Raw genomic sequence first — 55,501 nt, 5'->3', positions numbered from 1 at the left:
GTATAATACATGAGGCTGGTTCTCCTTTGAGACCGCCAAACTGGGATTCTATTGCATTGTTCCAGGCACGGTGGGATAAGGCGCGCCCGTCGTCGGCTGCAATCACGCACTATTCGATGGGTGGGACTCTGGCGGTTTCAGGCGGGACCGGCCCGGCGGCGCCGGGCTTGGATCGCGGCCAGGCTTCCGGGGCGAAAATCCCAGCTGTCGACACCGACATCGTGCTGGCGCGTCAGCGGTTTCAGACGGCCGTGCGAATGACCGTGCAAGTTTATCGATCGCTTGCCGATCTGGTTCCAGGTCCGAAACGGATAGTGGCAAAGCATCAGCAGGTTGCCGTCAAAGGAAAGCTCCTTGTAGTGGTCGACGCTGGCCCAAGCCGAAGCGCCGAGCGTGGCAGCGCCATCATTGTTGTCGATGATCAGGTGCTTGGAGCCGTTGAGGCGAGACAGCAGCGACGCCACGGTCTGGGTTGACCCCTTGGCGAAATCGCCGAGGCGCCAGACGTCGTCGTTGTGACCCACGGTCCGTTCCAAAGGTCGATGAGGGCCTCGTCATGCTGCGCCAGCGAAGCGAAGGGACGCCGGCCAAGCCGAGAATGCGCGGATCGTTGAAATGGGCGTCGGAGGTGAAGAAGATCATGCGCCGCCATCGCTTGCGACGCGCGATCGATGATCGCTTCTACCGGTCGCCTGAGCGCCGTTTCGCGTCATCGTCGATCCTGTCATGGGCTTGCCTGAGCATCTTGAGTGCCTCTTCCTTGGTGAGGCCGCACTCGCGGGCAAAGTAGATCGCTTGGATGGTTCTTTCACGATCCGCCCGAGATTCCGTGTTCTGCTTGGCCTTCTTGCCTATCGATCCTATCGCCTGATCCTATCGCCTGATCCTATCGACTGGATGCCATCGATTCCTGGCGACCATGCGAAGAGCCCGCGCCGTGGGAGGGGCCGGCGCGGGCGATCGGGTCACCGATCATGCAGCTCGCCCGCAGCCAGTCCGATTCATGGTTCGGCCCCTGGATACGTGTCGGCAAGATCGTCGACTATGCCGATGTTCCCATCACAACGAGCGGAACATCCGGATTATGAATGGGGTATCGAAGGGGCCCAGCTGGTCGAGTTGCCGGACGGCCGCGTGCTGCTCAACGCGACATGCTTCCTGCCGGAGGGTCGGCGCGGCAACCGCCTCGCGTGTTCTTCGCCATCGCCAATGATGTGAACGGGCCCTACGGCCCGGTGCTGGATCCGGGCGAAAACGGCGAGAACGGCCACTCGACCGTGATGATCAACGGCCAGCAACTCACTCTGTTCTACCAGAGCCGGGTGGCCGAGACCAACCACCTCTGGCGCTACGCGACCTGTCGCAGGTCGCATAGCGCCAGGTTTCGCCGAGTTCGTCAGCTCGCAACAATCGTTTCAGGCTGCGCCGGTCTCCTGGCTACGCTGCGAGCGGGCGAAATCACGGGCCGCGGCAGTGCCTCTGGGAAAGCCGCTGCGATCGCCATAGTCGCGCGGCCTGGTCCCGCTGCGAGCGTGGCGCGCGGTCACGCCCTTGGCACCGATTATGTCGAGCAATGTGATGCCGGCGACCATGGCAAGCGCGAGGCCCACATTGTCGCGCTTGGGATTGTCATGCCGATACGCTGTCAGCAATGTCGCGATGTCCAGGCCGTCGCCGGCGACCCGGCTCCACAGCCCGGCCTGCTTGTCCACTGAAAGCGAGAGTATGCCGCTGCTAATTTCCCGCGCCCCATAAGCACGGATCAGATCCTCCTTGCCGCTCATGCCGAGCGCGCCGGCAATCCGCTCGGCGCCGACCAGTTCGGCGACACCCAGCGCGATGCTGAACCAGCCGAGCTTGCGGGCAAGTTTGTCGGGGGCGCCGACCACGTTCGGCCCAGCCTCCAGCACTTTGGGATCGCCGGGCGATCGGGTGATATTGGTAAGCTTCGCAACAACGTTCATGACGGTTTCCTACGGTTTCAATACGACCTTGATGCAGCTGTCCTGCTTGTCGCGGAACACCTTGTACATTTCGGGTCCCTGCTCGAGCCCCACGGTATGGGTGATGACGAAGGACGGGTCGATCTGGCCATCTTCGATGAGGCGCAACAGATCCTCGGTCCAACGGTTGACATGGGTCTGCCCCATGCGGAAGGTGAGCCCCTTGTTCATTGCCTGTCCCAGCGGAATCTTGTCGACCAGCCCGCTGTAGACGCCCGGGATCGAGATCACGCCGGCCGGCCGGCAGACATAGATCATCTCACGCAAAACGTGCGGTCGATCATTTTCCATCAGCATCAACTGTTTTGCGCGATCGTAGACAGTATCAGGCTGGGCCAGCGAGACGTGGCTTTCCATGCCGACGCAATCGATGCACTTCTCCGGACCCTTGCCGCCGGTGAGTTCCTGCAGCCGTTCGACGACACTTTCCTGGGCGAAATTGATGGGGATGGCACCACCGGCCGCGGCCATGGATAGCCGTTCCGGCAGGCAATCGATCGCCACCACCTGTTTCGCGCCGAGCAGCAGGGCGCTGCGTATCGCCATCTGCCCAACTGGGCCGCAGCCCCAAACCGCAACTGTATCGGTGGGCTCTATGTCGCACTGTGCCGCCGCTTGCCATCCGGTGGGAAAGATATCGCCGAGAAAAAGAACCTGCTCATCGGTAAGGCTGTCAGGCACCTTCACGTGCGTGGCGTCGGCGAACGGCACCCGCATGTACTCCGCCTGTCCGCCGGGATAGCCGCCGGTCAGATGAGTGTAGCCGAACAGACCCGCGGTGGTGTGCCCGAACACCTTGTCACCGAGATCCTTCTTGCGGTTCGTGCGTTCGCAAACCGAAAAGTTCTGTCGCCTGCACTGGTCGCACTCACCGCAGATGATGGTGAACGGTACGACGATGCGGTCTCCCTTCTTCAGAGCGCCGTCGACGCCCTTGCCGACCTCGACGACCTCTCCCATCATCTCGTGGCCCATGATGTCGCCGGGCAGCATGGCTGGTACAAAATTGTGGTAGAGATGAAGGTCGGAGCCGCAGATGGCGCAGCTTGTCACCCTGATGATCGCGTCACGTTCATCCTCAATTTCTGGATCCGAAACCTGATCGCAACGTATGTCTTCCTTGCCGTGCCAGACCAACGCTCGCATAGCTGGCTCCTCTGTTCGCAAGATCTGTGGGTGGGGACCTCGCGCACTTCCAAAGCGGGCCGATGCTTGTTCGGATCGACTGAGACCGCTGCCTGTCCAACCGCAAGGACGAACCGATGTTCCGGTGCGTCGAGGGAATCTTTTTGGAGCCATTCCAGACCGGGCGCCGTGCAAGGATGTCGAAGCAAGCGGAGGAGTCCTTGAAGATTCGAGCGGAACCGCGACTGCTTTATGGGTGTGGTGAACGACTCTGGAACGCTTGCAAGCGCCCGTTGCGCCATTACTCAAATTTCGTCGTGCTTCGCTTCTAGTCCTGGGTAAGAGGCCCCCCATCCGACAGCGCCCGCAACTGCTCTGCAGCCGCTAGCAAGGCGGCGCGATCTCTTCCGGTCGCCTTGATCAGCTCGCGAACCTGTTCCGCCGTGACGCCGGCTTGCCGGGCGAATTCTTCGACTTCATCTTCCGACAATTTAGAGCGCCTGCCGAGCAGTTCATCCTTGCCTGTGTCATCTTGCATCTTCACTGCTCCTAACCTCGAGCAACGCGCGATCGGCTCTCTTGTTGCAAGTTTCAGGCAAAAGGGGATGTCAGGGGGGCGGGAGAGACGATCGGAACTGTCAGGCCAGCTTCGTCGTTTGCAGGCATGGAACAGCTGAAGAAGGATCTTGCCGTTTTCGCGCATCCAGGCTTCCTGATCGCGGTTGCGCTACTGGTCCTGCTTTATTCCGCGGGGGTGATAGCCCTCATCAGGACCTGCAGCTGTCTCTGACGTTGCCCGCGAAGGCCAGCCCAGCCCGAACTATCAGCGCATCGCCCATGCTCCGGCGGTCAAGAAGCACCAGCTTCTTGGAATATTTTCAGGGTACATGGAACATCCTTGGCCACTGGTGTTTAGGCCGCAATGACAATCATCTCTGTGCTTACGATGATCTACTGTTTCGCGATCTTTATCAGAGCGAAGGGACATAACCAGTTGGTGAACGCGAAACTCGATACATCAGGCGCAACACACATGGCGCAGAACTGGAACAACGTGACCAGTGAGCCGCAAAAGCGCCGTTTCTCTCTGACAGCCAGTGTCGTCGCGACCACCATTTCAGATTGCGCGGCAAGAGGCTCGGCAGGAAAGCAAGGGCAGACGCTTCCCGGCCGGGGGGAGCATGGCCGAGCCGATTTGATCGATAAGGGTGAAGCACTGTGGTGGTGTGGTGCGCCGTGCTTGGCTCGAATCGCGGACGCGCGTCCATCGCCCGCACCGGGCGCGCTCCATGCGCACACGACCCAGCTGCGCAACGGGCTCGAAGGACCTAGCCATGGACGATGACCCTATCGATTCGCTCGCCAACGCAATTCGTCATCGCAGCGCAATTTTGTTTGTAGGGGCGGGGGTGTCGATCAGCGTCGGACTTCCCTCTTGGGAGAAGCTGATAGAAAGAATGGCAAAGGAGCTCGGTGTTGACGATGAGTTTTCCACGCGCCGCGATCGTTTTCAGACTTTGGCAGAATACTATCGGATCAAGCATGGCAGCATCGGACCACTTCGCAGTTGGATGGACAGAAATTGGTCTGTCCCCAAGGAGAGGATCGAGAAATCGGAATTGCACCGTCTCATCGTGACGCTCGATTTTCCGGTCATCTACACGACGAACTATGACAGAAACCTGGAACTCGCTTTTGAAATTTACGCTCAAGAGTACGTGAAGGTGGCCAACGCACGCGACGTTGCCCAGGCCCGCCGAGGCGTCACGCACATCGTAAAGTTTCACGGCGACTTCGACGAGGACTCTTCCCTTGTCCTCACCGAGACGGACTATCTTGACCGCCTGTCCTTCAATTCTCCCCTCGACGTGCGCTTTCGCTCGGATGCGCTCGGCAGCACGATCCTTTTCATTGGCTATAGCCTTTCCGATCCAAACATTCGGTTGCTGTTGCACCGGCTTTGGCAGACCTGGCATCGCTCTGGATACGAGAAGGATCGTCCCCCTTCGTTCATCTTCATGCCCAGCCGCAACCCTGTGGAGGAGGCCGTGCTTGGGCGTTGGGGTATTTCCGTGCTCGTTGGCGAAGGTGATGATCCTGAAGCAGGTCTGGTGGACTTCCTCAGACGGTTGGTGGAAGCGGTGGGCGATGATGCAAGGCGTGGATCGTCGGTCGCCAAACGCACTTCGCCCTAGGGGAACAATGGCCTGGACGAGAAGTTGGGAGGCTCCCGAGGAGTGCCCGCATGGCAGAGAATTCCGTCCGAAATTTCAACATCAATTTTGGCCCCCAGCATCCTGCCGCACATGGCGTGCTTCGTCTGGTTCTTGAGCTCGACGGGGAAGTCGTCGACCGCGTCGACCCCCATATAGGCCTGCTGCATCGCGGCACGGAGAAATTGATCGAAACCAAGACTTACCTTCAGGCCCTGCCTTACTTCGATCGCCTCGACTACGTGGCACCGATGTGTCAGGAGCATGCCTGGTGTCTCGCAATCGAAAAACTGCTCGGCCTGCCCGTACCGCGACGCGGGCAGTTGATCAGGGTTCTCTATAGTGAAATCTCGCGGATACTGTCTCATCTGCTGAATGTGACAACTCAGGCCATGGACGTTGGCGCGCTGACGCCACCACTATGGGGCTTCGTCGAACGCGAAAAGCTGATGGTCTTCTACGAACGGGCGAGTGGATCGCGGATGCATGCCGCATATTTCCGGCCAGGCGGCGTGCACCAGGATCTTCCGCCAGACTTGATCGCGGATATCGGAAACTGGATCGACCCGTTCCTCAAGACTGTGGATGATCTTGACAGGTTGCTGACCGACAACCGCATCTTCAAGTTGCGCAATGTCGACATCGGGCGGATCTCGCAGGATGAAGCCTGGGGCTGGGGCTTCTCCGGCGTCATGGTGCGTGGATCGGGTGCGGCATGGGATTTGCGCAAGTCCCAGCCATACGAGTGCTATGCAGAGATGGACTTCGACATCCCGGTAGGAAAGAACGGCGATTGCTACGATCGGTATCTCGTTCGCATGGAGGAGATGCGCCAGTCGGCCAGGATCATCCGCCAATGCCTCGACCTGTTGACGCGGGAGGGACCTGGGCCCGTTTCCAATCCTGACGGGAAGGTCGTCCCTCCCAAGCGTGCAGCCATGAAGCGGTCGATGGAAGCCTTGATCCATCACTTCAAACTGTACACCGAGGGTTTTCGGGTGCCAGCTGGCGAGGTTTACGCTGCTGTTGAAGCACCGAAAGGCGAATTTGGCGTCTATCTCGTGGCCGATGGCACAAACAAGCCGTACCGATGCAAGCTTCGACCTCCAAGCTTCGCCCACCTCCAGGCAATGGACCAGCTTTGCCGCGGCCATTTGCTCGCCGACGTCACGGCCATCCTTGGATCATTGGACATCGTCCTGGGCGATGTGGACCGGTAGCTTGGCCGGTTTGCAGCAGCGCGCATCGTCCGCGACCGCGGAGGGGGCGTCCGGCAGGGTATAGGTCGCCGAGCCGGGCGGCATCCCATCGATCGTGGCGCCTGTAAGGAGGCGCCAAAGAGCCCTTGCGGCCTCCTGGTCTTGCCGGTCCCTTTGGGCGACCGGCGCACATCAATTTAGAATCGAGACTTGCACCTTCAAGAGAAAAATAGGAAAAATTTCAGCGGCAATCTAGGCGAAAAGCGCCCATGCTACCTCCCGCCGGCGGGGTCACTCGCCGACGGGTCCATGGTGGAAGAACTACTTACGCCGCGCTTAGATCCGATCGACGAATGGTGCGAACGCGGCCACTGCCGCGCTGTCACCGCGATCAGCACCGGCAAGCTCGTGGGATTGATCCAATTGTTGCAACGCATCCATGATCGCGTCGAAGCTGACCGGTTCACCCGCCCCTGGCGGCATGCGAAGCGTTGGCACGGATTCTACCGCGCAGGCATGGCAGGAGCCCTGATGCTTTTCAGTGGCGGCTTTGCTCCGGCCCTAGCGCAGGAAATCCCAAACGACTTCAGCGCAATCGTCCGTGAGAAGCTTCCTGCAGTTGTCACAATCACCACCAGGCAGATCACTCAGGACCAGACGACATCCAACGAGTTTCTCGACCGCTTCGATAGCCGCGGGCCGGGGGTGCTCTCAGCGCAGCTCGGATCCCGGTCTTCGTTCTGGCGGCACCTCCAAGCCATGCTGATCAAGTCGCGGCGTAATCGGGGCGATCGCCAATCAGGCGGGACGTCTTGCGATCTGGCTGTCACGATGGCGAATTCACACATTGCACTGCGTGCGGGGTTACCGGCCTGAGCGTCACAGGAATTTGGGTTCGCCATGGAACAGGGATGATGTTCGCATGTTCGGAGTTTGAGAGCTTCAACAAGAAGGCGGACTACCATGGAACTTTCGAACAACCATCGGCCTTTCGCGGAAAAGGGTCTGATTGCGGACCTGCACGCGACCGCGCTGAAGATCTCCCAAATGACCTCTCGATGCATGGCGGAGGGAGAGCTGTCCGAGGACGCTCTTTGCGTCGTCAGTAAACTGGGGCAGCGCGCGAACTACGCGATCGAAGCCATTCGAGAAGCGCATCAAAGAGATTGATGCACCGGCACAAAGGCCCAGACATCGAGGCGAGCCGCGCCACACAGGGCTGCGCGGACCGTGCAGGCGCCAGTTTGTTCTTTAGCGTCACCCAGGGATGCCCAGGGCAGGTAATTATGACTGATGATCGCAGGGCAAAAGGAAATGCGGGCGGAGGCCGACCCCGCCCCGGAGACACGGCCGGGGCTTTCGCGAGGGAGTTTGGCCTGCCTGTCACCAAGCGAGCGAACTCCTTGAAATCTACGACGATAATCAGGAAGCGCTTGAGCGCGAGGCGAAAGCTCTTTGGGCTGGCAAACGGATCTTTCGGGAAACCAAGCTCTGATCAGCGAGCAACCGAGACATGCTGCAGGAACCGAAGCCGCGGACTGGTTCTCGAAAACTGCGCTGGTTGCTGTCGCGGTGATATGTGCATTGATCCTGTTGGCATTTGGGTTCGGGCTGCAACTGTCTGGACCTGACGGACATGCCCTCATCGTGCCGGGTTCTGGAAATCATCCCCAGTAATTGCACCCACGGCATCTTCGCCCAGCCTTATCTCCCGGAGGGACCAGGGGCGGCCAGATATTCGCGCATCGGCTGCGAGATGTTCGCGGATGCGACCCGGGTGCCAGTGCTTGCGCGTGAGACCTATAGAAACAGGTCGTGGAACATCCCCGTCTTCGCTTGGTTGGGCGGAGTGGCCAACAGGAGACGATGAACATGACCTCTGATGTGGATACCCACGACTTGGAAGAGAAGCTGCCCAGGCAGCAGCAGGAGATGCCGGGCCGGACGGACGCGACGTCTCCGCGGCCCGATCACGGGGAGCACAGTTACGAAGGGAGTGGCAAGCTCGAAGGGAAAACGGCGATCATCACTGGTGGCGACTCCGGCATCGGTCGCGCAGTGGCCATCGCTTTTGCCAGGGAGGGTGCGGACATCGTCTTGTCGTACCTGAATGAACACGATGACGCGCGCGAGACGGCGGACTGGGTGGAGAAAGCGGGGAGGCGTGCAGTTCTGGTCGCCGGCGACGTCGGGAGCGAGAGCCACTGCGTCGACATAGTCGAGACGGCTATGCGTCAGCTGGGCCAAGTCGACATCCTGGTCAACAACGCTGCCCACCAGGCCACGCTTGACGATATTGCGGACCTCTCCGCGGAAGAGCTGGATCAAACGTTCAGGACGAACATCTACAGCCAGTTCTTTCTGTCGAAAGCGGCATTGCGGCACATGGGCAACGGCGCCAGCATCATCAACACGACATCGATCCAGGCAGCCGATCCGTCGCCACAACTCCTGGCCTACGCCGCCACCAAGGGGGCCATCGTGAACCTGACAAAGGGCCTATCCAAAATGGTCGCCAAACGCGGCGTCCGGGTCAACGCCGTTGCCCCCGGTCCCGTCTGGACGCCGTTGATCCCTTCAACGATGCCGCCAGAGAAAGTCGCGGAGTTTGGTCGCAACACACCCATCGGACGCCCCGCCCATCCGGCCGAGTTGGCGGCCACCTATGTTCTGCTTGCCTCGGCAGACGCAAGCTACATCACGGGAGCCGTCATTGCGGTCACCGGTGGCCGGCTCATGTAGTCGGTGCAGCCCCCGCTAGCCCTGCCACCACGATCCTGAGCCAGGGGGGCGCCCTACAGTGTCTGCAGGGGCGTCTTCCGCCAAAGATGGTGGCGGCGCCGACTTTCGCTTTGAGATTTCTTCAGCCAGGAGCGCCCAGGCCCGGCTGAGGAGAACGTCCGAAGCAGCTTCTTCACCCGGTCGCATCTCGACCGTGATCACAACTTCAGCCATTTGGGCTGGCCCAGGTTCTACTCGTACACGCGATTGCTCGCTATCTGCCGGGTGGTCGACGTTGCTCATGTCGGTCATTGACGTAGCGCCCAGCTTCTAAACAACGCGCCGGGATCGGGCTCCGCTTCCAATTTGAAGTCCGACAGATGAGCTACGGCTTGGCAGGTGGCCAGTTGCCTTGCCGCGCCCTGAGCGATCGAAATTGCTTCGCGCTCAGTGGCGTTCTCACCAACCGGGGTCGTAACCGACACGCGTACTGAATCTATGTCAAAAACGAGCGTCGCTTTTCGCTGTCTCACGGTGCGTTTTTCCCTTCTTCCGGCGTCTCTTTGCGCCTGCCGCTTTCGAACTAGGCAATGCCTGAAATGTTCCGTGATTGCGGATGACGCAGCGGCAGTCCTGCGCGCATGGAACATTCAAGCCGGTGCCAAGTTCGGCAGGTCCCGAAACCTGCTCGAGAAGAGACCAAGATGACTCTTGCACCTGCTGGGCGCCGTTGCTCGCGATCTACCTCCGCCAAGCGTCTCGCGCAGGTCTCGCAGTTGCCATCCGGTGGCAAGGTTTGCCTGCCGGTGACTGCTCGATGCTAAACGTGGACGTCGACAAGCTCCGTTCCGAACAGGACACGGCGCCCAACCGATTGAGGGCGTTGGCGCAGAACCGCATCGCCATCGAGGGCATTTCTGCCGAAATCGACGGAGGACGCTTTGCAGCCAAGGCGATTGCGGGAACGCCCTTCCTTGTCGAGGCCGATATATTCGGCGACGGCCATGACGTCATCGACGCTGCCGTCCAGTGGCGCAAACGCGATGGTGATGACTGGTCGGAAGCCCCCTTGAGCTTCATAGAAAACGACCGGTGGCGGGGGCTCGTCACTTTTGGCGAGATCGGACCCTGGCAGATTTCGCTTGTTGCGTGGCGTGATCTCTTTTCCACATGGCGCAGGGATACCAAGAAGAAGATTGCCGCTGGTCAGCAAGTTTCCCTGGAGTTGGAGGAAGGCCGTCAACTCGTGGAGGCAGCGCAACGCGCGGCCAAGGCGCACCATCCGGGTCTGGCCGAGCTTTGCGTTCAGCTCGCTAAAGCAACCCGCGACAGCGAACTCGCCGAGATTCTGCTGTCGCGCCAGGCTGGGCAGCGGATGAAGGAGGCAGGGCCAAGAACCAACCTTAGCCGCTCGCATCATGTGATCGATGTCTGGACCGACAGGCCGGCGGCGGCGTTCAGCGCCTGGTATGAATTGATGCCGCGCTCGCAGACCCGCGACCCCTTGCGCCACGGTAAGCTGGCCGACGTGATCGAACGCCTGCCTTATGTCCGCGATCTGGGCTTCGACGTCCTCTACTTTCCGCCGATCCACCCGATCGGCCTGACCAACAGGAAAGGTCCCAACAACGCGTTGGCGGCGGGCCCGTCCGACCCCGGCAGTCCCTATGCCATCGGTTCGAAGGAGGGCGGACACGACGCCATTCACCCGGAGCTCGGAACGCTTGCCGACTTTGACCGCCTGGTCGGGGTCGCAAACGAGCTGGGACTGGAGATTGCCCTGGATTTTGCGATCCAATGCTCACCCGATCACCCCTGGATTAAGCAGCATCCGGAATGGTTCGACTGGCGACCCGACGGCAGCCTGAAATTCGCCGAGAACCCTCCCAAGAAATACGAGGACATCGTCAACGTTCATTTCTACCGGGATGCGATACCTGGTCTCTGGTATCAATTGCGCGATGTCGTGCTGTTCTGGATCAGCCATGGCGTCAGGATCTTTCGGGTCGACAACCCGCACACAAAACCATTTCCGTTCTGGGAGTGGTTGATCGGCGAGGTTCGCGCAATCGAGCCCGCCACGATCTTTCTGGCCGAGGCGTTCACCAGGCCCAAGGTGATGATGCGCCTGGCCAAGCTCGGCTTCAGTCAATCCTACTCTTACTTCACCTGGCGCAACACCAAACGCGAGCTGGAGGACTATCTGAGCGAACTCATAGCTGGCGACGCTCGCAATGTGATGAGGCCGAACTTCTTTGCCAACACACCCGATATCAATCCCCTTTATCTTCAGCAAAGTGGCAGGCCAGGATTTCGCACCCGCCTCGTGCTGGCAGCGACGCTGGCTGGAAACTATGGCATCTATAACGGCTTCGAGATTTGCGAGGCCGCTGCTGTTCCAGGCAAGGAAGAATATCTCGACTCGGAGAAATACCAGATCCGCGTCTGGGACATGGAGCAACCAGGAAACATCCGAGATGACATCATCCTTATCAACCGGTTGCGCCGTGAGCATCCAGCCCTACGCTCGTTTGAATCCTTGCGGTTCTACAATGCCTGGAACGACAAGATTCTTTACTACGGGAAGAGCGACCCCGCAGCCAACAGTTTTCTGCTGTTCCATGTCAACCTGGACCCTCACGAGCCGCAAGAAGCCGACTTTGAAGTGCCGCTTTGGGAGTTCGGCTTGCCGGACGAAGCCTCGATAGAGGTGGAAGACCTGCTGCACGGGAACCATTTCACCTGGCACGGCAAGCGGCACCGGATCCGGCTCGAACCGAACGAGCGGCCTTATGCGATCTGGCGGCTTTATCCGCCAGGGGTGCCGCGGCCATGATACGCTCCCCCCACCACCCGGGCGCCACGGTCGACCGCTCCCAGCCTGACTGGTACAAGGACGCCGTCATTTATCAAGTCCATGTCAAGGCGTTCCAGGACTCCGACAATGACGGCGTCGGCGATTTCGCCGGCCTTATGCAGCGTCTGGACCACATACAAGAACTTGGTGCGACGGCAATCTGGCTGCTGCCGTTCTACCCGTCCCCGCTGCTCGATGACGGTTACGATATCGCCGACTTCAAAACGGTCAATCCCAGCTACGGGACGATGTCGCAGTTCCGCACCTTCGTTGCCGAGGCGCATCGGCGAGGTCTGCGGGTCATCACCGAACTGGTCATCAACCATACGTCCGATCAGCATCCGTGGTTCCAGCGGGCGAGGCACTCCAAACCGGGTTCGGCGGCGCGTGATTTCTACGTCTGGAGCGACACGGACACGAAGTTCCCCGAAACCCGCATCATCTTTCTGGACACCGAGAAGTCGAATTGGACATGGGATCCCGTAGCTGGAGCCTTCTATTGGCACCGCTTCTACTCTCATCAGCCGGATCTGAACTTCGACAATCCGCGCGTGTTGCGCGAAGTTCTCAAAACCATGCACTTCTGGCTGGAGATGGGCGTGGACGGCCTGCGCCTGGACGCCATTCCTTATCTGGTCGAGCGCGAGGGCACCAACAATGAGAACCTGCCGGAGACCCATGAGGTCCTGAAGAAAATCCGCGCCGAACTCGATGCCCACTATCCCGACCGCATGCTGCTGGCCGAAGCCAACCAGTGGCCCGAGGACACGCGCCCGTATTTCGGCGAGGGCGACGAGTGTCACATGGCCTTCAACTTCCCTCTCATGCCACGCATGTACATGGCGGTTGCGCAAGAGGATCGCCATCCCATCACCGACATCGTCCGGCAAACGCCTGATATACCCGCGAACTGCCAGTGGGGCATCTTCCTGCGCAACCATGATGAGTTGACGTTGGAGATGGTCACCGACAGCGAGCGGGATTATCTGTGGCGAACTTATGCCGAGGACGGAAGGGCTCGTATCAACCTCGGTATACGCCGGCGCCTTGCGCCCTTGATGCAGAACGACCGGCGCAAGATCGAGCTGATGAATTCATTGCTTCTATCGATGCCCGGCACCCCCATCATCTATTATGGGGATGAGATCGGAATGGGTGACAACTACTATCTTGGCGACCGCGACGGCGTTCGAACGCCCATGCAGTGGTCCTCCGACCGCAATGCCGGTTTTTCCCGGGCCAATCCGCAGCAGCTTTATCTTCCCGTAGTCATGGATCCCACCTACGGCTATCAGTCCATAAACGTTGAAACCCAGAGCCGGGACAAGTCTTCGCTTCTCAATTGGATGCGCAGGATGGTCGAGGTGCGCAAACAGCACACCGCCTTCGGCCGCGGGTCAATGACGCTTCTCTATCCTCGAAACCGCAAGATCGTTGCCTATGTGCGAGAGCATGCAGGCGAGAGAATCCTCTGTGCGGCCAATCTCTCGCAAGCGGCGCAAGCGGTCGAACTGGACCTGTCGCCCTGGAAGGGGACCGTTCCCATCGAGATGAAGGGGCTGGCGGCGTTTCCCCCGGTGGGCGAGCTTCCTTACCTGCTCACATTGGCGGGCTATGGCTTCTTTTGGTTTCGCCTTTCCGAAGAGAGCACCGCTCCTAAATGGCATCTGGAGGTTCCCGATGTCATGCCGGAACTTACAACGCTGACCACCCGCACCGGTCGTGTGGATTCAGCCGTGGCAGGACGCGATGCCCGCCAATTTGACGGGAAGGTCCTGCCCGAATTCCTTGGGCTGCAGCGCTGGTTCGGAGCCAAAGACAGACAGGTGCAACGCATCACGCTGCAGCCGCTGGCTACATTCGAGGATGGCCAGCATTTGCTGAGCACCATAGACGTGGAATTCGATCACGGCCCCCAGCAGCGGTATCTTCTGCCATTGAGCGCGCGCTGGGGCGAGGACAACCTGGCATTCGGCGCACCAAAACTCTCTTACACGATTGCCAAGCTGCGCCGCGGCCCCAAGGTTGGCGCCTTGATAGATGGCGCCTTCGATGAGGGCCTCGCGACATGCCTGCTCGACATGCTGCGCGCCCAGAAAACGGTCGAGGCTGCCGACGGCGACTTCGCCTTCATGCCGGGCGAGATGATGGAGGGTCTGGCGCCGGTCGGCCAGCCGCATTGGCTTGGCGTGGAACAAAGCAATGTCTCGGTGGCCTTCGGCGACACGGTCATCCTCAAGGTCTACCGCCGGCTGAGAGCAGGGGTCCAGCCCGATGTCGAGGTTGCACGATTCCTTACAGAAGTAGCCCATTTTGAAAACACCCCTGCCTATCTCGGGCGCATCGAGCATCGATCTGCAGCCGGGGAGGCTACCACGATCGCGGCCGCCTTTGCCTTCGTCCGCAATCAAGGCGACGCCTGGGATGCTGTTACCACGGGGCTACGGCGAGATGCCGGGGACCGGGCATTGGCCGATCATGATGCAGATGTGCAGGGCGCCATGTCGTCATTTCCGTTGCCGTTGCCCCTGGGAGAAGTTCTTGGGCAGCGCACGGCGGAACTTCACAGGGCGCTTGCGGCTGAAACGGACGATCCAGCTTTCAAGATCGAGCCGGTAACCGCCGCTGACCTGGAGGGCTGGGTTGCCGATACCGGCAAAGAGGTTGAGGCTATGATGGGCCATTTGAGTGCCAGCCTGGACTCGCTCGCCGACGAGCCCGCCGAGATAGCAAGAGCCGCCCTGGATATGGGCGAGCGACTTCACCAGCATCTGAGGACGGTGTCGCGCATGCGCCCTTCTGGTTTCCGCTCCCGCATCCATGGGGACCTTCATTTGGGGCAGGTGTTGATCGTTCAAAATGACGTCTTCATCATTGACTTCGAAGGGGAGCCGCGGCGGTCGCTTGACGAAAGGCGCGGCAAGTTTTCACCATTGCGAGACGTGGCAGGGATGCTGCGGTCGCTCGACTACGCCGCTGCAGCGGCAAGCCGCGACGGTGAGGGGATCCAGGCAGGGCCGAGCGACGCGATCATTGCCCGGGCACGGCAATGGCGCGATGCTACTCAGGCCGATTTCCTCGGTGCCTATTTCCGCCACATCGCTGGCTGTCCGACGGTGCCAGATGACCGCGCGGAAGCTGACGCGCTCCTCCGCCTGTTCCTGATCCAGAAGGCTGCTTACGAGGTCGACTACGAACTGGCAAACCGTCCGGCATGGGTCGGGATCGCGCTGCACGGGCTTCTGGAACTCATCGGCCAGGAGCCGTGATCTTGCCATTCGCCACCTCCATGTCGGACATCGAAGCCATCGTGCGCGGCAGGCACGGCAACCCCTTTGCCGTTCTTGGCATGCACGCGAAGGGCGCAGGCCCGGTGCGTGTGAACGCGTTTATCCCTCCGGCGGCCGAGGTAACTGTGATCGACCAAACCGGGGCCGCAGTGGCTGCCCTGGAACGGGTGCATCCGGAGGGGTTCTTTTCCGGTGTCGTGCCGAACCGAACCGACCCATTCTCCTACAGGCTGAGGCTGTCGGCTGGAGCTCAATCTTGGGAGATAGACGATCCTTACAGTTTCCCGCCGGTACTGGGCGAGCTTGATGACTATCTGGTCGCCGAAGGGCGGCATCTCGAACTCTATCACAAGCTTGGAGCTCAGCCCATCCAACATGAGGGTGTCGAGGGCGTGGTTTTCTGTGTTTGGGCGCCTAACGCCAGGCGGGTCAGCGTGGTGGGCGAGTTCAATGCCTGGGACGGACGCCGGCACCCTATGCGCAAGCGCATCGGCGTCGGTTTGTGGGAACTTTTCCTCCCCGGTCTCAAACGCGGTGAACTATACAAATACGAGATCGTGGGTGTTCATGGCGAGGTGCTCCCGCTAAAGGCGGACCCGCTGTCATTTGCCCAGCAGGCACCCCCGGAAACCGCCTCGATCGTGCGTGGACCGGTCCGCCACCAATGGGACGACCAAGACTGGCTGTCCGTGCGATCGGCCAGACAGTCGCGCTCCGCTCCGATATCTATCTACGAGGTACATCTGGGGAGCTGGCGTCGGGGCTTGGGCGGAGAAATCCTGGACTATGACGCCCTTGCGCAATCCCTGGTCACTTACGTGCTCGACATGGGCTTCACTCATGTCGAACTGATGCCGGTGACCGAACATCCCTTCTCCGGCTCATGGGGTTACCAGCCTATCGGCCTGTTTGCTCCCACCCGCCGCTTCGGCCCGCCAGAAGGGTTCGCGTCGCTGGTCGACCGCCTTCATGGCGCCGGCATTGGGGTGATCGTCGACTGGGTCCCGGCGCATTTTCCGTCTGACGCCCACGGTCTGGTCCGTTTCGACGGAACCGCGCTTTACGAGCACGAGGATCCCCGCCTCGGCTTCCACCATGACTGGAACACGCTGATCTACAATTTTGGGCGGCTTGAGGTGGCGAACTTCCTCAAGGCAAGCGCCCTGTACTGGATCGAGCATCTTCATGTCGACGCCCTGCGCGTCGATGCGGTGGCCTCGATGCTTTACCTCGACTACAGCCGAAAGCCAGGCGAGTGGCTGCCCAACCGCTACGGGGGCAACGAGAACCTCGATGCCGTCTCATTCCTGCGTGAGGTCAATGCTCTGATCGGCGAAGGTCAAAACGGTGCCGTCACCATCGCTGAAGAATCGACGGCCTGGCCGCATGTCAGCGCGCCGACTGAGCAGGGCGGCCTGGGCTTCGCCTACAAATGGAACATGGGCTGGATGCACGACACGCTGGCCTATATGAGCCTCGACCCACTCTACCGCAAATATCACCACCACAAGATGACCTTCGGGCTGGTATACGCCTGGTCCGAAAACTTCGTGCTGCCGCTGTCGCATGACGAGGTGGTCCACGGAAAGGGTTCGCTGCTCGGCAAGATGCCCGGCGACCGTTGGCAGAAGTTCGCCAATTTGCGCGCCTATTTCGGCTTCATGTGGGGACACCCGGGCAAGAAACTGCTCTTCATGGGTGGCGAGTTTGGCCAGGAACGCGAGTGGAACCACGATCGGTCGCTGGACTGGCACCTGCTCGATGATCCGTTGCACGCGGGTGTGCAACGACTGGTCCGTGATCTGAACGGCGTCTACCGTTCGCTTGCGGCGCTGCATGAACGCGACACCGATCCCGCCGGCTTTGAATGGATAGAGGCCGACGACACCGAGAACAGCGTCTATTCCTTCATCCGCAAAGCCGCGAACGAAGTGGTTCTGGTGGTTTCCAACATGACGCCGGTGGTGCGCCAAGGCTACACGGTGGGGGTGCCGATGGGCGGGCGCTGGCGCGAGATAATCAACAGCGATGCGGGAACCTATGGCGGCTCGGGCGTTGTGACAGGGGTTGCCGATGCCTCGCCAGGAAGCTGGCACAACCAGCCGTTCTCATTGTCGTTGACCCTGCCGCCCCTTGCAACAGTCTATCTAGAGCCAGAACCCAGGAACCATGAAAACTGACTCGCGTGTTTTGTCTGGCATGCCCTACCCACTTGGCGCCCATTGGGATGGTTCGGGCGTTAACTTTGCCCTGTTTTCGGCCAATGCCACCCGGGTCGAACTCTGCCTGTTCGACCGCAGCGGCCGGCGCGAACTAGAGCGCATCGCCTTGCCTGAATACACGGACGAGGTCTGGCACGGATACTTTCCCGACGTGCGGCCAGGACAGTTCTACGGCTACAGGGTTCATGGACCCTATGAACCGCAAGCAGGTCACCGCTTCAACCCCAACAAGCTGCTGCTCGACCCATACGCCTTGCAACTGAACGGCGACATGCGTTGGCACGACTCGGCCTTCGGATACCGGGTGGGCAGCAACCGCGAGGACCTGTCCTTTGACCGCCGGGACTCTGCCTTCGTGATGCCCAAATGCGTCGTGGTCGATCCCGCGGTGACCTGGGGAGCGGACCGGCAGCCTTGCACGGGGTGGGCGCAAACCGTGATTTACGAGGCCCACGTGAAGGGCATGACGGCATTGGATGAGCGTCTTCCGCCACAGCTGCGGGGCACGTTCGCAGGACTGGCCGATCCGCGTGTGGTCGATCATCTCGTCAAACTGGGTATCACCGCAGTCGAACTGATGCCGATCCAATCCTTCTTCGACGACCGGCACCTCATCCAACGTGGCCTCACCAACTACTGGGGTTACAACACGATCGGCTTTTTCGCTCCAGCGGCCCGCTACATTTCGCCCGGTAGCGACATTCACGAATTCAAGCTGCTGGTCCGCCGCCTGCATGAGGCAGGCATCGAGGTCATCATGGATGTCGTCTATAATCACACGGCCGAGGGTAACCACATGGGGCCGACGTTGTCGTTCCGCGGCATCGACAACGCCAGCTACTACGTGCTCGGCGATGACCCTCGCTACTATTTCGATACGACCGGATGCGGCAACAACGTGAACTTGCGCCATTCGCGCGTTCTGCAAATGGTGATGGACTCACTGCGCTACTGGGCAGACGACTGCCATGTCGACGGCTTCCGGTTTGATCTGGCAAGCACGCTCGGGCGTGACCGTTCAACTTTTGACCACCATGCGGTCTTCTTCGAAGCGGTTCGCCAAGACCCTGTGCTGCAGAGAGTGAAGCTAATTGCGGAACCGTGGGACACAGGCCCCGACGGTTATCAGGTCGGCAATTTCCCGCCCGGCTGGGCGGAGTGGAACGACAGCTACCGCGACACGAACCGAGCCTTTTGGAAGGGCGACGAAAGCCGCCTGCCTGATCTGGCAAGCAAACTGCTGGGCTCATCGGATCGCTTTGACAAACGTGGAAGACGACCATGGGCAACGGTCAACTTCGTCACGGCACACGATGGCTTCACGCTCGCCGATGTCGTCAGTTTCAACGAGAAACACAATGAAGCCAATGGTGAGGAAAATCGCGACGGCCATTCCAACAATCTGAGCTGGAACTGCGGCGTCGAGGGTCCAACCGAGGACGCCGGGGTGCTCGACCTGCGCGACCGGATGCGCCGCAGCCTGGCGGCGACGCTGCTTGTGTCACAAGGCACGCCAATGATCCTGATGGGCGACGAAATCGGGCGCAGCCAGTCCGGCAACAACAATTCCTATTGCCAGGACAACGAGATGAACTGGTTTCGGTGGAGCGGGATTGGCGATCGCGATGGTGCTTTCAAGGAGTATCTCGCCGCGCTTATCCGGATCCGGCGTTCCAGACCATTGCTACGTCAGCCCTATTATCTGCATGCCGACGCCGCTCGCGCCACAGACCTCCTCTACGTCAAATGGCTGCGTCCCGACGGGGAGGAAATTACGACGGCCGACTGGCAACAGCCTGACACGCGTTGCGTAGGGATGCTCCTGCGCGGCAGCAAGGAGCAGTTGATGGTCTTGTTGAACGCTCATCACCAGGACGTACAGTTCCGTCTCGCCGAGAGCCTGGCGGAAGCCTGGACGGTCTTGGTCGACACCGGGGTAGGAATCGCAAGCGAGCGGGGTGTCGAAGCTGCGCAACAGGACACCTATCTGTTGGGCGCGCGCAGCCTCGGCTTGTTGGAGAGCCGGTCATGAGCATTCGCCAGTCATCGCTGGACACAGTCGAAGCGCGCGCCTTTCCGAAGGCCTGGGGCTCGGAGTTTGTACGTGCCGGCGAGGTGAGGTTCCGCGTGTGGGCGCCGGGGGCCGACACGCTCATGCTCAGGCTGGACGATGTCGAAACCCCGATGTCACGGGATGCGGAAGGCTGGTTCGAGCTCCTGGCGACCGGAGTGCCGGTTGGAGCGGCTTATTGCTTTGTTCTGCCGGATGGGCGCCGTGTCCCCGATCCGGCCTCTCGAGCCCAGGCTAGCGATGTTCACGGCCCATCTCTGGTGATTGACCCGACGAGCTACAGCTGGAGCGACGCCGACTGGGCCGCGCGGGCTTGGGAAAGCGCTGTCATATACGAACTGCATGTCGGCACCTTCACCCCGCAGGGGACCTTTGCCGCGGCGGCGACACGCCTGCAACACCTCGTTGATCTTGGCATCACCGCCATCGAGATCATGCCGGTTGCGCATTTTGCCGGTCGGCGCGGGTGGGGGTATGACGGGGTGCTTCTCTACGCGCCGCACCCGGCTTACGGCTCTCCCGATGCCATGAAGGCCTTCATCGACGCAGCTCACGGCCACGGACTGATGGTGTTCCTCGACGTCGTCTACAATCACTTCGGACCTGAGGGTAACTACCTGCCTTTGTTGGCCCCGGATTTCTTCGATCCATCGCGCCACACTCCATGGGGAGCTGCCATTGCCTATGAGAAGGCACCGGTCAGGCAGTTCTTCACCGAGAATGCGCTCTACTGGCTTGAGGAATTCCACCTCGATGGTCTTCGCTTCGATGCCATCGACCAGATCAAGGATCCGAACTCAGCAACGGAGATACTGCTCGAGATCGCGCAACGGATCCGGGAGGAATATCCAGAACGCGAAATCCACCTGACCACGGAAGACAACAGGAACGTGGTCTATCTGCATGAGCGGGACGGGCGCCGCAGGGTCTTGAACTTCACCGGCGAGTGGAACGACGACTTCCACAACGCCGCCCATGTTGTAGCGACGGGCGAAACCGACGGTTATTACGAGGACTTCGCGGATCAGCCGGTGCGCCACCTTGGTCGGGTGCTTGCCGAAGGATTTGCCTACCAAGGTGAGCCTTCAAAGCATACGGACGGCCAGCTCCGTGGCGTGCCAAGCGGTCATCAACCTACCACAGCCTTTATCGATTTCCTGCAAAACCACGATCAGATCGGCAACCGGGCAATGGGGGAGCGGCTTTCGGTGCTAAGTGTCGAGAGGATGCGCAAAGTCCTTGGCGCGATGCTTCTGCTATCGCCGCATATCCCGCTTATGTTCATGGGCGAGGAGTGGGGCGAGACCAATCCATTCCTTTTCTTCACGGACTACCAGGGCCCGCTGGCCGACGCAGTGCGCGAAGGGCGACGCCGCGAGTTCGCGAAATTTGGAGCCTTCAGGGGCAGCGGCGGCGAGCAAATTCCAGATCCGAACGAGGCGTCTACATTTGAAAGCTCCAGGCTGGACTGGGATAAGGTGCTCGGGTCAGGGGCGGGGTGGCTTGAGTTTACACGCCAGCTTCTGTCGCTGCGCCACAGCGCGATCGTGCCGCTGCTGACCGGGAATGTCGGCACAGGAGAGATCCTTGCCACAAATGAGGGTGCAATCGCGGTCGATTGGTCTTTCGGGACTGAAACCCTGTCGCTTCGCGCCAATCTTTCAGCGGAGGACCGTCCGTTGCCGGCCGCGGGACACGTTGTTGTGTTCGACGAACCCAGCGGTGCGGCCGAATTGCTTGCGCAAGGCTCACTGCCTTCTTTTTCGATCGTTGTCGCGCGGACCTCGCGCGGGAAAGGCGCCAGTTCATGATGCCCGCTGGTCTGGATGAACTGGCGCGACGGTACGGGGTCGATGCTCATGACAGGCAAAGAGCCGAGACGTCCGGTTCGATATCCAAAATCCTGGCGGCACTCGGCGTTGACGCAAGCTCACAGGAGGCGATTGCCGCCTCGTTGAGCCGATCACAGGGTCGCGAACCACCCGTCCTGCGCCCAGCCGAAGATGCAAAGTGCTATTTGCCCTCCTGGCTGGAGCAGGGTCGTGCGTGGGGAATATCCGTCCAGCTGTACGAACTTCGCTCGCGCCGCAACTGGGGCATTGGCGACTTCGCCGACCTCGCGCTTATGTGCCAGATCGCGGCAGCTGCGGGTGCCGACTTTGTCGGGACCAATCCGCTACACGCACTGTTTGTTTCAGACCCCGCCCGATGCAGTCCGTTCTCACCGTCCAATCGCCTGTTCCTGAATCCCCTCTACATAGCGGTCGACCAGGTTCCGGGATATTCTCCTCAAGACGAAGATGCAGGCGCGACGGCTTCTCTTCGGGAACTGCCTGAGGTCGACTACGTCCGCGTTGCAGAGCTGAAGATCAGGGTCCTGCATGATCTATGGCGGCGATGGAAAGCCACGCAACCTGGGCTCCCGCCTTTTTCGCAGCAGGATTTTGTCGAGTTTCGCGATCGTCATGGCGCGTCGCTGCATGGCCACGCCGTTTTCGAAGCGCTCAGCGTTAGCATGGTCGCTGCCAACCACGGCAGCGGGTGGAACGGGTGGCCGCGGGAGTTTCATCACCCTGAGAGTGCTTCGGTGCGTCGCTTCGCTCGCGAGAACCGTGACGAAGTCTCCTTCCATGCTTGGCTACAGTGGATTGCCGACGCGCAGCTTGCCCAATGCGCCTCGATTGCCCGACGCGCCGGCATGAGGATCGGCATCTACCTCGACTTCGCGGTGGGCGAGGTTCGCGACGGGTCGGGCAATTGGACCGATCCGGAGATTTCGGTTGCCGGGATGAGCATCGGTGCGCCACCCGATATGTTCAGCGCCACCGGCCAGGACTGGGGGCTTGCGCCGCTATCGCCGATCGCGCTCGAGCGCTCCGGATATGACGCCTTCAGGCGGACCAATAAGGCTTTGATGCGAAATGCCGGTGCTTTGCGCATTGACCATGCGATGTCCCTTTGGCAGCTTTTCTTCGTACCCGAAGGCAGCCCAACGGCAGAGGGAGCCTATGTCCGCTACCCGCTGGCGCAGCTTCTGGCGATCCTGGCGGAGCAGTCGTTGCTGTTTCGCACCATTGTGATCGGCGAAGATCTCGGGACCGTGCCACACGGTTTCAGGGACGTCATGCGTGCGGCCAGGATATTGTCATACCGCATCCTCTACTTCGAAAAAGCGGGTTCCGCCTTTGTCAGCTCGGGCGACTATCCCAGGCTGGCATTGGCTTGCTTATCCACGCATGACATGCCCGCGTTGGGGGGATGGTGGCGTGGCGATGATATCGAGCTGCGGCTGAAGCATGAACTGATAGGACAGCAAGCTGCCGCGGCGCAGCGCGAGGAGAGGGCGTGGGATCGAAGTGAACTGATTGCCACCTTCCAAGAAAACGGCTTGCTGCGGCAAGGAGAGCTTTCCCCTGGGCAGTGTGGCTCTAGCGAGCCGTCTTCGTTTCCCCCAGCTTTTGCGGTTGCGGCCCACCGCTTCATCGCGGGTACGCCTAGCGTGCTCGCCAGCGCTCGACTCAGTGATCTTACAGGCGAGAGTCGACAGACCAATTTGCCCGGCACTGTCGACAGTTACCCCAACTGGCGGATCAAATCGTCCGTGTCTCTGGAAGATCTTGCCTCGACGGAACTCTTCCGCGCCATCACCGACGCCATGGCCGCCGAAAGACCGAGACCAGTATGAAGACACCTCACGCGACCTACCGTCTGCAGTTTCGAAACGGCATGGACTTCGATCGCGCGGTCAAACTGGTGCCGTATCTGCAGCGGCTCGGCATCAGCCACCTTTATGCCTCGCCTGTATTCACGGCAGCACCGAATTCGACTCACGGCTACGATGTGACCGATCACAATGAGATCGAGCCGGCCCTTGGGGGGAGGCCGGGATTGGAACGCCTTATTGCCGCATTAAAAGGAGCGGGAATGGGGCTTTTGCTGGACATCGTCCCTAACCACATGGCGGCCTCACTTGAAAATGCCTGGTGGAGAGATGTGGTCGAGTGGGGCGGGCAGAGCCCCTACCACCGACATTTCGACATAGATTGGCGGGAGCGGCTGACGCTGCCTGTCCTGGGCCGAGCTTATGAGGATGTGCTGGCAGCGGGCGAGCTGTCCTTTCAACTCGATCGGCGGCGCGGTGCACTGTCGCTTGCCTATTTCGACAACCTGCTGCCGCTTACGCCATCAAGCTATGGGATGGTCCTGTCAGGTCTGAAGAGTGACCTCGCAACGCAAATGATGGCAATCGCCGGCAAGGCATCGGCCGAGCAGAGTGCAGCCTTCCACGAGGAAATTTACCGATCGTTAGCTGAAACGGAGCAGGCGAGCGAGCTCGAACAGGAGCTTAAAAACCTGTCCAGGGATGTTCACGTTCTGGATGCCGTCCATGGCTTGCAGCCGTGGCGGCTTGTTTTCTGGAAGGATGCTCGCAGGCACCTCAGCTATCGGCGGTTCTTCGAGGTCACCGGACTGGTCGGCGTCAGGGTGGAAGAGCCGCGCATTTTCGACGATGTTCACCGCCTCACGCTCGAGCTCGTCAAATCGGGTTTGGTGGACGGGCTGCGTATCGACCATGTCGATGGGCTTGCCGACCCCGCAGCCTATCTGGCCCGCCTTCGCCTCGAGGGAGGGCCCGACATGCTTTTTGTGGTCGAAAAAATTCTCGCCAGGGATGAAACCTTGCCGGCCGACTGGCCGGTTGCCGGCACCACGGGTTACGAGTTCATCGCCAGCATGGCCGACATTTCAATTGACTGCGGGGGTTTGGCTCGGCTCGACAAATTCTACGACCTGCATTCCGGCAGGCGCGATCTTCCGCAGGAAATGCGTGCCGCGAAACGGCAGATGATTGCTGACAATTTCCTGACCGAACTGACGGCGCTGGTGTCCGTGGCGCAAAGTGCGGCTGCGGCCGCGCCTGGCGCAGAAGCAATCCGGGCGGCGCTCATCGAACTCATCGCAGCCTTTCCGGTCTACCGGACCTATGGCACCGACGAGGGGTTGCCTGGGCGTGATCGGCAAATGCTGACGCGGGTGTTGGCCGACGCCCGGCGCGCGGGCGGCCAGGACGTTGCTGCTGCTCTCGAGTTTATCGAGCGCCTGTTGATGGGAGCTGTGCCGGGATCTGCCCTGGCTACAGCCGCCACGTTCAGGAGACGCTTCCAACAACTGACCGGGCCGGTCACCGCAAAGGCGGTCGAAGACACCGTATTCTATCGCTGCAACAAACTGATCGCGGTGAACGAGGTCGGGTGCGACCCCGCTTGTGTCGGCGCTTCGCTCGATGAGGTACACAGCCGGTTCTCGATGCCGCGGCAATTCCCGCCAGATGGATTGCTTGCCACCGCAACTCACGACACCAAGCGCGGCGAGGACGCGCGTGCGCGACTTTACGCGCTGAGCGAAGCGCCGGAAGTCTGGGCGCAGGCCATTGCGCGATGGCGCAGCATGCACGCCGGGGAGGTCAAACACCTGGCGGATGGTCCGGCGCCAGAGCCCGACACGGAGTGGCTTTTGTATCAATCTCTGGCTGGAATTTGGCCAATCGGCGATGAGCGCTTGAGCTCTCGCGAGCTCGAAGAACTCTCGAGACGCTTTGTGGGCTATGTCGAAAAAGCCCTCCGAGAGGCGAAGTTGCGTACGGACTGGGCGAGTGTCAACGAGGCCTACGAGAGTGCGGTCAAGCAGTACGCCACCAGGCTGCTGGCACCCGAAAACACGGGCTTCCTGAGCGACTTTGCCGCGACGGTGCGACCGTTCATACGAGCTGGCGTTCTTAACAGCCTCGCACAAACGCTGGTCAAAATGACGGTCCCGGGGATACCCGACTTTTACCAAGGCGCCGAGACCTGGGACCTGAGCCTTGTGGATCCGGACAACCGACGTTCCGTCGACTTCTCGGCGCTCGACAGTCAGCTGTCTGAACCTTCGCCCGGCCCGCTTGAGGGGAACGGCGTTGAGGCAAGCAAGCAGGCACTGATCAAAAGGGCGCTGACGTTCCGCTCCAGCCATCAGGACTTGTTTGCCCGCGGCTCCTATATGCCTGTCCAAGTGACGGGCCAGCGAAGCGAGCATCTCTTCGCTTTTGCACGCAACCTGGGAGAGCAGACCGTGATCGTAATCGTGCCCAGGCTCATGTTTTCAGTGTGCAAGAATGGTCGGTTCGCGGATGCAGCCTTCTGGGGAGATACGGAAATTTGCCGACCCCCCGGCTTAGCTCATACCAACCTGAAAGACCTGCTCACCGGGTCTGTGTGGACGGGGGCACTTTCGGCCGCTTCGGTCCTGGAGCGGTTTCCGTTGGCTATCCTCGTTTAGAACTTCGGCCTCAGCTTCATTGGTGTATTCTCGCCCACGCCTGGGAGCGGGGCGACACTTTTACCCGCTCCGTCGCGCAGGGCATGTAGGATCGACCGTCACCAGGCCGCCCACGGAGTGCCGCCCTCCACTGCCCGTTCGTCGGTTTCATGTGGATAGCCAAATGATGACCACGCGACGCCACCCCGAACCGCCATCGGCTAATCGAACGTTTGGCGCGAAGTTGGGTGACGCCGTTTTGTCGCGCGAATTTCAATCTCGCGTTCATCGTCAGCAGAGACCCGGGATCTGTTCACTAAAATCAGGCTTGCTTTTGTCGGTTGCCATTGGCGTCTCCGCGATTTCGGGATCAACGCGTCGTCGGCGCAGTCGTTGCATAAGCGGTGTGGAAAGCGCATCGAGAGATCGCCCGCCGTTGAGGCGGGCTGGCAATGAGAGCAGAGTGATTGCAATTGAGCAGCACCTGGCATCTGAGCACCCGTACGACGTCAAGATCGAGCAGCATTCTGTGACTGCCAATCGGGTCCCATCAGATACCAGCCCGCCGTGTCGGTGAAGCTCCAAGGGCGAGCGCTTACCGCCATAGCAATTGTCGCAAGCAGGATCAGCAACATCGTCGAAGGTCGCATCATGGTGTAAGTGGCGTTGCACACTACTTTGGCAAGTCGGTAGGCGTGAGCAGGCCGGGGAAAGATAAAGTTGCGAGTCTGTAAGGACCGCTGTTAGCGGTGCATTGGGTCTGGTTCGTCGCTCCCAAAGGTCAGCTGGGCCGCAATTGAGAGCTGGCGAGCGCGGTTAAGCTCCTGCACTTCACTCGGAGGCACTGTGGAAGAGTTGTCTATCCCCACCTTAGGAATCATCCTGCTTACGGCCTCGCTGGTCGCCATGATTTCGAGGCGCCTGCGGCTGTCTTACAGTGTCGGCTTGGTTGTAGCGGGCATTGCACTGAGTTTCCTGCCGGGCGTCGCCGAGCTCCCTCTCAGCCGTGATCTGATTTTTACCGTGTTCCTGCCGCCGCTGATCTTTCAGGCAGCGCTGGAGATCGAGTGGCGCCGCTTCAGATTAGATCTTCCCGTGACAGCACTGCTCGCTTTTCCAGGGGTTGCGATCGCAGCTGCGGCCGTGGCTGGGGGCATGCATCTGCTGCTTGGCTGGAGTTGGATTGGGGCAAGCCTGTTCGGTGTGTTGATCGCCGCCACAGATCCGGTATCGGTGCTGGCGGCCTTCAAGGAGATGAAAGTGCAAGCCCGCCTCAGTCTGCTGGTTGAGTCCGAAAGCCTGCTCAACGACGGGCAGCCGCGGTGGGTTTTGCAATTCTCATCTCTGTGGCTGCTGGCGCCAGCGCAACCCCGTTAGCCATAGCGTCGTCATTTGGCTGGACGGTAGCGGGCGGTGTGGCCGTGGGCGCGGCTGTGGCAGCGTTGCTTCTTCTGATCGCGGGGCGAACTGAAGATCACTTGGTCGAGATCACATTGACGACGATTGCTGCCTACGGCTCCTTCCTCGCCGGTGAGAAACTCGGCATGTCGGGTGTACTGGCGACGCTGACCGCCGGCCTGCTGGTCGGAAACGTCGGCTGGAAGGGCGCGATCTCCGCCAATGCACGAAGCCACGTGCTCGCCTTTTGGACCTACGCGGCGTTCCTGGCGAACTCGATTGTGTTCATTCTGATCGGCGGCCATGAAGCTCACCAGCCATCGGGGATCTTTTCCGCAAGCTCGCTGATTGCTGTCGTGCTCGTGCTCCTTGGCCGGGCGCTGGCTATCTACCCGCTCTGTGCCCTGCTCAGCGGGACCTCACTCCAGGTCGACGTCAAGTACCAGCATATTCTGGTCTGGGGAGGACTGCGAGGCTCGCTCGCACTGGCGCTGGCCCTCGCGCTGCCGCATGGGATCCCCGAGCGCGGGGAAATCATCGTCACGGCATTTGCCGTCGTGGCGTTTTCGATCTTCGTCCAGGGCCTCACGATGCCTTGGCTCATCCGGCGAATGGGGCTGACAATTCGTGAATGAGAGGTCGCGCAACAAATACCTCTCGCAAGGTCCTGTACAGCCCGCCGCCGTCCAAAAGCGCGCAGCAACACTAGGGTGTTGATTTCCACTGAGAAGTGACCCGGCATTTCCACCGAGAAGTGACCCGCCTGTCATGTATGTTTCGGTTCGGGGTTTACGGTCAAGGTTCTGGCTTTCTCCTTCGCTTTTTTGGGCTCGTGTGCGGAGCTGTTTTTGAATCGGAAGCTATCGTTTCCGGTTTCCAGGATGTGGCAATGATGGGTCAGCCGGTCGAGTAGCGCGGTTGTCATCTTGGCATCGCCGAAGACGCTGGCCCATTCGCTGAAGCTGAGGTTGGTGGTGATAATGACGCTTGTGCGTTCGTATAGCTTGCTCAGCAGATGGAAGAGCAATGCTCCACCTGATGCACTGAACGGCAGATAGCCAAGTTCGTCCAGGACGACGAGATCAGAATGCACGAGGCGATTGGCGATCTGGCCGGACCTTCCCTGTGCCTTCTCCTGTTCCAGCGCATTGACCAACTCGACAGTCGAGAAGAAGAGAACCCGTTTGTGATGATGCTCGATGGCCTGCACGCCGAGAGCGGTCGCAATATGGGTTTTGCCTGTTCCAGGGCCGCCGACGAGCACGATGTTGTTGGCTTCGTCGACGAACTCGCAACGATGAAGTTGCCGCACCAGTGCCTCGTTTACCTAGCTGCTGGCGAAGTCAAAACTGGTCGGTCGGGAACACTCGGCAACGTGCGGGTTAGCCCGACTTCACAAAGGTCACGGCTTTGGACGTCATATCGGGGCGTGCCCTCCCCGGCTCCCTATATCGCAGCGGTACGCGATGTACGGAAACCGCTGTAGCCTGCATCCGACCACGCCTGTGCTTGGGGTGACCGGTCCCCGCCGGGACCCTCATTTGCCCACCACTCGAGCTCGGTCTGGGCTGTTTTAGGCAGCGGAGCCATCTTATCCAATTGTTGAAACGTGACGACAACTTCTGGGGTGCCCAAGGTGGTCAAGAATTTGCGCCACCCGTCATACTTTGACATCCGCGTCCTCCTGTTCTGCAGCCTTCGCAAAAGGCAAACCCCGGCGCGCGCATATTACAGCTTCAGCTTTTCCTTAAGCGCGTCGATCCGTTTTGATGCCTCGGCCTTATCGCCCCCGTGCTTCGCACCCCACTCCGCCCACTCTCATTAGGGCGCAGTGTAGGGCGCGCTATTTCTGCGGAGCGCGTACCTCAGCCTCTTCCGCCCGAACCTCACCGGCAGGCGACGAGCGTTCGTCGGGGTCATTGTAGAGGTCGGCAACAGCCTGGTCCTGACGCACCTTCTCGGGGAGCGAAGACCGTCTACGCTTAAGGAGCGCGTAGATGAGGATTGCGGCTAGTATAAAAGGCCCCAAAATGGTGAGGCTCCAAATGCTCTGTGAATGGAACATCATTTCTCTCCTTCGCGGTTCTAACCTGAAGGACGAGGGAACGTTCCCTAGGTGCCGGATGCCGTTTCCGCTTTAACCTGCTCCGCATGCTCGGTGGCAATGGCGAGCAGCGTTTCTGCGGTTTCCGTCGCCGACCATCCTTTAGAAATTGCGGACGATACCAAGGCCGCGAAAGCGGCCTCCAAGGCGACCAAGCAGTTCACATTACGGTCAGGACAATCCTCCGACACGATGGGCGGGGTAACTTCTGCGGTTTGGGACATGCAAAGCAATCGGCGAAACAGGGAAAGGTTCCAGTTATTGGCACCGTGGCTTCGCCACCCGCAACCGCCCACCCAAGTGGTGCCCGGCGAGGCAGGAGGTTTCGCAACCTCTTGCCAAGACAAAGGCAAGCATCTAGCCCATCGGTTGAGATGCGATGAAACAGTTTAGACAGGCCGACGCCGGCGCTTCAGGCGGTGCCGAGTAGACGTCCGCCTATGACCGGCAACCGGAGGATGACCGGCTATGGCGTCGCTTTAGCAGCGTCCTGTTCTGATGCGGAACGCTTTCTTCGCGCCCGCACCCCATCCGCAGCCGTTCTGGACGTCGCCCTTGAAGATGGGAATGCGTCGAGGTTGCGAAGGCCCGCGTTGAGGAGCGTGCCATTCGTCGTCCAACAGGTTCGCACGCGGTTGATCGGCGCGATGCTTTCTCGGCTGGGATCCTCGTGAGCAAGCCGGCCGGTGCCGAAGAAATCGTCCACCCTGTTCGGTCGCAGCTGCGCTAAGTCCGTTGCAAGATGCACGGAACATCTGTTCGGAACCGAAGTTCGGATGGCGCTTGGTGAAGACGATCCCTTGATGAGCCAAGCACAGCAGGGGCCCGTCACTGACTCAGGCCGGTGACGGGCCTTCGGTATTCTCAACGTACGCTGCCGACCGGGCGTGGATCAGGCAGACAACATTTTCGTTCCAGCAACCGGAGGAAATCGTGCGCGACCAATCTCTTTGCTATCTGGAGGCGCTCATTGCTACGCTTTCCCCAAGCGGCTTCGCACAGCCCGTCGCCAAGCTCTATCGGGACTGTGTCTCCGAGTTTACAGACAGGGTGACGACCGATGTGCTGGGCAATGTGAGCGCATCCTGAATCTGGAAGCCGGCTTTCGCGTCATGTACGCTGGGCACATGGATGAAGTTGGCTTCATTGTTCATTACATTGACGAGAATGGCTTTCTATTTTTCAACACGATCGGTGGCACCGACGTCCACTGAAATCGGCCAAAGAGTTTGGGTTCACGGTGCGGAGCGCGTTGCGGGCGTGATCGGCCGCAAGGCCATACAGACGTTCAAATTGTCCGACAGCAGCCAGACGCCCAGCTTGAAGGACCTGTGGATCGATATTGGTGCCACGTCGCGGCAAGAGGCGGAAAAAGGGTGAACATTGGGAGCCCGGTGACCCTAAATGCAAGCTTCACAATTCTCCAAGGTGATCGCGCGATGGCACGCGCTTTCGACAACAAGGCCGGGCTCTTCATCGGCGCCGAAATCGTCAGGCGGCTCAAAGGGGAGGGCGGTCTGCATCCCGATGTGGGCGTTTACGTCTTGGGGACCGTTCAGGAGGAAATAGGCTCCAGGGGGGCCCAGACAGCAGCCTTCAATCTCGCACCGCATGTGGCCGTTGCCGTGGACATGGGAGTGGCGGTGGATTATCCGCTCGCCAGGCCTGAGGATCAAGGTCAACTGGATCTCGGCAAAGGCCCAGCGATTTCGCAGGGCCCAAACACCAACCCGGTTGTGTTCAACCTTCTTAAAGGAGCCGCGGATCCTTATCAGATACAGGCCTACGGAGACAAAAGCCCAACCGACGCCCGTCTCCTGCAAACCAACCGCGGAGGTGCGGCCACGGGGCTCCTGTCCGTTCCTCTACGCTATATGCACACCCCATCCGAGGTTTTGTGTCTCGCCGACGTCGAAGCGACCATCGAACTGGTGTGCGCGTTTTGCCGCGATGTGCGACCCGACACGGATTTCACCCCATAGGGCCATGGGTCTCGCGGTTCGGCCACCCGAGGCAGGCATCGGCAGCCCACCATGCTGCGCGAATGATGTCCGATCGAGATCGAACGCGACTGCTCGGCCCTGCCTGACTGCTATTGCCGCCACTCGGCGAACTCTAAATCAGTGTGCTCGCAAAACGCACAGTTCCTGATCATGGTGATCGCATCCCGGGTCGACACGACGGAGGCCCGCCTGCGGGAGTTCACGAAGGCTTCCGCGACCTCCGCAAAAATAGATGACGTGCGGTCGGAGTTGCTTGGCACGATTGCACCTCTGTACGTCTTGTGTGAATGGTGGCTCTCCTTTCGCCGCCGCTCCAGAAACCCTGCTTTTGAGGCGCGGCCGGTATCTGCGGGGGGCTTTTTCGGCTGCTGTGTTCAACCGCACATGGCCGAGGTCTTCAGCGTTCAGATCTTGCCACAGCAACGATCATACCAGCCAACTCTGAGCTTGTTTGCGATGGCTGCTCCAGGAAGTTTCGCCCTGCCACCGGACAGTCCGCCCGTAGCGCTTTCGAGAAGGTGCGGCCGCATGGCTGGCGCGATACCGAAGCGGCCTTTGTGAAAATCCCTAGCTGGTCCGCGAAGCGGGCGCCGGCCGCGTCAACCGTATCGTGCTTGCTCTGCAGGCCGCCGCGCCGATCGTTTCGTCGAACGCTGGCAAAAGCTCGACCGTATGGGACAGGAGCAATATCGGACTGGCGACATGTCGGGCTACAAGTCAACGCGCACGGCAATGTCCGACATGGCCAAGAGTCTTGAACGCGATCCACAGCTTGAATCGCTACTGGCAAACCGCAAACGCGCTCTTCGAGCCGCCGCACATCCGAACTCCCGACTTCGGCCCGACCATGGCGAGGAAAGCTATCGCGGGAGCGGAAAGCTCGACGGCATGGCGACGATCATCACCGGTGGGGATTCGGGCATCGGCCGCGCCGTCGCGATCGCCTTTGCGCGGGAAGGCGCGGATGTTCTCATCGCGTACCTCAATGAAGACGACGACCCGCGCGACACCGCGCGTTGGGCCGAGAAGGCCGGCCGCAAGGCGGTGCTCATGCCGGGCGACGTCTCCGAGGAAGCCCATTGCAAGGCGATCGTCGACCGCGCCGTCGCGGAGTTCGGCCGGCTTGACATACTGGTCAACAACGCCGCCCACCAGGCCACGATCGACAGCATCGAGGAGCTCAGCTCGGAGGAGTGGGACCTGACGTTCCGCACCAAGGCGGCCATACCGCACATGAAGGAGGGCGCCAGCATCATCAACACCGCTGCCATCCAGGCCGCCAAGCCGTCGCCGCAGCTGCTTGCCTATGCGACCACCAAGGGCGCCATCGCGAATTTCACCATCGGCCTCGCCCAGATGGTCGCGGAGCGGGGAATCCGGGTGAATGCCGTCGCGCCCGGGCTGGTCTGGACGCCGCTGATCCGTCGACGATGCCCCGGAAAAGGTGGAGCAGTTCGGGAAGAAAACGCCGCTCGGCAGGCCGGGCAATCCCGCCGAACTGGCCGGCGCCTATGTCCTGCTTGCCTCGCGGGAGGGAAGCTACATGACCGGTGCGGTCATCCCCGCAACCGGTGGCAATCCCATGTGATCCGGAGACGCAACCTGGACACCGCCTGCAGCCAGCCTCGCTTCGAGCGGGCTGAAATGCTGCAGGATCAAAGGCCACGGACGCCTTTCTCCCGGGTAGCACTGGTCGTCGTGATCTGTGCCGTCATCGTGACGGTATTCTTCATCGGATTCGAGTATTCGAAGCCAGATCAAGGCGCCCTGATCGTCCCGGGAGGATCGCAGCAGGCACAGTAAGCGTCGTATGGGCGCGACTGCCGGTCAGTGGCGGCCCGCCCCGAACGTGCGTATCGGTCGGCGGCTGACCTCACGCCTCGTCGGCAGCTCGGCTCCCAAGATTGCCGAAGTGGTGTTGGTAGAGCCTTCCATAGGCGCGGGCGGAATGTCTCCAGTCAGCCGGCCGCCGCATTGCCGCGCGTCTCATCCGGTTCAGCCGAGGCATCGAGTCGTAGACGTCCAGCGCCCGTGCGACGCCCTCCATCAGTCCCTCCGGCGAGGGCTCGCGAAACAGCAAGCCGTTGACCCCGTCCTCGATCGTGTCGGCGAGCCCGCCCGTCTGATGGGCGACCGGCAGGGAGCCGTAGCGCTGGGCATACATCTGGCTCAGGCCGCACGGCTCGAAACGCGACGGCATCAGCAGGAAATCGCTTCCGGCGTAAAGCTGGCGCGCTTCGCCCTCGTCGAACCCGACGCGCACCGCAACGTCTCCGGGATGGCGTTGCGACAGTTCGTACAGGGCGGATTCGAACTTGCCGTCGCCTTGTCCGATCACCGCGATCTGTCCGCCTTGCTCGACCAGCCTGTCCGCCGCCTCGATCACCAGGTCGATGCCCTTCTGATGCACCAGCCGCGAGATGATGGCGAACAACGGCCCGCGCGAAACCCGCAGCTGGAAGAGGTCCCGGGCTTCGGCCGTGTTGCGCTGCCGCCCGCTCAGATCGTGCTCGTCGAATGGGTGCGCCAGGGACGGGTCGGTGCGCGGCTCCCAGCTTTCATCGATGCCGTTCAACACACCCGACAGTCGTCCCTGATCCGCCCGCACGCGCAGCAGCCCGTCGAGGCCGCATCCCAATTCCGGCGTGGTGATCTCGCGGGCATAGGTCGAACTCACTGTGGTCACGTGAGATGCGTAGTATATGCCGGCCTTCAGGAAAGAGATGCGGCCATGGAACTCCGCGCCGTCGATCTGGAACGCATGGTCGGGAAAGGCGAGGTCGGGCATGCGTTCGGGACCGAACAAGCCCTGATAGGCCAGATTGTGGATCGTGAGAATGGAGGGCACCGGCCTGTTGTTCCAGGCCAGGTAGGCCGGCGCCAGGGCCGCGGTCCAGTCATTGGCGTGCAGAAGGTCGGGCCGCCAATCGAAGCCGGCAACAGTGCCCGCCGCGATTTCGGCCGCCGCCAGTGCGAGCCTTGCGAAACGGATGTCGTTGTCGAACCAGTCAATTCCCTGGCTATCGCCATAAGGGCTTCCCTCGCGGTCATAGAGCTCGGGACAAAGCAGCGCATAGACGATCAGCCCGTCGCTCAGCTCGCATTTGCCGATCTCACAGCCGGGGAGCCCCGCCGCTGCAGGGATACGTGCGACGATTGTGAATTGACGGCCGCGGGTGACCTGCTGGTACCCCGGCAAGAGCACCCGTACGTCTGTGGTCTGCCGCAAGGCGCGCGGCAGCGCTGCCGAGACGTCTCCCAAACCACCCGTCTTGACGAAGTCGGTAAACTCCGAGGTCACGAACAGCACTTTGGGCAGGATGTCGTCGAGGAGGCCGAACGAACCCGGTTTCCGCTTTCCCTGCTGTTTCGACCGGCGCTGCAGGGAACGGGGAAGCGGCTTCATGTAATTCCTCCGGTGTGCGAGCGACGGTCCGCCTGCTTCGTGCTCGCCCGAACGTCCGCCCAGCCTCCTTGTTCCCTGCCTGGCCAAGACTTTGTCACGCGGGCTCGGCGCATGAGCCTGCTGGTTTTTTTGCAGCCCGGCATCTGAGGAATTCCGGTGCCGTCAGGCGCGCCCTTGCGGGCGCGGCGAAGGCGCGGCGCGCGACAGAATTCGAAATTTGCCGAGGGAACTTGGTTGGGCGACCGAGGTTCTGTGTCTGCTAAGAAGGAGACAAGAATGGCTGACGAGAACGCACCGTCCGGGCGCGACGCGGACACAGACTAGAGGATCCGTGCCCGGGCCTATCGGCTATGGGATGAAGCGGGGCAACCCGACGGCAGGCATGACGATCATTGGGAGCAGGCAGTCCGGGAAATCAAAGCCGAAGACAACCAGCAGAAGGGCGACGGCATGGCGGCCGGCAGCGAGACCGGTATTGCCACGGACCTGCAGCCAGCGGCACCATTCCTTCCAATATTCCCGGCGCGATGATCGGAAGCATCGGAACCGGCGACGGAAGCACAGCTGCTAGCACGGCTGGCTCCGCCAGGAAAGGTCCCCGCCGCTAGCCCGCTGCTAGCCCCGCCGTTAGCCAAGTGTCCAACCGATCTGGACGCAGTTTCAGGACATGCAGGCAATGCCTCGTCCCAGGGTGAGATGAATGTCGAGATTCGGCACCGCTCGACGGTGTTGAAAGTCAATGTCGACAGTTCGAAGAAAAAAGCGACCGGCGTAACTGGACGCCATGGGGCGCGAGCTCGAGCAGCCCGCCGGGCTGGTCATCCTGGCTGCGTTCGGGCTCTGGAACACGCATCTGATGCTGCTGTCGGGCATCGGCAAGGCCTACAATCCGCGGAACCGCAAAGGGTGGTCGGGCGCAACTTCTCCTACCAGATGAACAGCGGCGGGACCGGCTTCTTCGACGAGAAGACTCATTTCAATCCGTTCATGGGCGCCGGCGCGCTCGGCATGTCGTTCGATGACTACAATGGCGGCAACTACGACTTCGCCAAGCTTGGCTTCATCGGCGGGGCGGCATCGCAGTCGACCGGCAACGACACAAGCCCCGGTGCGGGCAGCGCGGTAGGTGTGCCGGGCACCGAAGTGAATGGCGGCAGCGGCGCGGGAATGAGCGGCATCGGAGCGACCAGCACCAGTTCGTCCGCGACGGCACCAAGCCGGACGCCCCCAAGAAACTTGCGCCAACTCTTGCCGACTGTCCCAACCCCCACGATACCGACGCGGGCGGCGCCTGCTGGTACGGGCTCGACTGCCAGGTCAATGGCATCCGGCAAATGGCTTTCCCGCGCTTCGCGCGGCGGCCGCTACTCCTTGAGCTTGCGGTCTAGTTCATCCAGCAGCGATCGGTGTTCCGCCGGCAGGTCGGCGTCTGTCGGCAGGTCGAGCAACTGGCGGAGCTGGCGCCGGTTGGCGTCCGACGAGATCCACTGGCGTATGAGTCCGGCCGCCGCCTTCTGTCGCGCGTTGCTTATTTCTGGCATCCCGGGGGACCTAAGCTTGTGAGACGGTCGAACTCGATGGCTGTCCGATGGTTCCCGGCTGCTGCGAACGAAGTTTTCCCGCCGATGCATTTCCCTGACCGAGCCAAATTTACGGTGGGCTGAAACAAACAGCTTTGTTGTCAGTTCTGGCGTCCGAAGCACCGGCTCCGCGTGATGCGACCGACGCTATTTGGCAGGAGATCCAGCAATGTCTCACGATCTGCAAAGACGATTTGCCACGCGCGTCCTGGCGGCCGCGCTGATGCTTGCGACGACCGGCATGGCGCCCGTCAGGGCAGAGGATACGCCCACCGACTTCACAGCGATCATCCAGCAGAAACTGCCGGCCGTGGTCGCGATCACGACCCGGGAGGTCGTGCAGGACCCGACGACGCCGGACGATTCCGCAAACCCGTTCGATGGCCAGGGCCTGGGGCCCGGCCAGCCGCAGGTAAGGGAGGCGCTTGGCTCCGGCTTCGTGATCAGTCCCGAAGGCTATATCGTCACCAACAACCATGTCGTTGCCGATGCGACCGAGATCCATGTCGTGTTTTCCGACAAGGAAACGGCGCCCGCGCGGCTGATCGGCCGCGATCCCGCCACCGACATAGCGGTGCTGAAGGTCGACCCGCGGCCCAACATGACCACGACGACCTGGGGTGACTCGGATGCGATGCAGCCGGGCGCCTGGACCATCGCGATCGGCAGTCCGTTCGGGCTCGGAGGGACCGTGACCGTCGGCGTGCTTTCGGCGCGCTCGCGCGACATCCAAGCCGGACCGTACGACGATTTCCTGCAGACCGACGCCTCGATCAATCGAGGCAATTCAGGCGGACCTCTGTTCAACGCGCGCGGCGAGGTGATCGGCGTCAATACGGCGATTGTCTCGCCGTCGGGCGGCAGCATCGGCATCGGCTTTGCGGTGCCGTCCCGCACAGCGCAGAACATCGCCGACCAGTTGATCCGGACCGGCCGGATCGAGCGCGGCTTCATCGGCGTGCGCCTGCAGGAAATCACGCCGTCGCTCGCCGAGGCGCTCGGGATGACAGATGAAAAGGGCGCGCTGGTTGCATCGGTCGAGCCCAAAAGCCCGGCCGAGAAGGCCGGCCTGAAGCCGGGTGACGTGATCACAAGTTTCAACGGCAAGGGCGTTCAGGGTGTCCACGACCTGACACTTGCGACGGCAAGCCAGAAGCCTGGCAGCAAGGCGACGCTGACACTGAGCAAGGGCGGCAAGGATCGGGAGGTCGCGCTTGTGATCGGTGAGCGCAACGATCCGGAGGTCAAGACAGGTGCCGCGCCCGACAAGAGTTCTGCGGCGGAAAGCCTCGGTCTGTCGCTCAGCCCCATTCCGGACCAGGCGCGTCAGCAACTCGGGATCAAACCGGGCACCACCGGCGTGTTCGTCATGGAGGTTGTACCCGATGGCCTTGCGGCCCAGAGCGGACTGCAGCCTGGCGATGTCATCGTGTCGGCCAACGATCGCCCCGTCACCGAGCCGTCGGACATTGTCGAGGAGTGGACGAAGTCTCGCCGGCAAAGCAAGCCAATCCTGTTTCGGCTGGAAAGGCAGGGACAGTCGGTGTTCGTCGCTGTCGCCGGGAAATGACGTCGCGTTGTTCGCGATGTGAACCCCGGTCAGCTGCCGATTCCGCTCCGAGTGGCCGGGCAGGGCACCGTGCGCGGAACGCCTCAGGTGCCGCAGAATGTCTGCAGCACCCGCTCGTCGGGCCGAGGCGGTTTGGCATAGCGCTCCATTCCCGGCTGCTCATCGAAGGGCCGGGTGACCACCGCCAGCATCTCCTCGAAAGGCTGGAAGTCGCCGCCCAGCGCCGCTTGGATCATCGCCTCGATGCGATGGTTGCGAGGGATGAATTTGGGATTGACGGCATGCATGGCCGCTCGGCGCGTGGCGGTGTCGGCTGCTTCGCTGGCGATGCGCTCGCGCCACCGTGCCGACCAAGCATCGAATGCGCCTGGATCTTGAAACAACTGGCGCGCGGTGCCCTGAGCATCGTCAGCGTCGAGATCGTCGCCCAGTCGCCGGAAGCCGAGCGTAAAGTCCGCTTCGCCGCGGGCTAGTACATCCAGAAAATCAGCCGCGAGCTGCAGGTCGCCCTCCGCCTCGGTCAGCAGCCCGAGCTTCCTGCGGAAACCGCGCTGCAGCACAGCCTCATAGGAGGACTGGAACGACCTCAACACCTCTTCGGCTTCAGCGACGGCTTCATTCTCGTCCGTGCTCATCAGCGGCAGAAGCGTCTCGGCCAAGCGCGCCAGGTTCCACGTCGCGACGCGAGGCTGGTTGGCATAGGCATAGCGGCCGGCGCGGTCGATCGAACTGAACACCGCGCCGGGGTCATAGGCGTCCATGAAGGCACAGGGCCCATAGTCGATGGTCTCGCCAGAGATCAACATGTTGTCGGTGTTCATGACGCCATGGATGAAGCCGACCAGCATCCAGCGCGCCACCAGGTCGGCCTGTGCGGCGACAGCGGCCTCCAGCAGGGCGCGGTACGGTTTTGCCTGCCCCGCCAGGTGCGGGAAGTGGCGCTCAATGGCATAGTTGGCGAGGATCCGGAGCCCGTCGATGTCGTGGCGCGCGGCGAAATACTGGAAGGTGCCGATCCGGATGTGGCTTGCCGCCACCCGGGTCAGAACGGCGCCGGGCAGCCGGACCTCGCGATAGACCGGGTCCCCGGTGAGCACCGCCGCCAGGCTTCGCGTCGTCGGAATGCCCAAGGCGGCCATCGCTTCGCTGACGACATATTCGCGCAAGACCGGGCCGAGCGCGGCGCGGCCGTCACCGTTGCGCGAGAACCGCGTCGGTCCCGATCCCTTCAGCTGGATGTCCCGGCGAATGCCGTTGATGTCCACCACCTCGCCAAGCAGCAGAGCACGCCCATCGCCGAGCTGCGGCACGAAGTTTCCGAACTGGTGGCCCGCATAGGCCAGGGCGACTGGCTGCATGCCTTCCGGAAATCTGTTGCCTGCAAACATCTCCACTCCGTTCGGGCCGGTAAGCTGGTCGGCGTCGAGCCCGAGTTCCTCGGCGAGTGGCCGGTTGAAGCGGATCGGCGTGGGGCTGGAGACCGGCCTCGGATCGGTCGCTGCAAAGAAGCGTTCCGGCAATTGCGCGTAGCTGTTGCGCAGGGCGGGAAGCCTCGTCGGGACGGTTCGGGATTGTTCGGCGGTCGCAGGTGAAATCATGACAAGCTGGCTCTGAAGTGAGGGGCTGGTCGGCTCCCGTTCGAAGAGCCTCCCTTCATATAGGGACGCAACGCCGCTGATGCCATCCGGATCCATCAGCTCGGCACGGCATGAAAGCTGGGAACCACCCGCCTGCATCGAGGTTCGGGCGGGCTGCCGGCGCGACGACAGGCAAGTGTCGCTCGTCGTCCCGGCCAGCCGAACCTGTATGATGGAACGGAGAGATCAGTCATGGCTGCAGTCGAGGACGACGAGATCCGCGTGCCGGCGCGAACGCCAAAGCTTGGCGGCCGCGTCGCCATTGTCACGGGACCGGACTCGGGTATCGGCCGCGCCATCGCGGAAGCCCTGGCCCTGGAAGGTGCCGGCGTGGCGGTGACGTTTCACAATGGCGAAGACGGAGCTCGGGCCACTGCACGCCAGGTTGAATCATCAGGGCGGCGCGCCCTCGTGCAGCGCCTGGATGTTCGCGACAGAGGAAGCGTGGCGGACCTCTTCCAGGCTGTCGACCGGACGCTGGGAACGCCGCACATCCTGGTCAACAATGCCGGGACCGGATCGAGCGGCGCGCCTCTGGCGGAGACCACGACGGAAGCTTGGGATAATGTAATCAGAACGGATCTCTATGGCCCTTTCTTCTGCTGCCGCGAATTCCTGCGCCGGCGTCAGGCGGCCGGCGGAGCAGGCAAGATCATAAACATCACCTCCGTTCATGAGGCCATTCCGAGCCCCAGGAACGCCGCATACGGAGCCGCCAAGGGCGGCCTCCTCACTTTGACGCGCAGCCTGGCGCTGGAGGTCGCCGACCTCAGGATCGGCGTCAACGCCATCGCTCCGGGGCTGATCCGCACGCCGATGACGATGGCGCGCACCGACGATCCGCAAAAGCGCGCACAGGAGATGCCGCACATCCCGTGGCACCGGCCCGGCGAGCGGTGGGAGGTGGCCAGGCTGGCGCTACCTGGCGTTGGACGATTCCGACTACGTCACCGGCCAGAGTTTCACTATAGACGGCGGCCTGGCACTGAACTGGGGGCAGGGCGCATGAGGCGGCTCGTGCCCGGAACGATGACCCGTGCCGCGGCCAGGCCCGCGCGGGCCCACCCGGCTGCGGGTGTCCGGACCGGCACTCCGGTGCCACGCTCGGATGCTGGCTTCACAACAGCATTCACGGCCCGCTCGGTTTCCCTCCCCGGGCGGGCTTCTGTTTGTCGCCGGCACGCAAAGGTTCGGCGGCCTCGACGCCTGCCCACGCCGCGAACTCGCTAAGGAACTTAGCAGCGGTGTTGCAGTTCGGCCCGAGGGACTTTGAAGCCTCGTGGCTTGAGCGAACAGCAGGGAGACTATGCCCGTACGATCATCCGGCACCAAACTGGCCCCGTCGGGCATCTGGCGGGTTACCGCCGCCGCGTTGCTCCTGTTGTTCTCGATCAGTCTTGGCCAAAGCTGGGCAGCGCTCGCTGGGGACACCGACACCGCCCTCATCAACTGGGCCAGAGCAAAGACGCTGTTCATCGAGCAGCTCGACCGCGCGCCGCGATCGGTGGATGCGCGGTTCAATGAGCCGACCCTGGTTCATCGCGCCGTGCCATCGGTCGTTGCGCCATCGCCCGACGAGCGGGCACGTAATACGGCGACCGTCGAATTGTACGCGCAAACCTATGGCCAGCCGTCGCTGGCGAGCTTTCTCTGGACAGGTGTCGAATCTGGCAATCCCTTGACTCGCGACGAAAGCTACCGATGGGATTCCCTCGACGACCAAGGCCTTTTCGATCGTGAGCGGCGGCGTGTTCTCGCTGTCCGCCTGATCGATCTCGGCATCCTGAATGTCAGGCTGGGCCTCTCCAACCACTTGATCGATCCGCAGCGCGAGGAAACCTGGCTGGCGCATGACCGGCTCATCGACGATCTCGACCATGCTGGCCTGAGGGTCAGCCTCGATCTGCACCATTTTGGCATCGAGGACCGGTTCCGGGTCGTCGGGCCGGACGGTCGCACAGACGGGCCCGCCAGCTACTACCTTAACCGGGACTGGCCCGGCTATTTCGCCGCGTTTTCGCGCGCGGCGATCAAACGTTATGGCACGAAGGTGAAGGCGGTGACCTTGATCAACGAGCCTGAAACGACCATCGGCTTCAACAGTGAGATGTGGCATGGCGCATTTCCGCGTTGGCAAAGCCCGTTGCACACCACCTACTATATCGAGCGAGCAGTGCAGGTCGCCGAGGCAGCGGTGCGGGCGCGGCTTGCCATCGAGGAGGAATTGGCGCCCAGCAGGCGGCGCATGCTCTACATCCATCCGGAAGCGGCGGTCTTCAAGCCGCAGTGGGACGAGTTCAACCGGCACACACGGTTTTTCGGCAGCGACCTGATCCTTGGAGAGGACTGGCTGCTCGATGCGGATTTCAACAGGCTGGCGCTGATGACCCCCGCCGAGCATCTGGCTAAATGGGACGCGACCGCACCCTGGTCGCGCACATCCCTGAACTGGGCCATCAAGCACTACCTCGACGGAAGCCCGGCGACCGGCCGGGCGCTGCCGGACAGCCTGCTCCGGATCCTGCAGATGATGAAGAAGGTTCAGGATCTGCACCAGAAACTGAACAGGGAGTTCAAGGTGACGATGAAGACGGACACCGTCTTCGGTATCGACTATTACGCCCACAACGAGGATTTCGACACGAAGGGAAAACACCTCAGCTCCGAGCCCCAGAATTATGTTGGTGAGGTCAGTTCAGGAGCTCGAGCGGGTCTGCAGGCGGTGATCACCGACTACTACAATCGCTACCACCTGCCGATGATGATCACCGAAACCGGAACGCCCTATTTCCACTATGGCGCGCGCTGGCATCAGGAGATGTTGCTGGAATGCGCATCGGCCGCATCGGCCGGCGTCCCATTGCTTGCCTACTCCATCTACCCGCTGCTCGACAGTTGGGGGTGGGAAACGGCCCTGTCGGTGCCCCGGCCGCAGACCCTCCTCAACCCCTCCGGCATTTTCACGCTGGCTCTTGAACCACGTCCGTTTGCCCGACGCCTCCTGACGTCGCTTAAGGCTGGTTTCCAGCCCTGAGCGCAGTCTGTCGAGCCCTGAATGGACGCGCTGCACTCTCAACGCGCGCGGGCAACGCCTGGGAGGGCGTCTGCATCCGGTGACAACGCCTCTCTCGGAGCAGGCTGTTCCGCTGCGGGCGACGGTGGTGGACCCGGTTCGGCCCGTTCCTCGGCGATCAGCCTGGCGCCGCGTTCATAGGTGAGATAGCGCCACAGCCATTGGATCGAGACCTGGACTCGGTGTTGAAAACCGACGAGCAGGTAAACATGGATGACCGCCCAGGCCAGCCAGGCGAACCAGCCTTGCAATTTCAGCCTGCCGGACTCGAACACGGCAGCATGGCGCCCGACGATCGCCGTGTTGCCCCGATTCCTGAAGACAAAAGCCGGGAGATCCTCGCCAGTATCTATCCGGCGTGCCAGGGCCTTGCCGAGGTGCTCGCCCTGCTGTTTGGCCGCCTGGGCAAGACCCGGCAGTGGCCGGCCGTTCTCGTCGAGGAACAGCGCGACATCGCCAAGCGCGAAGATGTCGGGACGGCCCATGACCTGCAGGTCGGATCCGACCTTCACCCGGCCGCCGCGGTCAAGCCCGACACCAAGCTGGGCCGCCAGGGGCGACGCCGCCACTCCGGCCGCCCAGAGCGTCAAGGCTACCGGGATGGTCTCTCCGCCGACCGTGATTTTCTGCGCGTCGATCGCTTCGACCCGATTGCCTAGCGCGACTTCGACGCCCAGGTTTTCCAGGCGTAGACGTGCATATTCGGAAAGCTCCGGAGCGAAGCCGGCGAGCAGACGGTCGCCGGCCTCGACAATTATGATCCTTGTCTTCTCTGGCCGGATGTTGCGGAAGTCGCGCGCCAGCGTGTGCCGGCTGAGTTCTGCGATGGAGCCCGCAAGTTCCACGCCGGTCGGGCCGCCGCCGATGATGGCGATCGTCATCAGCCGTGACTGCTCCACTGGATCGGTTGTCCGTTCCGCGTGCTCAAACGACAGCAGCAGCCGTGACCGGATCGTGCGGGCGTCCTCGATGCTCTTCAAGCCCGGACAAACCCGAGCCCAGCTCTCCTGGCCGAAGTAGAATGGCTGCGAGCCCGTTGCCAGGACCAGCAGGTCATAGGGAACCGTGGTCCCATCGGCCAGAACCAGTATCCTGTCCTCGGTGTCGATCTCGGCGACATTGCCGAAGAGGACCTGAACCGAGGGATAGCGGCGCAGTATCTTGCGGATTGGCTCGGCGATGTCAGGCGCCGACAAGGCGGCTGTTGCAACCTGATAGAGCAGGGGCTGGAACAGGTGGTGATTGTGGCGGTCGATGATCGTGACCCCGATCTCAGCCCGGCCGAGCGCCTTGGCTACCTCCAGACCGGCAAAGCCTCCGCCGATCACAACGATGCGCGGTGTCAGACTTCGGCTGTGGCTACCCTCGATGGTCCGTTGGATGGCCCGTTGCATGATTGCTACTCCCCAGTCCGGTTCCAGGTCATAGGCTTGAAGGAATGCCTCGTTGCTGGATGGGGCGACTGCTCGCTCCGTCAGCATCGGTCCAGGCGAGGCATCCGGCAATGACAGGCGTCGTACTGACGACCAGAGCGCCGCGGGCGTGAAGCGTCACCAGACCGCGCCATGAGACCCGGTCGACCGCCCAGACGGTGCCGCTGGCGTCGACCCATTTCAGATGCACGTCGGCGACTTGAACGGCCCGCATCATCGCCGCCGGTTCCATGCCTGCCCGAAAGACGATGATCGAATTGGCCGCGCCGTTGAAGAGTGGTCCGGCCCCCGCTGCCAATCCAGCAAGCAGGACGATGCTGGTCAGCGCCGCCGAAGCGCCGCGCGCCGGTCCGCCGCGGTTGGGCAGCACCAGCACCGACACCAGGGGCACGATGCCGAAGATGGCCAGCCACGCAATATCCCAGGCGAGCGGCATGTCGCTGTTCATCTTGATCCGGTGCAGGCCCAGCAGCCAATGGAACACAACGGCATCCACGACATGCCAGACGCCGAAGCCGACCAAGGCGAGCCGCAGGATCTCGCTCGTCCTCTCGGGACGCGCGCCGGCCGCCCTCGCGGCCACCAGCAGCACCGCGCCGGCGACGGCCAGCACATACATGAAAAGGTGGTAGATGCCGTCGGCCATGATCTGGAAGCGCAGGTCGGAGCCCGCCGGGTCGGCGAGGCCCGAGAGAAGATGATGCCATTGCAGGATCTGATGCAGGACGATGCCGTCGAAGAAGCCACCGAGCGCGAAGCCAAGCAGCAGCCAACCGGCTCGGATTCTCGGATCGAGTTTCGCGATGATCGCGTCCATCAGGACAGCCGGGACCAGGCCGGGGCAGGCCGTTGCGTAAGCGCCGGCATATCTGGCGTGGGGTCATGGAGGCCATGACGCGCCTCGATCCAGAAGGCGGAAATCAGCCCGCCAACCACCGTGGTCAGAACCAGTGTCGCAGCAAATATCGCCAGCATGGATGTCGATCCTCCGCCGCGCAGGGGCGGCCGCGCCGAGCCAAACCATCGCTTCCGTTGAATGTTCCGACCGTCGGTTCTGTGGAGGGAACATTCAACTGCCAGCACGGTTCGGGGACCTTGTCAGGGTAGCTCAAGCGGAGAGGGTCATGAGCGAACATTCGGCGGCATCGGATCCGGGCAGTCACGACGACCACAGGCCAAGCGGCATCACCCGCTGGTTGTTCTCAACCAATCACAAGGACATCGGCACGCTCTACCTGATCTTCGCATTCACCGCCGGCGTCATCGGCATGCTCTTGTCGGTGGGCATGCGAATTGAGCTGCAGCAACCCGGGATCCAGGTTTTCCCCGGATTGGCGTCGATGATCTATGGCTACCAAGGCGACGAAGCGATAGATGCCGGCAAGCAGCTCTACAACGTGTTCACGACGGCTCACGCCCTGATCATGATCTTCTTCACCGTCATGCCCGCTCTGATCGGCGGCTTCGCCAATTGGATGGTTCCGATCATGATCGGCGCTCCCGACATGGCGTTTCCGCGCATGAACAACGTGTCCTTCTGGTTGCTGCCGCCTGCATTGATGCTGCTTTTGTTGTCGATCTTCATGCCCAGTGTCCCTGGCGGCTACGGCCCTGGGACCGGCTGGTTCCTTTACCCGCCCCTTTCGACGTCGGGCCATCCCGGTCCCGCGGTCGATCTTGTCATCCTGTCGCTGCACATTGCTGGCGCTTCCTCTATTCTCGGGGCCATCAATTTCATCACGACGATCTTCAACATGCGCGCGCCGGGCATGACGCTGCACAAGATGCCGCTCTTCGTTTGGTCGATCCTGATCACCGGGTTCCTGCTGCTGCTGGCGCTGCCGGTTCTGGCCGGCGCAATAACCATGCTTCTGACCGATCGCAATTTCGGAACCACATTCTTCGCGCCGGATGGGGGAGGTGACCCGCTGCTGTACCAGCATCTCTTCTGGTTTTTCGGCCACCCGGAGGTCTACATCATGATCCTGCCGGCCTTCGGCATCGTCAGCCAAGTGATCTCGACCTTCTCGCGAAAGCCGATCTTCGGGTATCTCGGGATGGTGTACGCAATCGTGGCGATCGGGGCGATCGGCTTCATCGTCTGGGCTCACCACATGTACACCAGCGGGATAGGCCTCGACACGCAGCGCTACTTCACCTTCGCCACGATGGTAATCGCAGTGCCGACCGGGATAAAAGTGTTCTCCTGGATTGCAACCATGTGGGGCGGTTCGGTCAGCCTGCGCACGCCGATGCTCTGGGCGCTCGGCTTCATATTCCTGTTCACCGTCGGCGGGGTGACCGGCGTTCAACTCGCAAACGCCGGCCTCGACCGTCAATTGCACGACACATACTTTGTCGTCGCGCATTTCCACTACATACTCTCACTGGGAGCGATCTTCGGTATCTTCGCAGGCTGGTATTACTGGTTCCCGAAAATGACGGGATATCTGTACAACCCGCTTCTGGCTGCAGTTCATTTTTGGACGACCTTCGTCGGTGTCAACCTCGTCTTCTTCCCCCATCATTTCCTTGGAATAGCAGGCATGCCGCGTCGCTACATCGACTATCCCGACGCATTCGCCGGCTGGAACATGCTCTCCTCCTATGGATCATATCTGTCGGCCGCGAGTGTCCTGGTTTTCCTCTCCGGCATCTTAGAGGCCTTTTACCGGCGAAGGGCCGCTGGCATGAATCCATGGGGCGCAGGAGCCACCACATTGGAGTGGCAGTTGACCTCTCCACCCCCCTTTCATCAATGGGACAGGCTGCCGAAAATCAGATGAGCCGTCCACCTCATTCCGCCTAGGCGCTGGCACAGCAGAAAAGCCATCTAAAGCTGATCGACAGCACAGCGAACAAGCTCACAAGCGCGACTCCCCAACAGAACAACCAATTGGTGACCAGAAGGACCGATTTAAGAACAGTAGCATGGCAGTAGTCTTCGATGATCGATTGCATGCCCAGCCGCATATGGATGCAGTTGACCAGAATGAAGGCGATTAGCGCGGGTGCTACATAGATCGATCCGACGACGCGGAGGACGACATCTCGTGGCTCTCCGATCAGCCTTACAACGACCGCTACGATGTAAATGACGAGGATCAATAGTGCAGCAGATGTCAGCCGCTCCAGTATGAAGGCTTCGGTTCCGTGCTTAGCCGATCCAAGGCCCCGCACTCGAGCCAGCGGAGTTCTGATCGAGCGCCTGTCAGCCATTTTGCTCCCCCGAACTCACCTGGTTCCGTTGCCTGCAACTCAAGCTGTCGCTGTTCCAATGCCGGGCCTCCGGTGCCGACGGATAATTGGCAAGAACGCTTTCCAGTTTGGCAAGCCGAGCTTTCTGGGCGGTCAGCTCGTATCCTGAACGCCATCCTATCTTCTTGGGTCTGTCAGCTTTGCACAACTCGCTTTCGAGGAGCGAGATTCTGAGGCGGACCGCGTCGAGTTCTTTGACAAGCGCGGCCTTCACCAATTTCCGACTCTGCATGGCTTACCTTCCGGTGCACGGGTGGCGCCAAACGCACGGCATTCGCAAATGTTCCCGGTGGCAGTCGGCCTGCTAAAGATTCAAACACCTTTCTGGTGCCGCGATCCCCTCAAGCGGTCGCCATGAGCCCAGGCCGGCGTGCCGGGAAAATGCTTATGAACAAGCAGCCGATGGTGGGGCTGCCCCTCGCGCCCGGTAAGATGAGCAGGATCTGTTCTTTTGTAAAAATATGTTAAAAGGGTATTTTGTTTCTCTGTGCGGAAAAAATATTGCATTTCATCGCCGGGAATGTCTCCTCGAGAAGTTGCGGGATTATTCAGGAGAATCCCACTATGTCGAAGAAGGAAGTTCATCGAGACGCTTCGCGTTTTCGCACCATCCGTGTCGTGGACGCTCGACGTCCGGCAGGGGCTCCGTAAGACTTCGACACCCGAATGGCAAAGATACGGCGGGATTAGGCGACGCCGATGCGGATGCGCAACGGGGTCGCGCACAACGGCGGACCAATATGCAGACACAGCGCCGGAGTTCAGTATGTTTTCAAACCGGATAAGTCTCGCCACGCTGCTTGTGGCTACCGCACTGCCGCTGGTGGCCTAAATTACGCACGCGCCAGAAAGGCTTGGTTCCCCGATCGATGGGACGCACTCTCAGGGTTGATGGGGTGGAACTGCGCCTCATCGAGAAAGGCCGCGGCCCGCCTTTGCTGCTGTTGCATGGCAATGGCTCTGCTGCGGAGGATTTTGCGATCAGCGGCATCCTCGACCAGGCAAGTTACAAGTACCGGGTCCTCGCCTTTGACCGGCCCGGCTTTGGCGGAAGCTCGCGACCGCGGGGGCAAGCTCTGGTCGGCCCGCGAGCAGGCCGATCTCTTCCATGAAGCCGCAGCCAGCCTCGGCATTCACAGATACCTCGTGCTCGGCCATTCCTGGGGCGCCTGGGTGGCGCTGGAGATGGCGCGCAGGCATCGCTCGGTCGCCGGCCTGATCCTCGTTTCCGGCTACTACTCCGCCGCCGAGGCCGGCTCTGGTTCTTGCGGCGCTGCCAGCCCTGCCGTTGCTCGGCACGGTATTCCGTCACACCGTGCTGCCGGTCGCCGTGAGGCTCGGCTGGCCATCGGCGATGCGAACCATATTCCGGCCCGCACCAATCTCCGAAGTTTTCTCGGCGAGCACGAGCGAGGTCGCCAGCCGCCCGTCGCAGCTGCGCTCGGTCAGCGTGGAGGCGGCCCTGATGCTCGGCGCGGCGCTATCGGCTAAGCCCAGCTATGCGGGACGTGCCGACTGACATTCTCGCCGGAGCAGGGGCAGGCTGTTCGACGCCCGGCGCGACGCGGAGCGCTTGCATGCCCAGATCCCGGGATCGCTGATCGACATCACAGCCAATGCGGGGCGCATGGCTCATCACAGCCGCCCGGACACGGTTCTTGAATGATCGACAAGGTGGCGCACCTGCACGCCGCATCAGCTCTCGACGGGGATCGAAGGGAGGCGCTGCCGGGGGCTGCTCGCTGACGATCAGCCCTGCATTTCGGACGGGTCACTTGATCGTGACCAATGATCCGCCGTTCGGCCGCAAAGATGGGGGATCGATGAGGAACAAACCCGCGGCTGAATGATTAGGGGTACGACTGCGCCCTGGAGGGCGCCAGATCGGAGAAAGCGATGAAGAAAACCTGGAAAAAGCCGGTGACGTGCGAAGTGGCCGCGGGCATGGAGATTTCCCGTTACCTGCCTGCCGAGATCACCAAGAAAAAGTGAAATGCCTAAACCGGCGGGGCTGCCTCGGCAGCGCCGCCTGTCTGGCCGGCATCGCTGACAGCGGGAAAGCGGAGCTTGTCGCGGCGTGTGGATTAAGATCGTCGGGTCGGCGGCTGGCGGAGGCTTCCCGCAGTGGAACGCCAACGACAGGCTGAACAGGGCCGTCCGGGCAGGCACCAGCGACGTGCGCCCGCGCCTGCAGACGAGCGTAGCCGCTTCCTCTGACCGACGTCGTTGGGTGCTTTTCAATGCCTCTCCCGACATCCGCCAGCAGATTGCGGAAAACCCTGAGTTGCAGCCGCAGCCGGACATGCCGGTGCGCGCCACGCCGATCGCGGCGGTGGTGTTGACCGGCGCCGAAGTCGACCAGATCGCCGGGCTGCTCAGCCTGCGCGAGCGGCAGGCCTTCGCGCTTTATGCGACCGAACCGGTGCTTGCAGTCCTTGCCTCCAACGTGGTATTCGACGTGCTTGATCCACGGTTGGTGGTGCGACGCTGCCTGCCTGCCGAGGGTATTATCGATCTTCTGGATGCCGAAGGCCTGGAGACCGGCGTCCGCATCGAGGTGTTTGCGGTTCCCGGCAAGGTGGCGCTGTTCCTCGAAGGCGGCGCCCGCTCTGATCCGGAAGCCCGGTCCGACGAGGGCGGCACCATCGGCATCCGCCTGGCGGCGGAGAACCGCTCGCTGGTCTTGGTTCCTTGCTGTGCGGCTATCGACGACCCGGTGCGGCAACGCATGACCGGCGCCGACATCCTGCTCTTCGACGGCACGGTGTTCACCGACGACGAACTGATCACCGGCGGCGGCGGCGTCAAGACGGGGGCCCGCATGGGGCACATGGCCATGTCGGGGCCACACGGGGCGATCGCCTGCCTCAAGGATGCCGGCGTCGGCCGCCGCATCTTCATCCATATCAACAATTCGAACCCGGTGCTCGACGAGGCCTCCGCCGAACACGCCGCGGTGCGGGCGGCCGGATGGGAAATCGCGCACGACGGCATGGAGCTCGTGCTGTGACCGATTTCTCCGACTGCGTCGGCGCCGGTCTCGACGAAGAGGGGCTGCGCGGCATCCTCCTGCGGGTCGGCAGCGAGCGCTATCACAACCGCCATCCCTACCACCGCCGGATGGTGGAGGGGTCCATGTCGAAGGGCGAGCTGCAGGCCTGGGCGCTCAATCGCTATTGCTACCAGGCGGCCATCCCGCGCAAGGACGCCACCATCCTCTGCCGTTCCGACGATCCGGCTTTCAGGGCCGCCTGGCGCAAGCGCATCGAGGACCACGATGGCGATGACGGATGGAGCGGCGGCATTGCGCGTTGGCTGCACCTGGCGACTTCGCTCGGCCTGGATAAGGATGCGGTGAAAAGCCAGAGGCTGGCGCTGCCGGCCACGCGCTTCGCGGTCGAGGCCTATGTCAATTTCTGCGCCTCCCATACGCTGCTCGAAGCCGTCGCGTCATCGCTCACAGAACTCTTCTCGCCCAACATCATCGCCGAGCGCGTCCCGGCGATGCTGGCGCGCTATGACTTCGTCACCGAGGACACGCTGGCCTATTTCAGCCGGCGGCCCGACCAGGCCGCACGCGATGCCGATTTTGCACTCGGCTACGTCCTTCGCCACGCCGACACGCCGGAGCGCCAGCAAAGGGTGGTCGATGCCTTGGTGTTCAAATGCGATGTGCTCTGGACAATGCTCGATGCGCTCAACCACGCCTATGGACCTTACGGCGTGGTTCCTCCCGGCTGCTTCGAGCCGGAGGCACATCGATGAGCGTGGGCCGGCGCCGGTCCATGGTCTCGCCGGACTCCGTGCCGCGCCTTGCACCCTATGTCCGACTCCGCTTCGATCCGGTGCGGGATGCTTGGGTGGCGCTCGCCCCCGAGCGCGTTCTGTGGCCCGACGCCGTCGGGCTGCACATCCTTCGGCACTGCGACGGGAAGACGCCGGTCAGCACCATCGTAGCGCGGCTGACGGCCGAATATGACGCCGAGGCGCAGGAGATTGCGGCGGATGTCGGAGCCTTCCTGCAGCAATGGGCAGACCGGCTGATGGTGCGGCTGTGACCGGGGCGCTGCTTCCACCGGTGGCAATGCTGGCCGAGCTGACGCATCGCTGCCCCCTGCAATGCCCATACTGTTCCAATCCGCTCGATCTCATGAAGGCCGACCGCGAAATGACGACCGAAGCCTGGCTCGAGCTGTTCCGGCAAGCCGGGGAGATGGGCGTGCTCCAGGTGCATCTTTCCGGCGGCGAGCCGACACTGCGCCGGGACCTCGAACAGTTCGTGTCGGCGCTTTCCCAGGCCGGGGTCTACACCAACCTGATCACGGCAGGAATCGGCCTTGCGGGCGCGCGGCTGGAATTGCTTGCGCGCGCCGGGCTGGACCACGTACAGGTGAGTTTTCAGGGTGCCAATGCCGACACGACGACCCGCATCGGCCGCCATGCCGGCGCCCACGCCGACAAGCTCGCTGTCGCCCGCCAGGCGCGGGAGCTCGGGATGGCGCTGACGATCAACGCCCCGATCCATCGGCACAACATCTTGGAGGTCCCGGACTACATTGACTTGGCGCTCTCGCTCGGCGCCGAGAGGCTGGAGATCGCCAATGTGCAATATGCCGGCTGGGCCCTGCTCAACCGTCGCCACCTTCTGCCTGACCGCGCCTCGATCGAGCAGCAGATCGCAACGGTCGAAGCGGCCCGAGCCCGTCTGGTCGGTGTTATGGAGATCGATTTCGTCGTCGCCGACCATTTCGCGACCTATCCCAAGCCCTGCATGGGCGGCTGGGGGCGCGACGCCTTTGTCGTCGGACCCGACGGTGCGGTGCTCCCGTGTCATGCGGCGGCAACCATCGCCTCGCTACGCTTCGAGCGCTTCGGCTCGCGGCCCCTGGCCGACATCTGGCGCGACTCGCCGGCTTTCAACGCCTTCCGCGGGACGGACTGGATGCTGGAACCGTGCCGCAGCTGCGAGCGGCGCGAAATCGACTGGGGCGGCTGCCGCTGCCAGGCACTGGCGCTGGCCGGCGACGCGGTCGCCGCCGATCCCGTCTGCGTCCGGTCGCCCTTGCATGCGGGAATGGCGGCGCTGATCGAGGAGGAACTTCCTCCACCCGCAGCGGCAAGGGGCGAGGCTCCGGCCTTTGCCTTTCGGCGTATCGGGCGCACTCAAGGAAAGGCGGGAGGCTCGGTGTGAGGCTTGCAGCCGCGTTTCTGATCCTGCTGCTTTCCATGCCTCCGGCCTTCGCCGAAGCGCAGACGATCGTCATCGGCTATCTCGGCGAGGCGCGCAGCCCGCCCTTGCCGCTCGGGCCGCTGGACGCGTTCCCGGCCGATGACGGGCTGCAAGGCGCCCGTCTAGGGGTCGCCGACGACGATGGCACCGGCCGCTTCGTCGGGCAGCACTTCGGCTGGTGGAGAGGGTGCTGAAGCCGGGGGAGCCGCCGACGGATGCCATCAGGCAGTTCCTCGACGCCGGCATCACTTTCGTCGTCGCCGATCTCGACCCCGCGCCGCTGACGCAGGCGCTGGCGCTGGCGCTGGCCGAGCCGGAACCCGGACGGATGCTGTTGTTTCAACAGCCGTGCGACCGATGACGCGCTGCGACAGGACCGCTGCCGGAAAAACCTGCTGCACACCATCCCGAGCCGCGCCATGCTGGCAGACGGCCTGGCGCAGTATCTGGTCTGGAAGCGCTGACAGCGATGGTTCCTGCTGACCGGCCCGCATCCGGGCGGTCGGGCCATGGCCGCGGCCTTGCGGCGCGCCGCAACCCGCTTCGGCGCGGAGATCGCCGTCGACCAGCCGTGGACGTTCAGGCCGGCTAATGGGCGGGCCGACACGGGCCACGTCACGCTGCAGACGGAAATCCCCGCCGCAACGCAGGTCGCCGACTACGACGTCCTGGTCGTCGCCGACGAGGCCGACGAGTTCGGCGCCTACCTTGAAGGCCGCACGGCGGTGCCGCGGCACGTCGACCGCGCCATCGCGGAGTTCGGCCGTCTTCCGGGCGGATGGGCTCATCATTGGAGAAGTCGCTCGGGGTTGACCTCCGGGGGTATCGGGTGTTCACGGCATTTCGAACACCCCTTCTCGCGAGTGGCACTCGTGGTAATCGTCGTCATATGTGCTGTCGTCGTGACAGTGTTCTTCATCGGGTTCGAATACTCGAAGCCCAATCAGGGCGCCCTGATTGTGTCAGGAGGATCGCAGCAAACAGAATAAGCCAAGTGGCGCGGCCTGCGTATCCACCAGGCCCCGCCGACAAGCCACAGCGTCTCGGCAAGGCGCGCCAGGTTCCATGTGGCGACACGAGGGTAGTTGGCATAGGCATAGCGGCCGATCCGGTCGATGGGACTGAACACCGCGCCCGGATCATAGGCGCCCATGAAGGCGGCCGCCTCAGTGGCAGCTGGCTCGTTCAATCGATGATTTCATCCGTTGCTGACGGAACATCCCGGAGCGGAAGTGGTTGGGTTGCTGTCATCGGAAGAACACCCATGTCGAAGCTCCACACCGCGACGCCAGAGCAATTGCAACAACTCAAGAGCAAGGCCGCTGCGTGCTTTGGCCCATTGGTGCTGCACGAAGCGTTGTTGCGCCTATGCCAGGCGCGGGGCAGCGACGGCCTTGCCGCTTTCGAGAAGTCCATGGTCCGCAGGATTGAGGCCGCGCAGAACGAGCAGGCCGATTACGAATCGATCAAGGAACTCGGGATCGAGCAGCTCTATGCCTGGATCAGAGAGGTCAAAGCGTCCCGGACATGAAGCAGGAGTTGGAGAATGTAGAAAGCCGTAGAACCGCAGGCCGCTCCGAAGAGCCGCAAACGCTAGAGGATCAGCTCCAGGCAGGGCTTGAGGATTCTTTCCCCGCCAGCGACCCGCCAGCTGTGGTGGCCACTACTATTCCAGGCGGCGCAAAGAGGCTGGTTGGCACTGACGACGCCCTGAAAAAGCAGCGGGAAACAACTAACAGTTGGGGCAGCACCTCATAACCCGGAGCCTATGTCTCGCATTCGGCGGTCGCCGGCCCATGTGAGATGCGAAGGTATGTCATGAGCCATCAGTCTGGTCGCTTGCGCCCGATCTCCTGCAGGATGCTCTCCGCGAGTACGGCTCTGGTGAGTTCATCGGCTTCTGTGTCGTCGGGATGGGGGGCGTCCGCGCTTACACGTGGTCGAGTCACCGAGGGCTGGACGTTCAGGGTGCGATCGACGCCGTTGGTCCTGAGCCGGATCGTCAGACCGTCGGCATCCCCTTGCTCCTGGTTCCATCAGAGCTCCTGGGTCCATTAGACTTCCTTCGGTGCTGGCAGGCAATGCTGGGTGAGTTACCTGGCTCCAACCCTCGAACCGATGATCTGTTCCCCTTCGATCGCCACCACGGGCATCAGCTCGGTGAAGCTCGGCGCGGCAGGAACGATAGGCTTGCCGATGCATTGACAGAAGGTCATCTCGCTCAGGAGCCGATCATGAACGCCGACGCGCCATCCGATCCGAAGAACCTGCAGGTCGCCAGCGACCTGGACTACGAGGTCAAGCTTCTTGCCGAACGGACAGGCGTGTCCCCCGAGGAAGCTTGCAGGCTCCTGGAGGATGCCGGAAGTTTCGACGAAGCAATGAGGCGGTTAGCAAACGGGTCGCAGCTCACTTGAGCAGGGCAGCGGCGGCCCGAGATCCTGAATAGCCAGCGATGTCGCTGCGCTAATCGGCGAGGAGATTGCGCAGTGAGTACGCTCTCTCCCAGTGAGTTCAGCCTGCATTCTCGCCGGCATGGTCGAAGTGCACAATGAGGCCATAGTCCACGCCCCGCTTTGCGAGCATGTCGACAAGACGACTGTCTGAAACCGGCGGCGTGGGGATAACTTGCTTGAGAGCCCGCAGAGCAAGTTGCGTCGACAGAAGGCCGCGCCGTCTGCGAGTATCCACATATTGATCGATCAGCGATTCAAGGTGCATCAAAGATCCTCCAAACTTGGGATGTTGATAACCTCGCGATGGTTCGGCTGCATTTACATTGGTTAGCGCAGAGAGAATTTTGTTGGGCGA

The 55,501-nt window shown here is 61.8% G+C and carries 47 protein-coding genes and 6 pseudogenes; 36 read left to right on the top strand and 17 right to left on the bottom strand.

Going from position 1 to position 55,501, the window contains the following annotated elements:
* Positions 1-137: 137 nt before the first annotated feature.
* The 4 genes and pseudogenes from FJ977_RS34875 to FJ977_RS34850 form a co-directional block, all read right to left on the bottom strand.
* A pseudogene (locus tag FJ977_RS34875) lies at positions 138-642 on the bottom strand (metallophosphoesterase).
* Positions 643-1,415: 773 nt separating this feature from the next.
* On the bottom strand, positions 1,416-1,964 hold the full coding sequence (locus FJ977_RS34860; RefSeq protein WP_140777204.1) for a hypothetical protein: 549 nt from the start codon (positions 1,962-1,964) through the stop codon (positions 1,416-1,418).
* Between the two features lie 9 nt (positions 1,965-1,973).
* Complete coding sequence (locus tag FJ977_RS34855) at positions 1,974-3,149, bottom strand: zinc-dependent alcohol dehydrogenase (protein ID WP_140777202.1); 1,176 nt, start codon at positions 3,147-3,149, stop codon at positions 1,974-1,976.
* 307 nt (positions 3,150-3,456) lie between these two features.
* On the bottom strand, positions 3,457-3,831 hold the full coding sequence (locus tag FJ977_RS34850) for a DUF3606 domain-containing protein (RefSeq protein ID WP_140777200.1): 375 nt from the start codon (positions 3,829-3,831) through the stop codon (positions 3,457-3,459).
* Between the two features lie 219 nt (positions 3,832-4,050).
* On the opposite strand from FJ977_RS34850, the gene FJ977_RS36080 reads away from it, so the two are divergent.
* The 14 genes and pseudogenes from FJ977_RS36080 to FJ977_RS36845 all read left to right on the top strand — a co-directional run bounded on the left by FJ977_RS36080 (position 4,051) and on the right by FJ977_RS36845 (position 28,031).
* Positions 4,051-4,473 (top strand): hypothetical protein, encoded by a 423-nt coding sequence (locus tag FJ977_RS36080; protein WP_181180167.1) that lies wholly within the window; start codon positions 4,051-4,053, stop codon positions 4,471-4,473.
* Positions 4,463-5,323, top strand: coding sequence for an SIR2 family protein (locus FJ977_RS34845; protein WP_140777198.1), 861 nt, complete (start codon positions 4,463-4,465; stop codon positions 5,321-5,323). The genes FJ977_RS36080 and FJ977_RS34845 overlap by 11 nt, the downstream gene beginning before the upstream one ends.
* A 50-nt stretch (positions 5,324-5,373) precedes the next feature.
* Positions 5,374-6,561 carry an NADH-quinone oxidoreductase subunit D gene (locus FJ977_RS34840; RefSeq protein WP_140777196.1) on the top strand — a complete coding sequence of 396 codons (1,188 nt, stop codon included), beginning with the start codon at positions 5,374-5,376 and terminating at the stop codon, positions 6,559-6,561.
* Between the two features lie 288 nt (positions 6,562-6,849).
* Entirely contained in the window at positions 6,850-7,416 is a 567-nt protein-coding gene (locus FJ977_RS36850; protein ID WP_348643262.1) for a hypothetical protein, read from the top strand.
* A gap of 87 nt (positions 7,417-7,503) precedes the next feature.
* Complete coding sequence (locus FJ977_RS34825) at positions 7,504-7,710, top strand: hypothetical protein (RefSeq protein WP_140777193.1); 207 nt, start codon at positions 7,504-7,506, stop codon at positions 7,708-7,710.
* A gap of 702 nt (positions 7,711-8,412) precedes the next feature.
* Positions 8,413-9,282, top strand: coding sequence for an SDR family oxidoreductase (locus FJ977_RS34820; protein ID WP_140777191.1), 870 nt, complete (start codon positions 8,413-8,415; stop codon positions 9,280-9,282).
* A gap of 805 nt (positions 9,283-10,087) precedes the next feature.
* Positions 10,088-12,097, top strand: coding sequence for an alpha-1,4-glucan--maltose-1-phosphate maltosyltransferase (locus FJ977_RS34815; RefSeq protein ID WP_246683427.1), 2,010 nt, complete (start codon positions 10,088-10,090; stop codon positions 12,095-12,097).
* Positions 12,094-15,387: a maltose alpha-D-glucosyltransferase gene (treS, locus tag FJ977_RS34810; RefSeq protein WP_140777187.1), complete on the top strand. Its 3,294-nt coding sequence runs from the start codon at positions 12,094-12,096 to the stop codon at positions 15,385-15,387. The genes FJ977_RS34815 and treS overlap by 4 nt, the downstream gene beginning before the upstream one ends.
* 20 nt (positions 15,388-15,407) lie before the next feature.
* Entirely contained in the window at positions 15,408-17,588 is a 2,181-nt protein-coding gene (gene glgB / locus FJ977_RS34805; protein ID WP_140777212.1) for a 1,4-alpha-glucan branching protein GlgB, read from the top strand.
* Complete coding sequence (glgX, locus tag FJ977_RS34800) at positions 17,578-19,662, top strand: glycogen debranching protein GlgX (protein WP_140777185.1); 2,085 nt, start codon at positions 17,578-17,580, stop codon at positions 19,660-19,662. The genes glgB and glgX overlap by 11 nt, the downstream gene beginning before the upstream one ends.
* Positions 19,659-21,512 carry a malto-oligosyltrehalose trehalohydrolase gene (gene treZ / locus FJ977_RS34795; protein ID WP_140777183.1) on the top strand — a complete coding sequence of 618 codons (1,854 nt, stop codon included), beginning with the start codon at positions 19,659-19,661 and terminating at the stop codon, positions 21,510-21,512. The genes glgX and treZ overlap by 4 nt, the downstream gene beginning before the upstream one ends.
* The gene (malQ, locus tag FJ977_RS34790) at positions 21,509-23,386 is read left to right on the top strand and encodes a 4-alpha-glucanotransferase (RefSeq protein ID WP_140777181.1); all 1,878 of its coding nucleotides are present in this window, start codon (positions 21,509-21,511) and stop codon (positions 23,384-23,386) included. The genes treZ and malQ overlap by 4 nt, the downstream gene beginning before the upstream one ends.
* A complete protein-coding gene (gene treY, locus FJ977_RS34785; RefSeq protein ID WP_140777179.1) occupies positions 23,383-26,019 on the top strand; it encodes a malto-oligosyltrehalose synthase in 2,637 nt (878 codons plus the stop codon). Before malQ ends, treY begins: the two co-directional genes overlap by 4 nt.
* A gap of 885 nt (positions 26,020-26,904) precedes the next feature.
* Positions 26,905-28,031: pseudogene (locus FJ977_RS36845) on the top strand (cation:proton antiporter).
* A 131-nt stretch (positions 28,032-28,162) separates the two neighbouring features.
* Here the strand turns inward: FJ977_RS36845 and istB are convergent.
* Positions 28,163-28,744 (bottom strand): annotated as a pseudogene (istB, locus tag FJ977_RS34775) (IS21-like element helper ATPase IstB); the annotation flags it as partial.
* A gap of 764 nt (positions 28,745-29,508) precedes the next feature.
* Positions 29,509-29,724 (bottom strand): hypothetical protein, encoded by a 216-nt coding sequence (locus tag FJ977_RS34770; protein WP_140777177.1) that lies wholly within the window; start codon positions 29,722-29,724, stop codon positions 29,509-29,511.
* An 888-nt stretch (positions 29,725-30,612) separates the two neighbouring features.
* Between FJ977_RS34770 and FJ977_RS36740 the strand changes: the two genes are divergently transcribed.
* The 5 genes and pseudogenes from FJ977_RS36740 to FJ977_RS34760 all read left to right on the top strand — a co-directional run bounded on the left by FJ977_RS36740 (position 30,613) and on the right by FJ977_RS34760 (position 33,091).
* On the top strand, positions 30,613-30,714 hold the full coding sequence (locus FJ977_RS36740; protein ID WP_348643261.1) for a hypothetical protein: 102 nt from the start codon (positions 30,613-30,615) through the stop codon (positions 30,712-30,714).
* Positions 30,668-30,880 (top strand): hypothetical protein, encoded by a 213-nt coding sequence (locus FJ977_RS36735; protein ID WP_348643260.1) that lies wholly within the window; start codon positions 30,668-30,670, stop codon positions 30,878-30,880. The genes FJ977_RS36740 and FJ977_RS36735 overlap by 47 nt, the downstream gene beginning before the upstream one ends.
* The gene (locus tag FJ977_RS34765) at positions 30,832-31,482 is read left to right on the top strand and encodes a M20/M25/M40 family metallo-hydrolase (RefSeq protein ID WP_348643259.1); all 651 of its coding nucleotides are present in this window, start codon (positions 30,832-30,834) and stop codon (positions 31,480-31,482) included. Before FJ977_RS36735 ends, FJ977_RS34765 begins: the two co-directional genes overlap by 49 nt.
* Positions 31,483-31,994: 512 nt before the next feature.
* Positions 31,995-32,304: pseudogene (locus FJ977_RS36840) on the top strand (Ti-type conjugative transfer relaxase TraA); the annotation flags it as partial.
* Between the two features lie 87 nt (positions 32,305-32,391).
* Positions 32,392-33,091, top strand: a pseudogene (locus FJ977_RS34760) (SDR family oxidoreductase).
* 285 nt (positions 33,092-33,376) lie between these two features.
* Here FJ977_RS34760 and glgA read toward each other — a convergent pair.
* Complete coding sequence (gene glgA, locus FJ977_RS34755; RefSeq protein ID WP_140777175.1) at positions 33,377-34,909, bottom strand: glycogen synthase GlgA; 1,533 nt, start codon at positions 34,907-34,909, stop codon at positions 33,377-33,379.
* 784 nt (positions 34,910-35,693) lie between these two features.
* Here glgA and FJ977_RS36075 point away from each other — a divergent pair.
* On the top strand, positions 35,694-35,846 hold the full coding sequence (locus tag FJ977_RS36075; protein WP_181180166.1) for a hypothetical protein: 153 nt from the start codon (positions 35,694-35,696) through the stop codon (positions 35,844-35,846).
* 100 nt (positions 35,847-35,946) lie between these two features.
* Here FJ977_RS36075 and FJ977_RS34745 read toward each other — a convergent pair whose 3' ends face one another.
* Both FJ977_RS34745 and FJ977_RS36070 read right to left on the bottom strand, forming a co-directional pair.
* A complete protein-coding gene (locus FJ977_RS34745; RefSeq protein ID WP_140777173.1) occupies positions 35,947-36,243 on the bottom strand; it encodes a hypothetical protein in 297 nt (98 codons plus the stop codon).
* Between the two features lie 30 nt (positions 36,244-36,273).
* Positions 36,274-36,450 (bottom strand): hypothetical protein, encoded by a 177-nt coding sequence (locus tag FJ977_RS36070; protein WP_181180165.1) that lies wholly within the window; start codon positions 36,448-36,450, stop codon positions 36,274-36,276.
* Between the two features lie 208 nt (positions 36,451-36,658).
* Here FJ977_RS36070 and FJ977_RS34740 point away from each other — a divergent pair, with 208 nt between their 5' ends.
* Positions 36,659-38,059 carry a Do family serine endopeptidase gene (locus tag FJ977_RS34740; protein WP_140777171.1) on the top strand — a complete coding sequence of 467 codons (1,401 nt, stop codon included), beginning with the start codon at positions 36,659-36,661 and terminating at the stop codon, positions 38,057-38,059.
* 83 nt (positions 38,060-38,142) lie between these two features.
* Here FJ977_RS34740 and FJ977_RS34735 read toward each other — a convergent pair whose 3' ends face one another.
* Positions 38,143-39,657, bottom strand: coding sequence for a protein adenylyltransferase SelO (locus FJ977_RS34735; protein WP_140777169.1), 1,515 nt, complete (start codon positions 39,655-39,657; stop codon positions 38,143-38,145).
* Positions 39,658-39,888: 231 nt separating this feature from the next.
* On the opposite strand from FJ977_RS34735, the gene FJ977_RS34730 reads away from it, so the two are divergent.
* Both FJ977_RS34730 and FJ977_RS34725 read left to right on the top strand, forming a co-directional pair.
* Complete coding sequence (locus tag FJ977_RS34730; RefSeq protein ID WP_246683425.1) at positions 39,889-40,926, top strand: SDR family NAD(P)-dependent oxidoreductase; 1,038 nt, start codon at positions 39,889-39,891, stop codon at positions 40,924-40,926.
* Positions 40,927-41,002: 76 nt separating this feature from the next.
* Positions 41,003-42,730: a hypothetical protein gene (locus FJ977_RS34725; protein ID WP_140777167.1), complete on the top strand. Its 1,728-nt coding sequence runs from the start codon at positions 41,003-41,005 to the stop codon at positions 42,728-42,730.
* Positions 42,731-42,768: 38 nt separating this feature from the next.
* On the opposite strand, the gene FJ977_RS34720 is transcribed toward FJ977_RS34725, so the two are convergent.
* The 3 genes from FJ977_RS34720 to FJ977_RS36065 are packed head-to-tail and all read right to left on the bottom strand — an operon-like array spanning position 42,769 to position 45,177.
* Positions 42,769-44,163: an NAD(P)/FAD-dependent oxidoreductase gene (locus FJ977_RS34720; protein WP_140777165.1), complete on the bottom strand. Its 1,395-nt coding sequence runs from the start codon at positions 44,161-44,163 to the stop codon at positions 42,769-42,771.
* Positions 44,164-44,191: 28 nt separating this feature from the next.
* Complete coding sequence (locus tag FJ977_RS34715) at positions 44,192-45,019, bottom strand: DUF2243 domain-containing protein (protein WP_140777163.1); 828 nt, start codon at positions 45,017-45,019, stop codon at positions 44,192-44,194.
* Positions 45,019-45,177 (bottom strand): hypothetical protein, encoded by a 159-nt coding sequence (locus FJ977_RS36065; protein ID WP_181180164.1) that lies wholly within the window; start codon positions 45,175-45,177, stop codon positions 45,019-45,021. Before FJ977_RS36065 ends, FJ977_RS34715 begins: the two co-directional genes overlap by 1 nt.
* A 149-nt stretch (positions 45,178-45,326) precedes the next feature.
* On the opposite strand from FJ977_RS36065, the gene ctaD reads away from it, so the two are divergent.
* Complete coding sequence (gene ctaD / locus FJ977_RS34710; protein WP_140777208.1) at positions 45,327-46,988, top strand: cytochrome c oxidase subunit I; 1,662 nt, start codon at positions 45,327-45,329, stop codon at positions 46,986-46,988.
* 19 nt (positions 46,989-47,007) lie between these two features.
* Here ctaD and sdhD read toward each other — a convergent pair whose 3' ends face one another.
* Complete coding sequence (gene sdhD / locus FJ977_RS34705) at positions 47,008-47,421, bottom strand: succinate dehydrogenase, hydrophobic membrane anchor protein (protein WP_140777161.1); 414 nt, start codon at positions 47,419-47,421, stop codon at positions 47,008-47,010.
* Between the two features lie 351 nt (positions 47,422-47,772).
* A complete protein-coding gene (locus tag FJ977_RS34695; RefSeq protein WP_140777157.1) occupies positions 47,773-48,045 on the bottom strand; it encodes a hypothetical protein in 273 nt (90 codons plus the stop codon).
* 284 nt (positions 48,046-48,329) lie between these two features.
* Here FJ977_RS34695 and FJ977_RS36555 point away from each other — a divergent pair, with 284 nt between their 5' ends.
* The 10 genes from FJ977_RS36555 (at position 48,330) to FJ977_RS36535 (ending at position 53,679) form a co-directional block, all read left to right on the top strand.
* Positions 48,330-48,572 carry an alpha/beta hydrolase gene (locus tag FJ977_RS36555; RefSeq protein ID WP_246683424.1) on the top strand — a complete coding sequence of 81 codons (243 nt, stop codon included), beginning with the start codon at positions 48,330-48,332 and terminating at the stop codon, positions 48,570-48,572.
* Entirely contained in the window at positions 48,505-48,951 is a 447-nt protein-coding gene (locus FJ977_RS36550; protein ID WP_246683423.1) for an alpha/beta hydrolase, read from the top strand. Before FJ977_RS36555 ends, FJ977_RS36550 begins: the two co-directional genes overlap by 68 nt.
* A gap of 405 nt (positions 48,952-49,356) precedes the next feature.
* Entirely contained in the window at positions 49,357-49,452 is a 96-nt protein-coding gene (locus FJ977_RS34685; RefSeq protein ID WP_140777155.1) for a pyrroloquinoline quinone precursor peptide PqqA, read from the top strand.
* Between the two features lie 85 nt (positions 49,453-49,537).
* On the top strand, positions 49,538-50,470 hold the full coding sequence (gene pqqB / locus FJ977_RS34680) for a pyrroloquinoline quinone biosynthesis protein PqqB (RefSeq protein WP_140777153.1): 933 nt from the start codon (positions 49,538-49,540) through the stop codon (positions 50,468-50,470).
* Positions 50,467-51,225, top strand: a complete 759-nt coding sequence (pqqC, locus tag FJ977_RS34675; protein WP_246683422.1) for a pyrroloquinoline-quinone synthase PqqC — start codon at positions 50,467-50,469, stop codon at positions 51,223-51,225. The genes pqqB and pqqC overlap by 4 nt, the downstream gene beginning before the upstream one ends.
* Positions 51,222-51,518 carry a pyrroloquinoline quinone biosynthesis peptide chaperone PqqD gene (gene pqqD, locus FJ977_RS34670; RefSeq protein WP_140777149.1) on the top strand — a complete coding sequence of 99 codons (297 nt, stop codon included), beginning with the start codon at positions 51,222-51,224 and terminating at the stop codon, positions 51,516-51,518. The genes pqqC and pqqD overlap by 4 nt, the downstream gene beginning before the upstream one ends.
* The gene (gene pqqE, locus FJ977_RS34665; protein ID WP_246683421.1) at positions 51,488-52,651 is read left to right on the top strand and encodes a pyrroloquinoline quinone biosynthesis protein PqqE; all 1,164 of its coding nucleotides are present in this window, start codon (positions 51,488-51,490) and stop codon (positions 52,649-52,651) included. Before pqqD ends, pqqE begins: the two co-directional genes overlap by 31 nt.
* Complete coding sequence (locus FJ977_RS36545; RefSeq protein ID WP_246683420.1) at positions 52,648-52,884, top strand: hypothetical protein; 237 nt, start codon at positions 52,648-52,650, stop codon at positions 52,882-52,884. The genes pqqE and FJ977_RS36545 overlap by 4 nt, the downstream gene beginning before the upstream one ends.
* Positions 52,878-53,051 (top strand): hypothetical protein, encoded by a 174-nt coding sequence (locus FJ977_RS36540; protein ID WP_246683419.1) that lies wholly within the window; start codon positions 52,878-52,880, stop codon positions 53,049-53,051. The genes FJ977_RS36545 and FJ977_RS36540 overlap by 7 nt, the downstream gene beginning before the upstream one ends.
* A gap of 148 nt (positions 53,052-53,199) precedes the next feature.
* Entirely contained in the window at positions 53,200-53,679 is a 480-nt protein-coding gene (locus tag FJ977_RS36535) for a hypothetical protein (protein WP_246683418.1), read from the top strand.
* 47 nt (positions 53,680-53,726) lie between these two features.
* Here the strand turns inward: FJ977_RS36535 and FJ977_RS34655 are convergent.
* Positions 53,727-53,849, bottom strand: a pseudogene (locus FJ977_RS34655) (protein adenylyltransferase SelO family protein); the annotation flags it as partial.
* Positions 53,850-53,954: 105 nt separating this feature from the next.
* Between FJ977_RS34655 and FJ977_RS36530 the strand changes: the two are divergent.
* Positions 53,955-54,221, top strand: coding sequence for a hypothetical protein (locus FJ977_RS36530; protein WP_246683417.1), 267 nt, complete (start codon positions 53,955-53,957; stop codon positions 54,219-54,221).
* Between the two features lie 703 nt (positions 54,222-54,924).
* Entirely contained in the window at positions 54,925-55,107 is a 183-nt protein-coding gene (locus FJ977_RS34645) for a hypothetical protein (RefSeq protein ID WP_140777147.1), read from the top strand.
* A 97-nt stretch (positions 55,108-55,204) separates the two neighbouring features.
* Here FJ977_RS34645 and FJ977_RS34640 read toward each other — a convergent pair.
* Positions 55,205-55,501 (bottom strand): hypothetical protein (locus FJ977_RS34640; RefSeq protein ID WP_210243887.1); only part of this gene is annotated, 297 nt, incomplete at its 5' end.

The organism is Mesorhizobium sp. B2-1-3A (assembly GCF_006442655.1).
In the GTDB taxonomy this organism is placed as follows: Bacteria; Pseudomonadota; Alphaproteobacteria; order Rhizobiales; family Rhizobiaceae; genus Mesorhizobium.
The sequence above is the reverse complement of the archived record's forward strand: the minus strand, read 5'-3'. Positions and strand labels throughout refer to the sequence as shown.

Coding starts and splice junctions, on each gene's coding strand:
- FJ977_RS36075 (WP_181180166.1), top strand. CDS start 35,694: ATGGGGCGCGAGCTCGAGCAGCCCGCCGGGCTGGTCATCCTGGCTGCG.
- pqqD (WP_140777149.1), top strand. CDS start 51,222: ATGAGCGTGGGCCGGCGCCGGTCCATGGTCTCGCCGGACTCCGTGCCG.
- treZ (WP_140777183.1), top strand. CDS start 19,659: ATGAGCATTCGCCAGTCATCGCTGGACACAGTCGAAGCGCGCGCCTTT.
- FJ977_RS34770 (WP_140777177.1), bottom strand. CDS start 29,724: ATGTCCCAAACCGCAGAAGTTACCCCGCCCATCGTGTCGGAGGATTGT.
- glgX (WP_140777185.1), top strand. CDS start 17,578: ATGAAAACTGACTCGCGTGTTTTGTCTGGCATGCCCTACCCACTTGGC.
- FJ977_RS34645 (WP_140777147.1), top strand. CDS start 54,925: ATGAACGCCGACGCGCCATCCGATCCGAAGAACCTGCAGGTCGCCAGC.
- pqqE (WP_246683421.1), top strand. CDS start 51,488: ATGGGCAGACCGGCTGATGGTGCGGCTGTGACCGGGGCGCTGCTTCCA.
- ctaD (WP_140777208.1), top strand. CDS start 45,327: ATGAGCGAACATTCGGCGGCATCGGATCCGGGCAGTCACGACGACCAC.
- FJ977_RS36850 (WP_348643262.1), top strand. CDS start 6,850: ATGGTGGAAGAACTACTTACGCCGCGCTTAGATCCGATCGACGAATGG.
- FJ977_RS36555 (WP_246683424.1), top strand. CDS start 48,330: ATGGGACGCACTCTCAGGGTTGATGGGGTGGAACTGCGCCTCATCGAG.
- glgB (WP_140777212.1), top strand. CDS start 15,408: ATGTCGGACATCGAAGCCATCGTGCGCGGCAGGCACGGCAACCCCTTT.
- FJ977_RS34720 (WP_140777165.1), bottom strand. CDS start 44,163: ATGCAACGGGCCATCCAACGGACCATCGAGGGTAGCCACAGCCGAAGT.
- FJ977_RS36735 (WP_348643260.1), top strand. CDS start 30,668: ATGGCTTTCTATTTTTCAACACGATCGGTGGCACCGACGTCCACTGAA.
- FJ977_RS36065 (WP_181180164.1), bottom strand. CDS start 45,177: ATGCTGGCGATATTTGCTGCGACACTGGTTCTGACCACGGTGGTTGGC.
- FJ977_RS34740 (WP_140777171.1), top strand. CDS start 36,659: ATGTCTCACGATCTGCAAAGACGATTTGCCACGCGCGTCCTGGCGGCC.
- FJ977_RS34820 (WP_140777191.1), top strand. CDS start 8,413: ATGACCTCTGATGTGGATACCCACGACTTGGAAGAGAAGCTGCCCAGG.
- FJ977_RS34855 (WP_140777202.1), bottom strand. CDS start 3,149: ATGCGAGCGTTGGTCTGGCACGGCAAGGAAGACATACGTTGCGATCAG.
- FJ977_RS34715 (WP_140777163.1), bottom strand. CDS start 45,019: ATGGACGCGATCATCGCGAAACTCGATCCGAGAATCCGAGCCGGTTGG.
- FJ977_RS36740 (WP_348643261.1), top strand. CDS start 30,613: ATGTACGCTGGGCACATGGATGAAGTTGGCTTCATTGTTCATTACATT.
- sdhD (WP_140777161.1), bottom strand. CDS start 47,421: ATGGCTGACAGGCGCTCGATCAGAACTCCGCTGGCTCGAGTGCGGGGC.
- FJ977_RS34695 (WP_140777157.1), bottom strand. CDS start 48,045: ATGAACTTCCTTCTTCGACATAGTGGGATTCTCCTGAATAATCCCGCA.
- malQ (WP_140777181.1), top strand. CDS start 21,509: ATGATGCCCGCTGGTCTGGATGAACTGGCGCGACGGTACGGGGTCGAT.
- FJ977_RS34845 (WP_140777198.1), top strand. CDS start 4,463: ATGGACGATGACCCTATCGATTCGCTCGCCAACGCAATTCGTCATCGC.
- FJ977_RS34725 (WP_140777167.1), top strand. CDS start 41,003: ATGCCCGTACGATCATCCGGCACCAAACTGGCCCCGTCGGGCATCTGG.
- FJ977_RS34730 (WP_246683425.1), top strand. CDS start 39,889: ATGGCTGCAGTCGAGGACGACGAGATCCGCGTGCCGGCGCGAACGCCA.
- FJ977_RS34860 (WP_140777204.1), bottom strand. CDS start 1,964: ATGAACGTTGTTGCGAAGCTTACCAATATCACCCGATCGCCCGGCGAT.
- FJ977_RS34850 (WP_140777200.1), bottom strand. CDS start 3,831: ATGCGCGAAAACGGCAAGATCCTTCTTCAGCTGTTCCATGCCTGCAAA.
- FJ977_RS36530 (WP_246683417.1), top strand. CDS start 53,955: ATGTCGAAGCTCCACACCGCGACGCCAGAGCAATTGCAACAACTCAAG.
- FJ977_RS36535 (WP_246683418.1), top strand. CDS start 53,200: ATGGCCGCGGCCTTGCGGCGCGCCGCAACCCGCTTCGGCGCGGAGATC.
- glgA (WP_140777175.1), bottom strand. CDS start 34,909: ATGAAGCCGCTTCCCCGTTCCCTGCAGCGCCGGTCGAAACAGCAGGGA.
- treY (WP_140777179.1), top strand. CDS start 23,383: ATGAAGACACCTCACGCGACCTACCGTCTGCAGTTTCGAAACGGCATG.
- FJ977_RS36070 (WP_181180165.1), bottom strand. CDS start 36,450: ATGCCAGAAATAAGCAACGCGCGACAGAAGGCGGCGGCCGGACTCATA.
- FJ977_RS34735 (WP_140777169.1), bottom strand. CDS start 39,657: ATGATTTCACCTGCGACCGCCGAACAATCCCGAACCGTCCCGACGAGG.
- FJ977_RS34685 (WP_140777155.1), top strand. CDS start 49,357: ATGAAGAAAACCTGGAAAAAGCCGGTGACGTGCGAAGTGGCCGCGGGC.
- FJ977_RS36080 (WP_181180167.1), top strand. CDS start 4,051: ATGACAATCATCTCTGTGCTTACGATGATCTACTGTTTCGCGATCTTT.
- FJ977_RS34825 (WP_140777193.1), top strand. CDS start 7,504: ATGGAACTTTCGAACAACCATCGGCCTTTCGCGGAAAAGGGTCTGATT.
- treS (WP_140777187.1), top strand. CDS start 12,094: ATGATACGCTCCCCCCACCACCCGGGCGCCACGGTCGACCGCTCCCAG.
- FJ977_RS34840 (WP_140777196.1), top strand. CDS start 5,374: ATGGCAGAGAATTCCGTCCGAAATTTCAACATCAATTTTGGCCCCCAG.